This is a genomic window from Marinobacter sp. DSM 26671 (assembly GCF_900112835.1).
Taxonomy (GTDB): Bacteria; Pseudomonadota; Gammaproteobacteria; order Pseudomonadales; family Oleiphilaceae; genus Marinobacter; species Marinobacter flavimaris.
In genome coordinates, this window is the sequence record NZ_FONF01000021.1 from 1 (window position 1) to 54972 (window position 54972).

Sequence of the window (54972 nt, forward strand, 5' to 3'; positions counted from 1 at the left end):
GAACCGTCCCGGTCACGAGGAGTCTGTATCGGTACTTCGCCGTGCTGGCCCTTCAGGCGCTTGGCGGAATAGCCGTTACGGCTGTTGCCGGTGCCACGGCCTTCAAGAGCGTGCTTCTCGTATCCAAGATGCTCATCCAGTTCGGCGTTGAGTGCAGTCTCGACGGTGAGCTTGACCAACTGCTGTGTGAGGGCTCCGAGATCTTTTTCAGACTTGATGTCCTTGGCCAGCTCGGCGGCCATAGCTTTAAGTTTTTCTTGGTCCAATTGCGTACCCACGATGGTATCCTTTTGAAAAGACTACTCAGTCGTGGGCAGTTACACAATTTGGTTTACAGCCTCCGCTCCGACAGCATCTGAGCTGGCCCAGCGCTGGTCTAGTCACCTCCGCCCGATCAAGACGTTTCTTCCGGTACTGGTTCGAGCGGCAGTCTCTTTCCCGCCAGATTCTCCATCAGCCGGCAGGTCACCAGGTCGCCCGTCACGTTGATGGCCGTCCGGCACATATCCAGGATTCGATCCACACCCATGATCAGTGCGATGCCGCTGGGAGGAATGCCCACGGTTTGCAGCACCATGGCAAGGATCACGATGCCTACCCCGGGCGTGGCGGGAGAGCCGATGGACGCGCCCACAGCCATGGCGACCACGAGCGCCATACTGCCCATGCTGAGATCAATGCCGTAGACCTGTGCCAGAAAGATGGTAGCAACGGCCTGGTAGAGTGCCGTGCCGTTCATGTTGATGGTGGCGCCCAGGGGAATCACGAACTGGGAAACCGACGGCCGGACACCGAGCTTGTCTTCGGCGGTTCTAATGGAAAGCGGCATGACGGCCGCCGAGCTGGAGGTGGAAAAGGCCAGCAACAGCACATCCCGGGTGTCTTTCAGGAACCGGACGGGGGATTGGCCGGCGAGCAGCTTCAGGATCAGCATGTAAACGCCCAGAAGTACCAGCAAGCCCGCAATGACGGTTGCAACGTAGGATGCCATGCCCAGCATTGCCCGGAATCCCAGGGTGGTTGTGAGTTGGGCCATCAGGCCGAACACGGCAATCGGGGCGAGGCGCATTGCCCAGCGCACGACCGTCATGCAGATTTGCTGGAGGGAATCGAGCAGGTCCAGCATGGGCCTGGATTTTTCCGGGGCCATGCTCACCAGGGCGATGCCGACAATGATGGAGAAGATCACCACCTGGAGCATCTGGCCTTCAACCATGGCATCGAGCGGGTTGCCCGGTAGCAGCCCGATCAGGGTCTTGGGCAGCTCATCTACCCCCGGCATGGAGGCGACAGGCATACTGTTTTCCCCGGCCGCAACCGGAGTGCCAAGCCCTGCCATCATTCTGCCGGGGTTGATCAGGTCGCCGATCCAGAGACCTATCGATGCTGCCATGGCCGTCGTGATTACGAAAAAGCCGGTTACCCTCAGGCCGAGCTTTCGCAACTGTTCAAGGTCTTCGCTGGCGGCGAGCCCGCGAACCACCGAGGCAATTACCAGGGGGATTACGATCATCTGGATGGTGGCGAGGAACAGTTGCCCCGGGAAAGCCAGCCAGTTACCGATCAATGTACCGGTTTCCGGTTCCACGAGTCCCACCGACGGCCCCAGCAGCGTGCCTGTAATCAACCCGAGGAACATGCCAACGAGCACCTTCAGCCAGAGCTTGCCCTGCACCAGCCCCGAGAGGTAGCTACTGAGATGACGCAGTGGCCGTGGGTAAAAATCGCTCGTCTGGTTTGGCATTGCCGTGAATCTTCCCTGTTTCTGTTTGAGCTACCCTGAAAGCATAGCCCATGCTGGCTCTGCGTTTGTGAGGCAGATCAATCCGGCATCAGGTTGATTTCTTCGGCAGTCAGTGAGCGGTATTCGCCGGCCGCCAGGTCATCGTCCAACCGGATATTCCCCATCCGTTCCCGATGCAGGGCCGTTACGCGATTACCGACGGCATGGAACATGCGTTTTACCTGGTGGTAGCGGCCTTCGTAAATGGTCACTCTGGCTTCACAGGTGCTAAGAAGATCCAGGTCAGCAGGTGAGGTGGTGAGTTGCTCGAACTCAAACCAGATGCCTTCCGCGAATCGATGAGGGGTCTCTGGAGAGATCGGATAGGCGGTGCTGACCCGGTAGACTTTCGGGATCTTGATTCGGGGCTCGGTGAGCTGGCGTGACCAGCGGCCATCATTGGTGAGAATAAGCAGGCCCGTGCTGGCGCGGTCGAGTCGTCCGGCAATGTGCAGATCCTCGCGCAGTTCTGGCGAGATCAGCTCCATCACGGTCCGATGGGTGTCGTCGAGCGTTGCACTCAGAAAACCTGCGGGTTTGTGGAGCATGAGGTAATGGCAGGCTTCAGCCTCTTGAATGATATCGCCGTCCATCCGTACGCATGAAAACCGATCCACCTCGGCAGCAGCATCGCGGCAGGTGACGTCATTTATGGCCACCCGACCGGAAGCAATCAGAAAGTTGGCCTGACGACGACTGATGTCATTCCGGTTGCTGAGAATTCGTGAAAGCTTCATGGTGTGAATCGGCTATGCTGAATGTAAACCCCCGATAATAATACGAGGAAATGCCATGCCATTCTCTGTTGATCACCTTGCCGAACTCAATTTGCTGGGCCAATTTCCTTCCACCTCGACTCAGGAAGGGCTCAAGGTTCATGCCCATTCGGCGGCTCCGGAAACGGTGAAGGCCGCCGAAAACCTTCATGCCAAGGGGCTGATCAGCCAGAAAGATGGCGGCTATCTCACGCCGTTGGGGGCAGAGGCAGTCGATCTGACCCAGAAACTCCAGTCGATTCTCAGTAGCTCATAAAGCGCGGATGACCTGTCCGGCCTTTGAGACCCGGTGCCCTCCCGCGTTAGGGTGAGGCCATGAGCAACTGGAAGAAGTCGCCCGTCCTCTGGATGGGCGGGAGCATTGCCGCCGTTGGGCTGATAGTCGGTCTGCTTTACGCCTTCGGTGTGCATCAGCAGGTCGTCGAGCTTCTGCGCTGGTTTGATACCCAGGGGGCCTGGGCGGCTCTCTTGTTTGTCGGCATCATGGTGCTGGCCATGGTGCTGCTTCTGCCAGGGGTGTTGTTGACCACCGGAGCGGGTTTCGTGTTCGGCGTGCTGGAAGGCACAGCCTACGTGGTGGTGGGCACTACGTTGGGCTCGGCCATTGCCTTTCTGGTTGCCCGGCATTTTCTGGGTGAGCACGCCCGTGTGTACATTCGCAGCCGCGCGCGATTGTCTGTCGTCAGCAACGAAATGGCGCCTCACGGCTGGAAAATCGTACTCCTGACCCGTCTGATCCCTTTCTTCCCCGGCAAGCTGTCCAATTTTCTGTTCGGTCTCACCAACTTCTCGTTTGGCGGTTTCGTTGTCGGCACCTTTTTCGGTGTGATTCCCTTTTCCCTGCATAACGTGTATCTCGGCTCGCTTGCCGCCGACCTGTCAACTCTGGGTGTGCGGGAAACCGGCCGTTCACCCCTGGAGTGGGCCATTTACGGTGCCGGTTTCGTAGGCACGGTAATGGCCGTGGTGTTTCTCAATCGTCTCGCCCGGCGGGCACTCGCCCGTTACAAGGTCGAGACTGAGCCAACAGAACAGGAGGCAAACGAATGAGCTGGATGAAGTGGCTGCCCTGGCGTTACCTGGTAAAACGCGTGGCCCACCGCCATGGTTTCCTCGATCCGATCGCGCTGCTCGGGAAACTTCACAGTTTTGCCCAGCCTTCGGAAGTCGGCGAGCCCATCGAACTGCTCCGGGCCGGCGTGGTTTTCCATGCGCGGGGGCTGATCAACAGTCGGGTCATCCAGCACAACCTCGATTGGGTCTGGCCTTACTGGGTGGAGCGCCAGTTCGACCCCGAAGACATTGCCTTCATTCCCCGGGCATTCTCGATTACCCACATCAATCTCAGTAACCGTAACTGGACGGCCATCGGCCAGCCGGATGTGGATGAGTTGCCCGTGGTGGATCCCCGGGGGTTGCTGACACCGTTCCATGACGGCTGGTCACTGGATGCGTGGCTGCTGGCGGACGATGGCCGGTGCCTTCTGCCCTCTCGTTGCAAAACGGCCCGGCAACGCCAGGAACTTGAGGATGGTCCCTGCGTGGTCACAGAGTCCGAACTGGACGGGCTGGCCCTGACCAGTCGTTCCCGGGTGGTGGTCGAGAACGGCCGGGCGGTTTGCGAAATGGTCGTGAAGGCCCGGGCCGAGACTTCCGGCTCTCTGGTCATATCCTTGCGCCCCGCCAATCCTGAAGGAATCAGCTTTATCAACAAGGTCCGGCTGTCCGAGCAGAGAGACGCCTGGACCATAGATGGCAAGCAGGCGGTGTTTTTCAGTCGCCCGGCAGAGCGTCATCATGTGTCGAACTATCGCGAGGGTGATGTTCGGATTCATCTGCAGGACAAGGAAGACCAGTGCGAAGGGCAGTGCGACGTCGGCATGGTCACCGCAGCGGCCCTGTTCCGGGTCGAAGCAGGTGAGGAGTCGGAGCTCAGGCTCAGGGTGCCGCTGCAGGATGAGTCGGCGCCAGTTATTCGCTCTGACGGCTGGGCGGCCGCCCTTCATGGCCATGCCCGCCTGGAGTGCCCCGACGAAAACTGGCAGTTCCTCTATGACGCCGCCCTGAATTCCCTGGTGCTGCACTCTCCGGAAGATGTGTACCCCGGGCCCTATACCTACAAGCGTTTCTGGTTTCGCGATGCCGCGTTCATTATCCATGCCTTGCTCTGTGCAGGTCTTACAGATCGCGCTGAGCGGGCGCTCTACCAGTTCCCGGCGCGGCAACTGAAAAACGGCTATTTCCGCTCCCAGGAAGGGGAATGGGATGCCAATGGAGAAGTGCTCTGGATTCTGAGGCGGTTCCATGAGCTTACGGGTCGACCTCTGCACCCGGAGTGGCAAGAGCCGGTGCGCAAGGGCGCTCGCTGGATCGAGAATAAACGCCTGAGTGAAAATATCGAAGGGCCTCACGCTGGCCTTTTGCCCGCCGGATTCAGTGCCGAGCACCTGGGGCCCAATGACTATTACTACTGGGACGACTTCTGGGGCATCGCCGGCCTGAAGGCCGCCGAATCATTGTTTGCCCCGATCGACCGGGAAACCGGCGAGCATTTTGGCGCCGGTGCCCGGGAGTTCAGTCAGACGGTGGATCGCAGCCTGGCAACCTGCGAGCAGCGACTCAAACGACCGGGAATGCCGGCCTCGCCCTATCGCCGCCTGGATGCGGGCACCATAGGCTCACTGGCGATGGGTTATCCGACCCAGCTGTGTGAGCCGGATGATCCCAGGTTGCTGGACTGTGCCGAATTCCTCCTCGAAAAATGCTTTGTGAAAGGGGCGTTCTATCAGGACATGATTCACTCGGGTCTTAACGCCTACCTCACCCTGCACGTGGCTCAGGTTCTCCTGCGTGCGGGCGATGCTCGATTCCTGGATCTGGTGGATGCGGTGGCCGGCCTCGCATCGCCCACCGGGCAATGGCCGGAAGCCATACATCCGGCGACCGAGGGCGGCTGTATGGGCGATGGTCACCATGTCTGGGCGTCGGCCGAGTGGGTGTTGATGGTCCGCAACTGCTTTGTCCGGGAGGAGGGAGATCGTCTCATTCTCGGAGCTGGTATCCCTCCACGGTGGCTGAAGCAGGACAAACCAATCCGCTTCGGGCCGGCACCGACCAGTTTCGGATCCGTGTCCGTCACCATTACGCCCCGGCCGGGCGCAGCACCCGAAGTCACCTGGGAGGGTAACTGGCACGATTCCGAGCCGGCTATCGAAGTAAGGCTGCCGGAGACCCGTGCCTGACAAACTGTACTGGTCACGAAACCGGATTTCTGTATCTGTTTTGTTTGCCTGCTAACTTATAAAGTAAGCTGACTGACAAATACATCGAATCCGGTTGAGTTTCATGCGCTCACTGTTTTACTCGTTTTTCGTGCCCGCGCTGTTCGTCTGGCTGTGGAGTACTGGTTTTATCGGCGCCAAGTACGGTCTGCCCTTTGCGGAGCCGTTTACGCTGCTGCTGATCCGCATGCTGCTGACACTGGTGGTGCTTGGAGCCCTGGCCTGGGTCATGAAAACCCGCTGGCCGGGCTGGCGAGGTGCCGGACACCTTGCGGTTACCGGGATGTTGGTGCATGGCTGCTATCTGGGCGGTGTCTACTACGCGATTCAGGATGGCATGGCGTCCGGAATTGTTTCCCTGATTGTGGGGCTGCAACCCCTGGTGACGGCTGCGGCGGCGGTGGCAATCCTCAAGGAAACAGTCAGCGGACGTCAGTGGATTGGACTTATACTGGGGCTGGTCGGTGTCGCGCTTGTCCTCCTCGAGAAGTTCGGTATGAGTGGTCAGGCCTCCGGCTTTTCTCCCTGGAGCCTGCTTTGGGCGGGTTTTGCCCTCGCTGGAATTTCCATGGGCACGGTCTACCAGAAGCGCTTCGGCGCCAGCGCGGATCTGGTGGCCGGCACGCTGATCCAATTTGCGGCAGCGGCCGCCCTGTTTGCCATTGGAGCCTTCGCCCTCGAAACCCGCGAGGTTGAGTGGAGCCTGCAGTTGCAGTTGTCCATGGCCTGGCTTGTGATTGGGTTATCCACCGGCGCCGTCCTTCTTCTGATGTGGCTGATACGCCAGGGTGCTGCTTCCCAGGTGGCCAGTCTGTTCTACCTGGTGCCTCCGGTTACCGCGCTGGAAGCGTATCTGCTGTTCGATGAGCGCCTTGGAGGACTGGCAATGACAGGCGGGCTCGTCGCTATCGTTGGTGTGGCTCTGGTTGCCACCCAGAAAAAACCAGCCTAGGAAGGGTGTCCGGGAGTGGCTAATACATGACGGATGCGACCAAAGGGGTCTGGTATGGCCTGAGTGCCTACACGATCTGGGGCTGTTTTCCTCTGTTCTTTGCCCTGTTTGAGGGTGTGCCGGCCTTTGAAATCTTGATTCACCGGATCATCTGGTCCTGTGTTTTTCTCGCTGTGGTCATAAGTGGCCTCCGTCGCTGGCCTGCTGTGAGAGCGGCATTGGCGAATCCGAAGCAGCTCTGGCGCGTTCTTGCCTGTGCGCTGCTCATTGCCGCCAACTGGGGCATCTACATTTATTCCGTGGAAACCCGCCATGTTCTCCAGGCCAGCCTGGGCTATTTCCTGACGCCACTGGTGAATGTCGCCCTGGGCATGCTCGTGCTTCGCGAACGCATGGGGCCGTGGCAGATGGCTGCGGTGATGCTCGCAGGCGTTGGTATTCTGATCCAGCTTGCGATGCTTGGTGAACTGCCGTGGATTTCACTCGCCCTTGCCATGAGTTTCGGTACTTATGGCCTCGTTCGAAAACAGGTGGTGCTCGATGGGCTTTCCGGCCTGTTCGTTGAAACCATGCTGCTGTTGCCGGTCGGCCTGCTGACCTTTGGATGGCTGGCGAGCGAGGGAATGTCGCACTTCGCCGACAGTGCCTACATTGGCAGCCTGCTGATGGCCAGCGGCATTGTGACAGCCATTCCGCTGCTACTTTTTGCCGGTGCCGCCCGGCGCCTGCGGTTGGCGACCGTCGGCTTCCTGATGTACATCAATCCCACCCTGCAGTTCTTTATTGCCCTGCTCGTGTTCGGCGAGCCTTTGAGTGATGCCCAACTGACGAGCTTTGTGGTGATCTGGATTGCACTGGGCCTGTACAGCTGGTCTTCCTGGCACTACCGGCCGCGGGTGCCGGTGGGCCAGGATTGAGTTTGCCACCCTCAGGACTACACCGCTCAGGAGAGTGTCGCGAGCAGATCATTGATGGCCCGGGCGAAGGGCACGGGTGAATCTTCCTGAAGAAAATGACCGCCCTTGAGGGTTACGTGGGGCTGGTCTTTTGCACCTGGAATCCGCTTCTGCATATAGGCGTCGCCGCCCCGAGTGATCGGATCGCCATTGCTGAAGGTGGTCAGAAACGGCTTTTCCCAACGTTCGAGCACTTTCCAGGCGTTCCGGTTAGCCTCACTGGCGGGATCGTCCGGGTGCATCGGCACCAGTCTGGGGAAGGCCCGGGCGCCGGCTTTGTACTTTTTGCCAGGGAAGGGCGCGTCGTAGGCCCGCATTTCATCGGGGCCCAGCTTGCGGAAAGAGCCGGTGTTGATGATCCGTGCAATGGGAAACCAGGGACTGTGCAGGGCAAAATTCTTCCAGATCTTGAAGGCCGGCGGGGCTGTCTGATCGCCGGTAGGTAACATGCCGTTGCCCACCACAATGGCCCGGAACCGCTCGGGATTCTCTGCCGCCAGCCGCAGCCCAAGCAATGAGCCCCAATCCTGGCATACCAGAGTGATGTTGGTGAGTCCGAGCTGATCGAGGAACGATTGCATCCAGTCCATGTGCTGCTGGTAGGAATAGTCGTCAAGGGACGTGGGTTTGTCGGACTTGCCGAAACCGATCAGGTCCGGGGCGATAACCCGGTGGCCGGCCGCCGCGCAGATCGGAATCATATGCCGGTAGAGGTAAGACCAGGAAGGTTCGCCATGCATCATCAGAACGGGACTTTCGTTGGCCGGCCCTTCGTCCAAGTAGTGCATACGCAGCCCGTCTACCTCCACGTAGTGGGGCTCAAACGGGTAATCCAGGAGTCGTTCAAAGCGTTTTTCCGGGGTTCTGACAAAATCCATCGAGCTTGCCTTGTTGTTCATTATTGTGAGGGAATGGTCGACAGGATTGTGCTGGAGCAGGGGAGCAGAGACAAGCGCCATGACTTATTGGCTGATATGCAATTCCGGTGCTGGCGATGGTGAGCGAGGCAGGGACTTCTGGCTGGAGCACCTGGCAACTGCCGGTATCCATGATCCTCGATGCCGTGACTTTGAGGAATCCGACTGGAGCACCAGGCTTGACGACCGGGACACGCTTATAGTCGCGGGCGGAGACGGTTCGGTAAACCGGGCCGCCGCCGTTTGCCGAGAGAAGGGCGCCACCCTCGCTGTCCTGCCGTCTGGTACAGCCAACGACTTTGCCCGGAATCTGGGGCTTCCCCACCAGCCGGAAGCGCTGTGTGAGTTGATTGCCAGCGGCCGAACGCAAATTGTGGATGTCGCGGATTTTGGTGATGGTATGTTTTTGAACGTTGCCCATGTCGGCATGGGAACCCTGCCTGCACGGGAATCCCGCGGTACCGAAAAAAAGCTCTTCGGGCGTTTCAGCTATGTGGTCGAATTATTACGCCGGCTGAACGCGAAGCGAGGCTTCAGGGAAACCATCCGTTGCGATCGGGGTGTCGTGAAGGGCCGGTGGCTTTCCATCGCGGTGGCCAATGGCGCTTTTTTTGGCGGTGGCAACGAGATTCCCGAGGCGTCCGTCAGCGATGGCCAGCTGGCTATTGTCGCGGTCCGGCCACGCCCCATTCTTCAGCTTTTGTTCACGTTTCTGATGGTTCGCCTGAACCGGCAGACTCCTCGGCGCACCAGCACGCTGGTCCATATCAGGAGCCAACGCTGCCTGGTACACACCGGCAAACCTAAGACCGTTACGGCCGACGGGGATGTGGTCTCCAGAACGCCTCTCAACGTAGTCTGCAAGAGCGGCTGCCTGCGTGTGATTAGTGACAGGATTGTCAGTACTGCCGACGGTGACGCCGGAGACGTTATCTCTGGTGGCGCCTGAGCTCCACAGAAAGATGGCAGGTTTTCCAGATACGTTTTGTCACTGACTTTTTCCGCAGGAAGCGCAATCATGGGTTTTGCTGGCATAATCAACCAGAAAGGCTGACATTAAATGCCAGTATGTCGCTTTTGCAATCATGTCCCTGGTTTATGGCCACTCAATGCGGCCGCCTGACTTCCGTTCCAGCTGAATCGTCGAAAAGGACTAGAGAATGCCCACAGAAACTGCACCGGTCTCCTCGAAGTTAATCACAGGCATTAAAACCGGCCTCATCGCGTTGACCCTGTCGGCCATTGGCCTCCCGGTCCTTGCGGCCGAGCGCCTGTATATCTTTACGGAAAACTACCCTCCCTATAATGCCTCTGAAACCGGAAAAGGGTTCGCCCACAATGAAGACGACATAACCGGCATCTGTGCGGATATGGTCAAGGCGATGCTGTCCCGGGTCGACTATGACTACGTGATGAAAATGCGGGACTGGAGTTACGCCTACAACTGGGTACAGGATCGCGAAAATCATGGTCTGTTCTGCACCGCGCGCACCGACGAGCGGGAAGATCAGTTTCAATGGGTAGGTCCTCTGGCATCAATCAAGTGGACGTTGTTCGCCGCGCCAGACTCCGATATCTCTCTGGACTCCCTGGAAGAAGCCAAAGACCTGAGAATCGCCGGGTACAAGGGCGACGTGATGTCCGAGTACCTGGTTGACCAGGGATTCAACGTGGTGATGGGGGTTTCAGGTGATGTGAACACTCGTCGCCTTACCCTCGGCCAGGCCGACCTGTGGGTTACCGACGGCCTGGTGGGCCCCCTGATGGCAGAGGAAGAGCACGGTATCACCGGGCTGCAGCCGGTGCTGGTATTCCGGGAGACGCCCATGTATCTGGCATTCAGTAACAACACCGATCCGGCTGTGATCGAGGATCTCCAGCAGGCTTTGGACGAGGCCCGTGAGGCTGGAGAGATCGAAAGAATCGCGGCAAGTTACGAGTAAGCAATCAGGAATGGGCGGAATGATCAGAACCAGAGCCCGATCTGCGGATCGGGCTCTTTGCGTTCGATCAGCAACCCGTTCTTCTCAAGCATGCCAATGAGCTTTTCGGTATCCTCGATGTTCAGAAAACCGCCAATTGATACTTCGGTATCTCGATGGGTCAGAGAGAGCTTAGCCGGTGTGAACGGGTGCGGCGGTGAGGCAACCCTGAGCCGCGCATAACGGGTGGGAAGGGTCCACTCGGCCTGCTTGCGCTTTCTGCCTTTCTCCAGACGAATGTCCTCATCGTCGATGGACAGCACCTCCTGCCGCTGGCACTCCCGTGAGGTCAGGTAGATGCCGCAAGCGAGCGCAATCAGCTCCAGCCCGGCAAACGGAATAATCACCCAGGCGCCCATAAGCGTAAAGCCCGTTGCGATAAGGGCTGAAAGCACGAACAGGGCTGCCCAGATCCGGACATTGCCATGCCAGCTGAGGGAACGGTTGGGTGTCAGGACCAGCCGGAAACCATCCGGATGTGGCAAGCGTTCCACCATGGAATCTGCCTCAGTTTTAACGCGCCGCTAGACTTGATGATAGTCAATTATACGGTGAGTGCGACTTGATCAGATCTGACAGTCGGCTGGAGGAACCGTTTCAAAAACCGAGCGGGCAGTCTCCAGCTGATTTTGAAGGGAGGCAATGCGGGTGTCGTGATTCGGATGGGTGGACAGAAATTCCAGCGGTTGTGCGCCCGAAGCCTGCGCCATGTTCTGCCAGAGCCTGACACTCTGGCCCGGTTCAAAACCGGCCCGGGCCATGATTTCCAGGCCCATCAAATCGGCCTCCTCCTCATGGGCACGACTGAACGGCAGCGTAATACCCAGTTGGGCGCCAATGCCCAGAGCCTGCTGTATCTGGTTCTCCGCAATTTCACTTTCGGTGAACAGGCCCACCAGCAGCATTCCTGCTTGCAGGCCCAGTTCCTGGGTCAGGCGTTCATTGCCGTGGTCGGCAAGAACATGGGCTATTTCGTGACCAATGACCGTGGCCAGTTGGGCCTGGTTTTCGGCCAGTTCAAGTAGCCCTGAATGCACGCCGATCTTGCCTCCGGGCAGGGCAAAAGCGTTGGGTGTGGCATTTTCAAAGACGGCAATCTCCCAGGACTGGGGCATTGGAGCGTCCGGATATCGGGTGTGGGCGGCGCTGACCAGAGCTTCCGTAATGCACTGTACTAAGCGGTTGATGTCAGGCCTTGTGATTACGGCATTCTGCTGCTTCATCTGCGCGAAGCTTTCCTGGCCCATATCAGCCAGAACAGCTTCGGGAACCAGGGCCAGGCGGTTCCGGCCGGTAGGGGATTCCTGGCAGCCGGTAAGGAAGATGACAGTCACGAGGATAAGCAAAAGCGATTTCAAGCAGGTCTCCGTTACCCGTAAAGTAAAACTCTGATTCTATCGTTAGTATTCGCGGTCGGGGAGACTTACGCCATCCTGTCAGCGTTTGTTGCGGGTCTTTGGTAGGATGGTAAGTCGGTTATGGGGGAAAGACGATTATGAGGGTGATGTTGCTGGGCGCTACCGGCCTGACTGGTGGCAAAGTGCTACAGGGTTTGCTGGGAAGGGAGGAAGTTTCGCAGGTGGTGGCGCTGGTGAGACACAAGCTGCCGACGCTGCATGACAAACTGGCACAGCATGAAGTCGATTTCGATCGCTTGGAGGATCACGCCGAACTGTTCGACGTAGATGTGATTATCTGCTGCCTGGGCACCACCATCAAAAAAGCGGGCTCACAGGATCAGTTCCGGAAGGTGGATCTGGGCTACCCGATGAAAGCGGGTGAGCTGGGCCGCTCCCGTGGAGTGCGAGCGTTCATCCTGATGTCTGCGATCGGTGCCTCGTCGTCGTCGACTATTTTCTATAACCGGGTAAAGGGCGAGCTTGAAGACGCCCTGAGAGATCTCGACTATCCCTACCTGTCCATCTATCACCTGAGTCTGTTGTTGGGCGATCGCAAAGAACAGCGCACCGCCGAGGCCCTTGGCATAAAAGCGATGCCGCTGGTGAACCGTCTGCTGATCGGTCCCCTGGATAAGTACCGCGGCATTGAGGCGCAAACAGTGGCCAGTGCCATGGTCAATGAGGCCTGCCATCTGGCGGCAGAACCCGCCGCCGAGCAGGTGGTCCAGACGCGCGAGTACGATGAGATCGTCCAGCTGGCGGGCTGAGCCGGTTATTTCCCGTTCAGAATCCCGACAACCAGACGGCCAGCCAGGCCAAGCAGAATGGCCCCGAAGATACGCTCGAACCACACGGCTTTCTGTCTGAGCAGGGTCAGCCATTTCGGGTTGGAGAACAGCCAGGCAACGATCAGGTACCAGCTGGTATCAATGACAAGGGCGGTTGCGGCATAGCCGAACTTGGCCATCAGGCTGGTGTCGGTGCCCACGACCTGGCTGAACAGGGCCAGGAAGAATACCGCGATTTTCGGGTTGAAGAAGGCAATCAGAAAACCGTCACGGGCCGCACTTTTGGTGGTGGGCGGCTCGGGCAGTTCGTCATCCGCCTGCCGCTTTGCCATCAGTCCTTTCACGCCCAGCCAGGCCAGGTACAGGGCGCCGCCCCATTGCAGAATTGAAAACGCCGTTGGCGAGGCGGTGATGATGGCGGCGAGCCCGAGGATGCTCAGAAAGGCATAGATGCCGACACCGATGCCATGGCTAAGAGCGGTCATGATGCCATTGCGCCGACCACCGGTGAGCGTCTGCTTGAGCACCAGTGCCAGCGAGGGTCCCGGGGACATAGCGCCCAGAATGCAGATGGTGACCACGGTCAGCCAGGTTGCAAGCGTCATGGTGGATCAGTCCTTTGCAATTGAAACAGGCTGCCGATTCTAGCAGCCTGTCCGCCGGTAAAAACCTGGAAACTGCAATCAGTTCAATGCTCAATCACCCGCCAGAATCCACCTGGCGGCCTTCTCGGCAATCATCAGGGTTGGCGAATTGGTGTTGCCGCTGGTGATCGTGGGCATTACCCCAGCATCCACCACGCGCAATCCCGCCACACCCCGGACCCTCAGGTGCGGGTCCACTACTGCCTGTTCATCATCGGCTCGCCCCATACGGGTAGTGCCCACCGGGTGAAAGATCGTGGTGCCGATGTCGCCCGCCAGCTTCGCCAGCTCGTCGTCGGTCTGGTACTCAAGGCCGGGTTTGAATTCCTCCGGCTGGTACTGCATGAACGCAGGCTGCTCGGCAATACGACGCGTCACTCGCAACGAGTCTGCCGCAACTTTCCGGTCTTCCGGCGTGCTCAGGTAATTGGGGGATATCGCCGGTGCCTGTTTTGGATCGTTGCTGCGGATGCGCACCGTACCCCGGCTGGTGGGGTTCAGATTGCAGACGCTGGCGGTGATGGCCGGGAAATTGTGAAGCGGCTGCCCGAAGGCGTCCAGGCTAAGGGGCTGCACATGGTATTCGATGTTGGCGTAATCGTATTCCTCGGAACTGCGGGTAAACAGACACAGCTGTGAGGGCGCCATACTCATCGGCCCCGAGCGTGTAAGCAGGTATTCCAGGCCGATCCTGGCCTTGCCGATCAGGGAATTGGCCATGGTGTTCAGCGTTGTGACCCCTTTCACCTTGTACACAGACCGGATCTGCAAGTGATCCTGGAGGTTCTCGCCAACGCCGGGCAGGTCGGCAACTACATCAATTCCGTGTTCCTTGAGGAGGTCGGCGGGACCAATGCCCGAGAGTTGCAGAAGCTGCGGGGAGCCAATGGCGCCAGCGGACAGGATGACTTCCCGTTTTGCCCTGGCGATAACGTCATCTCCGCCAGACCGCTCGACCCGAACGCCGACACAGCGAGGTCCGGAGCCGGCGTTTTCTGTCTCGAGCCCTAATACATGGGTTGAGTGCCACAGGGTCAGGTTGGAACGCTTTTCCGCGTTCCTCAGGAACGCTTTGGACGTATTCCAGCGCCAGCCGGAGCGCTGATTCACCTCAAAGTAATCCACGCCCTCGTTGTCGCCGCGGTTGAAATCCCGGGTCCGGGGTATGCCCGCCTCGACGCAGGCAGTGGCAAAGTCCTCCAGCACTTTCCACTTCAGGCGCTGATGCTCCACACGCCATTCCCCGCCGTGACCGTGGTACTTGCGGTGCTCCGGATCGGCATCGCCGCCCTCATCAAGGCGGTAGTGATCTTCATGGCGCATGAAATCGGGAAGACAGTTGTCCCAGTTCCAGGCGTCCTCGCCGGTAATTTCGGCCCACTGCTGGTAATCACGGGCCTGACCACGAATATAGAGCATCCCGTTGATGCTGGAGCAGCCACCCAGAGTCTTGCCGCGGGGGTAGATGAGGGATCGGCCGTTCAGGCCAGGATCGGGCTCGGTACGGAAACGCCAGTCTGTTCGCGGATTGTCGATGCAGTACAGGTAGCCCACCGGGATATGAATCCAGTGGTAGTTATCCCGTCCGCCAGCCTCGATCAGTAGCACCCGATTCTCCGGGTTTGCGCTCAGCCGGTTGGCCAGCAGGCAGCCGGCAGTGCCGGCGCCGATAATGATGTAATCGAACTCCTGATGTCCCGTCGCATTGTTGTTGTCGGACATGGCGTTTTCTCCGCTGCTGGTTTTCTAGTTACTTGGCGGTCGGCATCACAAATTCCGCACCGGCATCAATGGAATCGGACCAGCGCTGCATGATGGATTTCTGGCGCGTGTAGAACTTCACGCCCTCTTCGCCGTAAGCGTGGGTGTCGCCAAACATCGAGCGCTTCCAGCCGCCAAAGCCGTGCCACGCCATGGGTACGGGAATGGGTACGTTAATCCCGACCATGCCGACCTGGATTCGGCGGCCAAATTCCCGGGCCACGCTGCCGCTCTCGGTGAAGCAGCTGACACCGTTGCCGAATTCGTGGTCGTTGATCAGACGAATCGCCGTTGCGATATCGGGTACCCGGACACAGGCCAGAACCGGTCCGAAGATTTCTTCACGATAGATCGTCATATCGGGCGTGACGTGATCAAACAGTGAACCGCCCATCCAGAAACCATCGGCGCAGCCATCGCCGGTGTTCGAGGCATCGAACTCCCGGCCATCCACGACCAGCTCGGCACCTTCTGCCATACCCTTGTCAATGTAGCCGGTAATGCGCTGGTGTGCGGCGGCGGTAACAATCGGGCCCATCTCGGCATCCAGCTGTTCGCCGTTTTTCACTTTCAGGCTTCGGGCCCGCTCGGCCAGTCTTGGCACGATCTTGTCCGCAACATCCCCGACAAGCACCGCCACACTGATGGCCATGCAGCGCTCGCCGGCACTACCATAAGCGGCACCGATCAGGGCATCGACCGCTTTGTCGAGATCGGCGTCCGGCATCACCACCATGTGGTTCTTGGCGCCGCCGAGGGCCTGAATGCGCTTGCCGTGTTTGGCGCCTTTCTCGTACAGCAGGTTGGCAATCGGAGTGGATCCGACAAAACTCAGGGCCTGGACATCCGGATGCTCGATCAGGGCGTTCACCGCGTCCTTGTCACCCTGCACCACGTTAAATACGCCATCGGGCAGTCCGGCCTGTTTCAGCAGGTCGGCGATCATCAGGGAAGCACTCGGGTCCAGGGGGCTGGGCTTCAGGACAAAGGTATTGCCTGCCGCGATGGCTACCGGAAACATCCACATGGGCACCATCGCCGGGAAGTTGAACGGGGTAACGCCGGCGACCACGCCCAGGGGCTGGCGGGTGGTCCAGTTATCGATACCCGTGCTGACCTGCTCGGTGTAATCGCCTTTCAGAAGCTGGGGAATGCCGCAGGCGAACTCGACGATGTCGATGCCCCGGGCTACTTCGCCCTGGGCGTCCGTAAATACCTTGCCATGCTCCGCGGTGATGGCGCGGGCCAGGTCATCCTTGTGGGTGTTCAACAGTTCCAGAAACTTGAACATGACCCTGGCCCGGCGAATGGGCGGTGTGTCGGCCCAGGCGGGGAATGCAGCATCGGCGGCAGCAACAGCGGCGTCTACGTCCTCACGGCCGGCCAGAACTACGCGGCCTGTGACCTGTCCGGTGGCCGGATTGAACACGTCCTGGGACTGGCTGGATGTGCCGAGAGATATTTCGCCATTGATATAATGCTGGATGGTTGCGTTGGTCATGGATGCCTCTGTCTTTTCGCGATTGGCCGCTCGAAATGGCAGAAATGCATTCTGCTAAGGGCCCTTAAGGAGCTTTGGGTAATTTCTGACCATACAGGTTAGGTGTGGCAAAGGGGGAAAGCAATTGAGATTTTCAAAAGCCAGATATAAGGTAATCTTATATCGAGAACCTGAAACGAGACGCTTATGTACCCCCTTCAGAGCCTTCGGGCGTTCGTTACTGTCGCCCGTGAGGGCAGTGTAAGCCGCGCCGCCACTCGCCTCCATCTGACTCAGCCCGCCGTCAGCCTCAAGCTCAAGCAACTGCAGGACGAACTGGAACTCAAACTGTTCCTGCGCAAGCCCCAGGGTCTGGTGTTGACCCCCGATGGCCAGGCTCTCTTGCCTTCGGCTGAAAAAGCACTCGCTGCCATGGCGGCGTTTGAGCAGAGCGCCCGGGCATTGCACAACACCCTTCGAGGGCGGTTGCGGATTGGTACCATCGTGGATCCCGAATTTATCCGTCTCGGGGCGTTTCTGCACCGCCTGGTGGAGCGGGCGCCACAACTGGAAACCGAACTGCGTCAGGGTATGAGTGGTAGCGTGTTGGAGCAGGTGCGGGATGGCCGGCTAGATGTCGGTTTTTTTCTGGCGCCGCCAGGCGTCGGGCCGGGTGCACTGGCGCCGGACGTGGTGCACCGTGAGCTGACCCGGTTTCACTACTATGTGGTTGCGCCGGCGGGTTGGGGGCCGAGGCTTCGGTCGGCGCAGTGGTCCGACTTGGCAGTTATGCCCTGGATTGTGACTCCAGAAGACTCCGTTCATCACCGGCTGCTTAAAGGCACTCTGGAACCCATGGGGTCAATGCCGCGGGGCGTAGCCCAGGTCGATCAGGAGGCGTGCATGCTGGACCTGGTCAGGGCAGGTGTGGGTTTGAGTCTCGCGCGGGATGCATTGGCGATGGCTGAGCGCCAGGAAACCGGCCTGGAAATTGTTGAGGGGTTGCAGTTGCCTTGCGCGCTCAGTTTCGTATGGCACCAGGACCGACAGGGCGAGCCTCTGATCGCGGAGGCTCTGGAAGCCCTGGCGGGTGTCTGGGCGGTTAGCCCAACGTAGCATCCAGGAACATCATTACGGCAAAACCGCCCATCAGGCAGAAGGTGGACATGATTTTCCATTGCCGGTGATGGGTTTCGGGGATAATTTCATTGCTGATGATGAACAGCATGGCGCCTGCTGCGAAGCCAAGGGTCCAGGGCATTATTGGCTCGGCAAGCCAGACAAGCGTCGCTCCGAAGAGACCACCCAGTGGCTCGGCCAATCCAGTCATCAGGGCAATGCTGAAGGCCTTGATTCGCGAGTAGTTGATGGCCAATAGCGAAAAAGCGACGGCCAGCCCCTCCGGAATGTTCTGGAGTCCGATACCGGTGGCAAGAACATAGCCATTATTGACATCGCCGCCGGCAAAACCGACGCCCACCGCCATGCCTTCGGGGAAGTTGTGGAGGGTTATAGCGACAATAAAGAGCCAAATGCCGCGGATGTAAGAAGCGTCCGATCCTTCCCGGCCCAGTTCGAAGTGCTGATGCGGCAGCTTCTGGTGCACAAAGTAGAGGGCAGCGGCACCGGAGAGCAGGCCGAAAATGACAATCAGCGCGGCGGTCCAGGTCTCGCCAGTAATCTGTTCGCCGTACTCGAGGCCAGGTAGTAACAGAGAAAAAAATGACGCCGCCAACATCACGCCTGCGGCTGAAGCCAGCATACCGTCCTGCAGTTTATGGGTGAGGGTACGGACAAGAAACACACCCAGGGCGCCCACGCCACTGGCAAGGCCCGCCAGCAGGCTGGCAATGGTTCCCAGCCAGACAATACTGATGTCAGAAGTCATTCAGTCTCCCGTTGGCTTGTAATGTCAGCATAGCAGCTTGAAGTAGCTACGCCGGAGGCCCCGCTGTGGGTTCCTCCGGCTGCATTTCTCGGGAGAGAAAAGCGATCAGGCGGCGTTCTGCTCGCGCCAGGCCAGCTCGTTGGAAATGGTGGCCTTCGGTTGCAGCATCGCGAAATCGATGTCTGCAATCTCTTTGCCGTCTTTGAGGCGCTGCACGAAGTCCGGGTTTGCGAGCGCCTTCTTGCCCACCGCAAGCAACGTGTCCGGGAACTGGTTGGCCACATCCTGGCAGTTGGTTTCATCAATGTTGCCATTGAGGATAAGACCGATCCCTTCAACGCTGGCGGCCACGCCAGCCAGGCTCTCATCACCCTCTACAAAATGCTTCCGGTTAACGTCACCGTCGGTTGTATGGACGAAATCGGCACCTGCATCGCGGACCGCTTCCACAATCTGACGGAATCCGGCTTCACCCTCCGGCAGCTGGTGGTCTGGATCAGTGACCGTGCCCTGAGACAGGCGGATGCCTACGGTGAAGTCCTCGCCAACGGCCTCGCGAATCGCACGGACCACTTCAACCACCAGGCGCAGCCGGTTTTCCAGTGAACCACCGTACTCATCGTCGCGTTGGTTAAAGTAGGTGCTCAGGAACTGATTCAACAGATAGCCGTTGGCCCCGTGAATCTCAATGCCATCGAAGCCGGCGGCTTTCGCATTGGCGGCGGAATGTGCAAAACCTTCAACCGCCGCCTGAATGTCGGTCCTGGTCATGGCGCTGGGCGTTTGCCACTCAGTCTGGTCGCCATAGAAACCAAGCGGGGCGCCTTTTGGGGTAACTTCGCTGGGCGCCTGTGGCTGGTCGGTGAAACGGTTGGCCTGGAACTGCGCGCCGGCGTGCATCAACTGAACGATGATCTTGCTGCCTGCGGCGTGTACCCGTTCGACAATGGTCTTCCAGCCATCTATCTGCGCTTCGTTGATGATGCCGGGCTGGTTGGCATAGCCCTGGCTTGCCTTGCCATCGGTATAGGTTCCCTCGGTGATCACCAGACCAAAGCCGCCCCTCGCGTAGCGTTCGTAATGGTCTGCCATCAGGGCATTCGGGGTGCCGTCCGGCTCCGCACTGGTGCGTGTCATTGGTGCCAGGGCGAATCGATTAGGTACCTCGATGGTGTTGAATTTGATGGATTGCATCACGTCGCTCATAGATACCCTTTCATGTTGTTGAATTGGACGAGGGATACTATCGGGGCGCAGCGCCTTCTCTAAAAGCGAAGAATATCGACACAGCCTGTCAGTATTTTTGAATGATTATTCTGAGGTGCCGGTTTTGCTGTCGGAATGGCCAAGGGAGCGTTCCGGTGCAACCTGGTCGCGAACCAATTGCTTGAGTTTGGTAATTTCCGGGAAGCCGCCGTCTTGCTTGCGGGACCAGACCCGCTTGCCATTGACCCACACCTCGAAAATACCGCCAGTGCCGGGGTGCAGGCTCAATTCACTGATCTCGCCTTCGAAGGTTGTCAGCAGCTCCTGCGCCATCCAGGCCGAGCGCAGAAGCCAGCGGCAACCGGTGCAATAGTGGATATCGATTTTGTTGGTCATGATGGTGTCTGTGACTCCTTTGTTTGATGGCGGTCCAGCTGCAGAGTAAGACGTTGAAAAAGCTGATCCTGAAAGTCCCGGCAAAGCGGGTACAGATGACCGAGGCCGGGCATCGGGGTCAGCTCTGCGACTGGTAGATTTTTGGCGAGGTGGCGAGCGTAGTCCATGGGCACGAATGGATCCTCCTCGCCCTGGTAGATGAATACCGGGGTCCGGATATCGCGAAGACTGAACCCCCAGTTTCCAAGTTCGGTCAGTAAATCGGTGGTAATGGCTCGTCCGCCACTGTTGAGACACATGAGCTGATCACGCTGGAATTCGCCGTCGCTCAATAGCTTCCTCAATAGCTGGCGGTCATGCCTGCTGGCCATTTCCTCGGCACCTTTGAGATAAAGTCCCGGGTGACGCCTGGATAGCCAGGCAATCAATGTGACGGCCAGCCGGGTCAATCGGGGACTGAGCCTGACCAGTTGCGGGCCCGGCCATCGTGTGGCCTGAACCAGTCCGCCGGAGCCTGGATATTCCGCAAAATGGGTGAGCCCGGAAAGGCAGACCCCGAGATCAACCCGATCCGCGAGTCGGTAACAGCAGGCCAGGGTCCGGGAACCGCCGCTGGACCAGCCGATGTGACTGAAGCGCGCCAATTCCAGGGAATCGGCAAGCTGCTCGATATCGGCCGGGTAATCGAGCAGCTTGCGCCCTGGCTGGAAATCGGAGTTGCCGATACCGGGGCGGTCGGGGGTCAGGATGCGAAACCCGTGCTCCCTGGCTTTTTCATCAAAGAAGCGGCCTTCCAGACGGCTGCCCGGCATACCGTGCCCAAAGACAATCGGGTAGCCGAGGGGGTCGCCAACGTCCGTGAACGCCAGGGTCCTGCCATCTGAAAGCGTTAGAACCCGGTGCCACCGCGCATCGGCACTAATTTGTGTCATTCGTGGGGTAGACCGAGCGCGACAGGGTGGGCTCACAGCCGACAACTCTGCGGGCCTGTTTGTGAGCGTGGAGATACCAGCGTTGGCCGGCTTTTGCGAACGTGTTTTTGCTCACGTCAAAGTCTACGTTTTCCATGGTTGCCGGAATAGGCGAGCCGTCGGCGTGGCGATAAACGCAGCTCACGCCAATGGTCAGCGCTGTCGCTGCCGGTAGTTCAATGAATCCGTCTTCTCTTACAGCCGGCTCATTGTCGTTTATCGCAATGACCTTGAGACACGGACCGTAATGAACCTTCTCAAGATCATCCAGGTATTCGTTGAGACAATGGTTGGCGCTGACGAAAACGGTGTCTCCGTCAATTTCGTCTTCGGCGGGCGGCAGCGACTGACATCCCTGCAGTAAGAGTATCCCGAAAACCAATAGCAGGGTCTGTTTCATGATATCTCCTCAACTGATGCGCGTATCCTGTTTCAGAGCTTGTCCTGTGCCGGGCCCGAGCCGGCTACCGGAGTATTGTAGCGCGTATCCCCCTCGGCGGTTCCACGGAGCTGATCAATCAGGCGGGCATCGCGGTTGTATAAATCATTGCGGAACTGCAGCCTGCCCTCGTTATCTACCCAGGAGGTCCAGTATTGGATGTGCACAGGCACCGGCTCCGGGAGCACGACAGTCTGGGGTTGTGCCTCGGAAACCACCCGGTCAATCTTTTCCCGGGACCAGTCGGGCGCCGACGCCAGAAGTCGCTCTGCAAGATCAAAAGGTTGCTCAACCCGGATGCAGCCAGAGCTGAATGAACGCTCGGCCCGGGAAAACAGGCCGCGCCCCGGCGTATCGTGCAGGTAAACATCGTACTGGTTCGGAAACATGAACTTGATCTGACCCAGGGCATTCTGAGGGCCGGGTTCCTGCACCAACTGGTACGGGAAGTTGTTCCGATTCAGTGACGGCCAGTTAACCTCCAGCGGGTCCACTCTTTCCCGGTCAGTGCCCCAGCCACGGTAAACGCTGATATTGAGTCGGGAGAGATAGTCCGGATCGCGGAGAATCCGGGGCAATTGATCCTGAATCATCAGCGTTCGCGGTACGGTCCAGGTGGGATTGAACACCAGATACCGGATGCGATCGGAGAACACCGGCGTTTGGCGGAAGGGCTGGCCGACGATCACTCGTTTGCGCAGTACTTCTTCGCCGTTTTCCACCATTTTCAGTTCAAATCCGGCGATATTGACCAGGACATAGGTGTCGCCGAGGGATTCCGGCAGCCACCGCCATCGTTCGAGCGTGGCGTCAATGTGGCGCAGGCGTTCCACCGGTATCAGGTTCAGTGCTGTCAGGGTGTCCTTCCCGATAAGGCCATCGGCTTCAAGCCCATGTCGGGCCTGGAAGCGCATGACCGCAGATTCAAGCTCCGCGTCGTAGTCACGCGGATCTGTGACTGTTGCCGGTGATTCTGCAAGCTCTCCCAATAGAGAGAGTCGTCGGCGGACCTCATTCAGCCGCTCATCCCTGTCGCCGGGCCGAATGGTCGGGCGCAAGGCCAGAGGTAACCAGGGCTGGCCCAGCAGTCTGGTCAGGTCCTGCCTTGCAGCCATCAACTTCCGGTAAGCGGGATCGGCCGGACGCAGCGAATCCAGCGTGCCGGTTATATCCGAGCGCTGCAACGCATCCTTTAAAACGGATTCCATCTGGCGCTGGCGCCTGTTGGCGGTCCATTCGGCGTGAACCGTCTGCGGGTTGACCTTGCCGACCAGCATGTGTGAGCTGAGCATCAGAAAAGCATCAGAGAACAGCAGATCCAGATCGGCCCTCAGGTCTTCAGAGAAATCGCTCATGGGTCTGAGTGCCAGGCCCGAGAGAATATCCGCGTGATAGTCAGCCGGGTTCAGACCGTCATGACTGGCTTGTTCAACCGAATCAATCAACTGCCGGCGAAGCTCAGCCGATTTCCATGCTGGCTGGTATCCGTTGGCCCCGTAAAAGGCTGACAGTGCCTGGTGGGCCATTAACCGGCTTCCGAGCACCTGAACCGGGAAGCCGGCTTCCATGGCCTCAATCCTGGCAACAATGGCTTCATCGGCTGCCAGGCAAACGGGGTGCCAGAGGGTGCCCAGCAGGGCAAACAATGTTGTGGCGAGGGAAAAACGTCTGAATCCATGCATGGGTGTTCTCCACCTCTTCCCTGAGAGGCGTTAATCGCGGTGGTAAAGTGCAATAGTCTGATGCTACCACAGCGGCATTTGTTCCCCACCTGGCCGCCGGAAAAGATCACCTCGCAGCGGTTCTTCTGCATGGAGGTTCAGCCCCAAGCGCCGTGCTTTTTTGGTGAAACGCTGGCGAATCAGGTCCGAGTAAGGGCCCGTGCCCGTCATTCTGCGGCCGAAGGTGGCGTCATAACTCTTGCCGCCCCTGAGGTCGCGCATTCGGTTCATCACATGCTCGGCCCTTTGCGGGAAGTGCCGCTGCAGCCAGTCCTGGAACAGCTCGTCCAGTTCATGGGGTAAACGCAGCATGATCCAGCTGGCACGGGTGGCGCCCGCCTCTGCCGCGGCTTCCAGAATTGACTCGATTTCGTGATCGTTGATGAAGGGGATTACCGGCCCGAGGATGATACCGGTCGGAATGCCGGCCTCCGAGAGCTGCCTGATCATCTTGAGGCGGGTGGCCGGTGCGGCCGTCCTCGGCTCCATGCGTCGTTTCAGATCGTTGCTCAGGCTGGTGAGGCTGATCCGCACAGAGCAAAGCCCATCAGAAGCCATTTCGCGGAGCAGATCAAGGTCTCTGAGGATGAGAGCGCCCTTGGTAATGATCGACACCGGGTGGCGATACTCGGCCAGAACTTCCAGCACCTGGCGGGTAATCCTCTGGTCCCGCTCCAGTGGCTGGTAGGCATCCGTATTGACGCCCAGGGCGATGGGCGACACCCGGTAGGCGGGCCTGTCGAGCTCTTCTCTCAGGCGGGCGGCGGCGTTGGGTTTGGCGATCAGCCGGGTTTCGAAATCCAGCCCCGGTGACATGTCCCAATAGGCGTGGGTAGGGCGGGCGAAACAGTAAATGCAGGCATGCTCGCAGCCACGGTATGGATTGATCGATTGGTCGAACGGTACGTCCGGTGACGTATTTCGACTGATTATGGATTTTGCGGTCTCAAGGACGACTTCCGTAGCGAGCGTATCGGGGTTCAGGTCGTCTTCGGGGTCGTGATACCAGTCATGGTCTGCCTCCCGGTCAGTGACAATGGGCTGGAACCGGTTGTGGGGATTCAGGGCCGTGGCGCGAGTTTTCATGGGCATGCTCGATACTGTTTAAATGTACAGTATCGAGCATGCTAACGCCTGGAACCCTGCCGTGCAACCTGTCCAGGGCCCACTGTTACAGACGGAAGCCCTGTGATGCCTGGGTCAGGGTGGTTACCTGGGATGATAGTCGTCCGATATGGGCGTTGAGCTTCTGGCGGATATCCGAGGTTTCCCGGGTGTGCCCGTGGATCTGCTCCACCTTCTGGGCGATTTCCTCGGTGGTCGTTGATATCCCCTCAACAGAGGACACCACCTGATTCATGTCGCCAGCCAGTTGTTGTATCGAGCCGGTGATCTGTTCGATCGAGTGCGCCGCCTCTCTCGAGCTTTCCTCTCCCTCACCTGCGGAAGTCAGGCCCTCTTTCATCAGTCTGGAAATGGCCTGGGTTTCACGGTTGAGGGATTCCACGATCTCGGCAATCCCGTTGGTTGCCGATACGGTCTTCTCTGCGAGGGACCGAACTTCGTCGGCAACAACCGAGAAACCGCGTCCGGCCTCGCCGGCTCTTGCCGCCTCAATCGCAGCATTCAAGGCCAGCAGGTTAGTCTGTTCAGCCAGGCCGTTGATTACGCCAACGATGGAATTGACCTTCTCGCCGGTTTTGCTCAGCTGGCTGACCTGATCGTGGGTTTTCTGGATTCTTTCAGCCAGTTCGGTCATGGTTTTCGCGCTTTGCCTGACCACCTCGGCACCGGAATGGGCGGCACCGTTGGCGCTCTGAACAGCGTCATTGACTGACTGGGTGTACTGGGCAATATCGACCGCCGTGTGGGAGATTTCCTGAACCGCAGTGGCGGTCTGCTCGGTCTCGTCTTCAACTTGCTCGCCGTTTCTGCCCATCTGCTCTACTAGAGCATCCAGTTCAACCTGAAGCGATGACAGCGTGCGGTTACCCTCGACGACTTGCCCGATAACGTCCGAGACATCGTCCAGCATCTTGTTGGCCGCTTCGCCCAGGCGATTGAATTCATCGTTCGGATTCCTGCCTGGCTCAAGGCGCTGACTGAGGTCACCGCCGGCGACCCGGGTGAGCAGGTTTACGGTCTCATTGAGTCGTTTCACCAGTGTTCTTGAGGCGGTCGTCAGGGTCAGGATAAGGATAATCACCACCGCAGCAGCGGTTGCAATGATCAGCCAGGTTGAGGCGGCGCGGGCCTCTTCGGCCTGCTGGCTGGTTGCCACAATAATGTCCTGGCGGAGGAGGGTGTTCTGCTCGGCAATCAGATCGCGAATACGGGTGCCGGTGGCTGACAGTTGGTTCTCAATGGCAGACAGGTTGGCGATGAGCGATTCGGCATCGGAAAAGGCATTGGCGAACGCCTGGACAGCCTGGCCGATGTCAATTTCCTGCCAGTCCATCTCGGTGACGGTGGTCTGCATCCGCGCCAGGGCCTCACGGGTTGACTCGGCGTAGGTCGCATCGAAGGTAGACAGGTAGTCGCGGTAGGTGGAGGCGATGGTGTTGATGTCGTCGTTGAAGATGGAAATGCTGATTTGCCGAAGCCTGTCGTTTATGGCTTCGGACATTGTTGCTCTCAGACCGCTGGACGGAGTGAGGCCTAGCTGTTGATTCAGGGCCAGCCATTCGGTGCGAAGTCGGGTATACTCCGCAACCTGCTCCTGGATTTGTTGTGCAGTGGTCTTTACCGCGTCACCCGGCAGGGTTCCGGCGGATTCACTGAGCGCCGACGACTGGACCGCGAGCGACGCCAGTCTCTCCTGATAGTTCTCAACCTGGTTCGGTTCCAGATTCTCACTCGTTCTCTCGAGTGCCAGCCAGTCGTTCAGCAGGGTCAGGGACGCGGATTCATAGGCTCTTGCTTCGCTTCGGGCCTCATAAGCGTCAGATACCTTGCCGAGCCCGCTCAGGGAGGCCAGAGTGGCAATCGCCAGACCAATCAGCGTTGCAACAATCAACAGCAGGAACTTCTGTTTCCATGACAGGGCCATTCACATCCTCCGGGGAATGTTGTTTTTCTTCGCAACTAACTGAGCTTAGACCAGTTCCGGATAAACGACGGCCCTTTTGACGACAACCGGGAATCCATGTCTGATCTCGCGATTTACCAATATCTGCTGATTGCCCTGATTTTCGTCTGGAGTGGTTTTGTCCGCTCCGGGCTGGGATTCGGTGGCGCCGTTCTGTCCCTGCCATTTCTGTTGCTGGTTCTTGATCAACCGCTCGTCTTTCTGCCGATCATTGCGGTCCACCTTCTGGTTTTTTCATCCCTGACAATCTGGATGAACAATCGCACCGGGGCAGGCAAGCAACGTGAGGCGGGCTCGGGCACTGTCGACTGGCAATACTTGTGGCGGATCCTCGCCATCATGATTGTGCCCAAGCTGATTGGTGTATTCGGGTTGATTACCATGCCCAGTGACATCCTGAGTGCCATCATTTTCGTTATCGTGGCGCTTTATTCTGTTTCCTACATCATCAACCGACCTTTTCGCAGTGGCAGCAAAACGGTCGACGCGATATTCCTCATGGTGGGCGGATACATCAGTGGCACTTCCCTGATCGGTGCGCCCCTGATCATTGCCGTGGCAGCCCAGCACCTGCCCAAAGAAAAACTGCGGGATACCTTGTTCGCGCTCTGGTTCATTCTGGTGCTGATCAAGATGGCCGCTTTCGTCTGGGCCGGCATCGATCTGCAACTTATCCATCACCTCTGGCTGCTGCCATGCGCAGCCGTCGGCCATGTAATCGGGCTCTACGCCCATGACCGTATTCTCCAGGCGGAGACTCCGGTGTTCTTCCGTCTGCTGGGAACCGTGTTGCTGCTGGTGAGCAGCGTCGGTATTGTTAGCGTGCTCTGGTAGCAGCCAGGGCGCGAGGCTCAGCCTGCGCGCCCGAATACCCGTTCAAAGAAACCGGTCACCCGCACGTCTGGTATTGGCAGGCTGTCGACTTCGTCCATGGCCCGTCGCCAGAACTTCTCGGGGTCGTCCAGATGCGCAACTTTGGCGCGCTCGTCCGGACTGTAGTGGTTGTGCTCCCCGGCAATGCCCTCGGCCATCAGTTCCTGGGTCCAGAGGTAGATTGCAGCCCGAACGGTCCTGAGGAGCCGGCAATAAACGTCGCGACTCAGGTTGATGGCCAGCTCGGCGGTCAGGTTGATCTGCTTCTGCAACACGGCCATCTCGTCTTTTTCCAGCAAAACCCGGTTGCCGTTGCCCTTTTTGCAACTCACACAGGTTTTCTCAAGAGCTTTCACGCCCTCGAGCAGATCCATGTAGCCAAACTTCTCTTTTTGCTGATCATCTACTGGAGCGGGGATCCAACCATACTGGGGGGATTTGGCAACAATGTGCCCGTGTAGCTGCCTACGATAAGGCGGTGCGGCAGCAACATCCTGATATCCATCAAATTCGGTGCGTAGCCAGGCCGCCATTTTACGGTGACGAAGCATCATGGCCAGGGTAATGGCAGAGGGCATGATCTCTTCGAGCAGCTCTGCGGAGTCCCGCGTGCGTTCGTCGAGGTGGTTTACGGATGTCGACATTTCTCCTCCTCGGCAACGGGTTGGCCGGTTCGTGGACCCGTTGTCCGTTTGTTGTTTTTGGCATTCGGTGGTTGTATGTGTCATTACCGATGTCTAAAAAGTAGACAGATAATCTCAAGCGCGCCGTTGTAAAAAAGTTACTGCTTTGTAACGGCCGGTAAGCAGCCAGACCAGGGGCAGGAAGAGCGTCATGAATCAGGACAATGGCTTCGAGTTGCAGAGAGCGTCCATGGTGGATTATCAGCTTCGAGCCCGTGGAATCGGGTCGCCGCTGGTGCTGGAGGCCATGGGTCGGGTGCCGCGTGAGCGCTTCATTCCAGAACGTATGAAGGACTGCGCCTACGATGATGGTCCTCTTCCGATCGGTGCGGGGCAGACCATTTCACAGCCTTACATCGTGGCGTTGATGACGGAAGCACTGGATCTGGAGGGTGGAGAAAGGGTTCTGGATATCGGCACAGGTTCGGGTTACGCGGCTGCCGTTCTGGGCTGTATTGCAAGCGAGGTGTTCAGCATCGAACGGGTTCGGGAACTGGCCGATCGCGCAGCCCGAACGCTGGCCGCCGAGGGTTTTGACAATGTCCGGGTTCGCTGTGGCGATGGCACAATAGGTTGGTCCGAGCACCAGCCTTTCGATGGCATCATCGTGGCTGCCGGTGCGCCATCGGTGCCGGAATCATTGAAGCATCAGCTGGCGGTTGGCGGGCACCTGGTCATACCGGTGGGGTCGGAGCATTCGGTTCAGTCGCTGGAACGTATTACCCGGCTGACAGAGAACGAATTCCGGACCGAGGACCTCGGCGCAGTCCGGTTCGTTCCCCTGATCGGTGAACAGGGGTGGTCGTGACCGCGAGTCTTTGCACGCAGACTCAGCTGCCGGCGTTCGTGCTCTCGAAGATCTTGTCGGCCGATGCCGCTACGAAGCCCGAGTAGAGCCGGCCATCCGGTTTCGGATAACGCAGGGCAAATTCGTAGAAACAACTGGGTATGGTTACCGTCTCGTCGGTAAAGGTAACCGGCACCCGGTCGGCCATGGTTGAGGACTGCTCCAGCAAGTCTTCCGGGGAGCCTTTTACTTCACCGCCGGATGAATTCACCGTATAGCCATGATCTTTCAGCAACTGATTGATTTCCGGAACCGAACCGAACTGTTCCAGATGGTTGATGCTGACCGTGAAATGGTTTGCGCGGTAGCCCCAGGCGGCCATCCAGGCGGCGTACTCGCTTTCCTTCATCAGCTGGCGGTAGGTGTCGTAGTCGACCGCCCAATGGCGACCCGAATAGAGAAAATCATCGGCAGTAACCGCCTCCGGCTTTACCTGGCCGACAAGACTTTTAACCACCGATTGCAGCTCCGGCGAGCATTGCTCTACAAGCAGCTCGGAAATAAACACCTTGGGCAGTTCCCGGGAGGGGTGCTCATAGTGGCGGGCATAAAGCTTTTTGGCCTCGAAGTGGTATTCGCCACCTTCTTCATAGCCGAGGCTGAGAAAATGCTCTGCCAGAGCGTCCAGCCGAACAGGGTCCAGGTTGAAGGTGCGAAGCGCAATGTGGTCGTTGACGATGGCCTGCCCCTCTTCGGCGCCCAGGATTTTATGTATGCGATCGGCCGAAGGGGTTACCTGGCGGTACGACTCCCAGAGTCTCGCAAACAGGGTGTCCGGATCAGTGTGCATAGCGAATCTCCTCAGTAACCGGTTTTTGGCAGGGCTGTTGACGCCCCTGTGACTCTTCCCTGGACTGGCTCAGTGGCAGATAGCAGGCCAGGCTATATCCGCCAAGGTTCAGTTCGTTCGCCAGTTGCTCTGGCACTGACAGGCTATTGGCATCGGGGTTCGGCAGGACCTGCTCGGTTACCGTAGCCCTGAAGCCTGAACAGCCAGCATTGGCAACTATAGCGGATCCAGCGGTGTTTCCAGCAATATTCCAGGAACTCCGGTTGCCTTTCTGTAGCCTTGCGCGGGTAAGAAGGGTATCGCGCACGCTGGCGATGTCCGATCTGGCGCACTCCAGTGTTGGCCCCCCGTCCAGAAGATCCACTAAGCCCCGGTGGCGAAAACCTTCGCGCTCCAGCATGTGCCGGGCAGGGCGCGTATCTTCATGGACCTGGCCGATAACCGCCCGGGCTGCATCGGTCATCTGCCGGGTAAACAATGGCGTTGCGGGGATAAAGCGTTCAACAAAACCGCTCTGGCCACAGCAGGCCAGCTGTGTGGCAGACATGAAATCAAGATCTGCTACGTGATGTTTGAGCCAGTCCCAGAACGGGGATTGGCCGGCATGGTCTGAAACGCCGCGCATTTCTGCAATAACGGTGTCCGCAAAACGCTCCGGGTGCAGTGCCATGAACAGAAAGCGAACCCGTGACAGGAGCTTGCCCGCATTGGCCCGGCGAAATCCGGGCCGAAGATACAGCGAGCATACCTCGGTGCAGCCGGTGTAATGCTGGCATCGGGTAAGGCTTTCCTCGACGTGACGTTTCCGGGGATCTTCCTCGTGATGGATAACCGCGTTACGGCGGAAATGCTCGAGCGGGCGGGATAAGCCAGCAGCAGCTTCTATGCCGGTGGTCCCCATAATCTGGCCGGTCGCACTGTCTTCAAGCACAAAAAGATAATGCTCATCGCCGGGAGTGGTCACAGTCCGTGCGAAGCTCTCAACCGAATGATCGATCTTGCGGCTCAGGGCATCGCGATCCGGCATCAGCGAGGTGAAGCCGGGGCCGGATTCCACTGCGATCTGCATCAGGGCGTCAAGATCTTTGGGGGTAATCGGTCGAATAATCATGGCGATCTTCCTGGGAATTGTTTTGGGCCCAGTATGAAAGCCGTCAGCGCCATAATGCAGCTGCAGAATGATCGAAATGATCTACAATGGATGCAAATTGTAAAGTAGGTTTGGCAATATGATCAATTCACGGGACCAGAAACTGCTAATGCTGCTGCGGCAGAATGCCCGGACCAGTGTCACCGAGCTCGCCAAAGCCATGCATGTGTCACGGTCGACGGTGCAGAACCGTATCGCGCGGCTGGAGGCCAGCGGTGTCATCCGTGGTTACTCGGTTCAGTTGGGGGGTGAGTTTTCGGCGAGCCAGGTGGAGGCTCACGTGTCGATCAAGGTGTTCCAGAAGCTCACCGGCAGAACCAATGCTGCCCTGGAGCAAATCAGCCAGGTATCGCAGCTGTTTTCCGTCAGTGGGGAGTACGACCTTATTGCCATTGTGCAAGCCCAGTCCCTGGAGGAACTGAGCGCCGTGCTGGATGACATTGGCAACCTTGAGGGAGTTGAGAGGACCAACTCTGCCGTTGTCCTCGAAACCCGGTTTCGGCGTTAAAACGGTTTTCCCGGGTCAGGTGCCCAGCATGCCCGCATAGGCGCTGTAGAAAAAGGCACCGGAACCCAGAAGAATGATGCCCCAGGCCGGAAAGATTAAAAACGAACGTTTTGGTTTGCTCATGGCTACATCCAATTTGCTCGAAAAGAAGGGTGTACACCCTTCACACTAGCTCAAACTTGACAAATGTTACGAAAAATTTTGAGTAACAGTTCTCGGGCGAGGATTAATTTGCCAATGGCGCGGGCACTAATTGCTATTGAGCAGGTCTGAAATGACGCTAGTATGAATCGCAATGGCATGACCTAAACACGAAGGACAATAACAAAAAGGAGCCGTTTATGGCGGTAGACCCCCGGAAGCAGACCTCACTCCATTGCCTGTATTACTGGGCAGAGGAAACCCCCGACAACGTTTACCTTACTCAGCCTTACCCGGATGGCCGGGTGGAAGATATTACCTGGAGAGAAGCAGCCGATCAGGTATCCCGCATGGCGGCTTACCTGGACAGCCTGAAGCTTCCGGAACCCAGCAATATCAGTATCCTCGGAAAAAACAGCGCGCACTGGATCCTGGCCGATCTGGCGATCTGGGCGGCAGGCCATGTTTCGGTGCCACTTTATCCCACGCTCAACGGAGATACTGCTGCCTACGTTCTCGAGCACAGTGAGGCAAAGCTCCTGTTCCTCGGAAAACTGGACGGGACCGCGGACGGCTGGAACGACATCAAGAACCACATTCCGGCAGACTTGCCGCTCATTTCCCTGCCCCTGTCGCCACGGGACGATACGCCCAAGTGGTCGGAGATTGTGGCCGAACAGTCGCCTGCGCAGCCCAAGCTGCCGGATCCGGATAACCTGGCCACGATTGTCTATACCTCCGGCAGCACCGGCCGCCCCAAGGGCGTCATGCACAGCTTCCGGACCATGATTTCAGTAGCTGATGGCCTGCAGCAGCTGTTCCCGGTTTCCTCTGACGAGCGCATGCTTTCTTACCTGCCCCTGGCTCACGTGGCTGAGCGGGCAGCTGTCGAAACGCAGTCCCTCTACTATGGCTTTCATCTCTATTTTGCGAATTCCCTGGATACCTTCCAGGAGGACCTGCAGCGGGCAAGGCCGACGCTGTTTTTCTCGGTCCCGCGCCTGTGGATGAAGTTCTATCTTGGTGTAAACGCCAAACTGCCGCCCAAAAAGCAGAAGCTGCTCTTCAGTCTCCCCATTATCAGCGGCCTTGTGAAGAAGAAGGTCTTGAAACAGCTGGGGCTGGATTATTGTCGGGCAGCCCTGACCGGCGCAGCGCCGCTGTCAGCGGACATCGTTAACTGGTATCGCAACCTTGGGCTCGAGCTGCTGGAAGTGTACGGGATGTCGGAAAACTTCGGCTATTCCCACGCCAACCGACCAGGCCAGGCTCGCGCCGGTTCGGTAGGTATGGCGAATCCAGGGGTCGAGCACCGCATCGGAGAGGGCGGAGAAGTCCAGGTGAAAAGCCCGGGCCAGATGCTGGGTTACTACAAGAATGAGGAGAAAACCAAGGAGGACCTCACCGAGGATGGCTTCCTGAAAACCGGAGATATGGGCGAGATCGACCGGGACGGCACCCTCCGTATCACAGGCCGGGTAAAGGATCTGTTCAAAACCTCCAAAGGCAAATACGTGGTACCGGTGCCCATCGAAAACCGGTTTAATCATCCAAAGGCCGAAGTGGTCTGTGTGGCCGGTGCCAACCAGCCGCAGCCTTGCCTGATGGTCCTGCTGTCGGAAGAGGCCAGGGATGAACTGGAGACCGGAATGGATCGCGGTGAGCTCGAGCAGGAACTTGCGGCCGAACTGGAGGCGGTGAACGCGGAGTGCGAGTCCCACGAGAAGGTAGCTTTTGTCGTGGTGGTTCGGGAGCCCTGGACTATGGAAAACGGCATGCTGACGCCGACCATGAAGATCAAGCGGAATGTGATAGAAGATTTCTACAACCAGAAGATGGACGACTGGTTCAGCCAGAAGAAAAAAGTCGTTTGGGAATTCTGATCCGCTAACGTAAAACGCCGTTGGTTCCCTGGGAGCCAACGGCGTTTTCAAATCCTTATGTTCTTTCTGTTCTCAGCCTGAGCGATCTCCCCGCTCATGCCAGATTCGGCTGCCGTTTTAGTGGCCGCCCTGCATCTGGCTCATGTCCGGAGCAACGTTTGCTGCTTTCCGGTTGAAGCTCCGCATCTTGCGACTGAAAAACTGTACCGCCTGCTTTGCCGCAGCACGGGTATACTGGCGCCTGACCTCAGCACTGTTGTGGAGGATACTGGACGGCAGCGGGTTTACGGTTGCGATATGGTTCTGAGTCATAGCGCCTTCCTCCTTTTTAATGAGTGTATTGATTTTGGTAGGTAGGTTAGTTAGGGATCTACCTTTAATTTAAAAGCGATTATAAGGGTTCTTATTTGCAGTTTGAATACGTTAAAATCCGTACTCACGTTGCAAATATGCAGTAACTATGGATTGGGATTATCTTCGATATATACGGGCGCTGGCAATAGGCGGAACGCTAGCCAAGGCCGGCGAATTACTGGGTGTGCACCAAACCACAGTTTTACGGCGACTCGACCAGATGGAAGAGTCGATGGGTGTACAGTTTTTTGAACGCAGCCGGGATGGACTACAGCTCACCCCCGTGGGGGAGACCGCGTTCCGGGAGGCGGATCGGCTGGCCATCGAGATGGAAAATCTCGAGCGCAAACTGGTCGGGCAGGATTCGGCGCCGGTGGGTAAAGTCAGGCTGGCGGCTGAAGACGCAATGATGAGCGCGCTGCTTAGCCCGATCCTGGCCGAGCTGGTTCGGGAGTTCCCGGATATCGAGCTGGAGACGCTTACTGATAACGATGTGGCGAACCTCAGCCATCGGGAAGCGGATCTCACCTTGCGGCCCGAGAACAAGCCGCAGGCAACTCTGGAAGGCGAGCGAATCGCCTCCATCGAATCCGCCGTTTACGGGTCGGCCCGCTATTGCCGGCGGCATCGTGACATGGACGTGGAAAACCGTCCGGAAGGTTGCCTCTGGATCATACCGGATGAAACCTTCAGCCATCTGGCGACGGGCCGGTGGTACAGAAAACAGTTGAAGAACGTTACCTCTTTCATTCGCTGCAACAGCCTGCAATCCATGCACGCGCTGGCGAAAGCCGGTGCCGGCCTGGCGGTTTTGCCCTGCTACCTGGGGGAGAGCACTCGTGAACTCCGCCGCCTGTCGGACCCGCTGGAGGGTGAGAGCGTGGATCTCTGGCTGCACGTCAACCAGGATACCCAGCAAATGGCCCGGGTCCGTATCGTTATGGAGTATCTGGTGGAGCGCCTGCAGTCACTGGAGTCCCAGATGGAGATTTCTTCCGCTTTCTGACGAGCGTCAGCCGCAGAACGGCCAGAACTGGTACCAGCGCCAGCACTGGAATTCCTGCTCGCAGGTTTTCAGCTGATTGTCGTATCGGAAAGCCCGGGTCTGTACCCGGGCGGCCAGATCCATCACGTCCGGTTTCTCTTCGAAGCTTCTGCGGGCATATCCGCCCCGGCCTTCGTGGTAGGCAAGGTACAGCTTTCTGGGGGCCGAGAAGGGAATGCCAAGCTGCCGGTGGCTTAGCTGGTTGTACCAGCCCACGAAATCCAGCGCGTGTTCCATGTCGGTGCGAACGGTGAACCAGCCTTCGCCATTGGCCTGCAGGTATTCCCGCCACGCCGGGTCGAGGGCCTGGGCATAACCGTATGCGGTTGTGGGCCTGGTCCAGGGAATAAAGCCCCAGAGCAGTGTGCGTGGTGGACGCGCATGGCTGCGGAATGACGACTCGTAATAGACAAACGCTAACTGGGTGGCGATGGGTGTGCCCCAGCGTTGCCTGGAGTCGTTGGCGTAGTCATACCACACCGGGTGTTCCCGGAAGATTTCACAGATGTTCTCCGGGTTTGCCGGAGGATCCGGTGCCAACAGGCTGAAGCGGAGCGTTGCCCAGAGACCCATCAGCAGCCCCAGCATTGGAAGCCCATACCATCTTGCCCGGCTTTTCCAGGTTTCCAGAGCCAGTTGCCGACTTTTGGTCTTGCGGGTACGTTTCTTTCGCATTCCTACCAAACCGTCATCTCCAGGGCCGCGGGATTGCTTGCTGCCTGCCTCGAACCCATGGCATAAGGGAATCAATGATTCACTCGGGATGATAGGTAAATGACGCGATTTCCCATAATTAAACCTCTTTTAATCACAGCACTTCTTGTTAATGGTAATGCCCAGGCAGCGCCGGATGCCCGCCAGGTGCTGGAAGTATCGCCTGTTGACGATATCGTGGCCCGTTACCCGGCCATGATGAGCCAGGGAATCCGGGAAGGACTCAAACAGAATGGTCAGCTTCCTCCAATGATGGCCAGTACCATCGGGAACATCGTGAGCAGCGGTTTCAATTCCGTGGATATCGAGCAGCAGATCATTAAAGATCTGCAAGCCAAACTCACGGATTCGCAGCTCCAGGCAGTTCATGACTGGTACGAAACCCCTGTGGCCAGAAAGATTTCTTCGGCCGAGATTGCAGCTTCGGAACCCTCGGCCTGGCCGAAAATCCAGTCCAGTGCCATGGAATTGAACAGCCGGTACAAGGGCACGCGCAAAGCGGAAATGTTCGATCGGTTTGATCGGGCTGCGCGGGCCACAGAAAGCGCGGTGGATACAACGATCGCAGTGCAGCTCGGCCTGGCAACGGCAATGGCGGCGTTCAGCAGTGATTCGGCCAATTACGAGCAGCTGCGCCAACGCATTGAAAGCCAGCGCAGCATGCTCAGGGGCGTGGTGGGTCAGCAGGTTTACGACAGCTATCTGTATACCTACCAGAACATCGGTGGCCAGGAGATGGATCTCTACCTGGAGTTCCTGGAGAGCTCTGCCGGCTCGGCTTTCTCGAAAGTTGTAACCAACAGCATCCAGCAGGCGATTACCGAGCCGGTGGAAAGCATAGGCAAGCAGATGTCGCGGTTTCTCAGTCCGGAATCACCAGGCGGTCAGTGAATCCCCTCAGTTGCCGTTCTGAGCCAATGTGATGCTGGAATAATTCCTTGCTCGGGGTTTGTGCAAAGCCAGAATAGGGTCCAATCTCCCTAGTATATGCGAGTGAGGAGTGTCGTTATGGATTTCAATGCCTATCAGAAAGCCTTGTCCTCACAACTGAGGGGGCTGGAGTGTCCGTTTCCGGAGCAGGAGTTCGACGATCGTCTTGCTCGTGTCCGGGATGGGATGGCCCGGGAGGATTTTGGCGCCCTGCTGTTGACCGATCCTTCGGATATTTTTTACCTGACTGGCTATAGCACTTTTGAAGTATCCGTTCACGTGGCCCTGGTGGTTACCCAGGAGGACCTGCTCTTGCAGGTGCCGTCCATCGAAATGGGGCCTGCGATGATGACAACCCGGGTCGCCCGGGTCAGCGGATACCGGTGGGAAGGCATCGGCGAGGTATTGGAACCACTGGTTCAGGCCCTGAACGACGGAGTGGAGACCGTGGGTATTGATGCCTGGCATGGCTCTCTGCGCCAGGGCGTGCTGGAAGGCCTGCAAGCTCGGATGCCCGGAGTAAGATTTCTGAACAACGGCGGTCTGTTGAAGCAGATCCGGATCGTCAAGTCCGATGCCGAAATCCGGTGCCTGCGTGAAAGCGCCCGGATAACAGCCGAAGGTTTCAGGGCGGCCGTGGCCGCGGTCCAGCCGGGTGTTACTGATAATGACATTGCCGCCGAAGGCGCCAGGGCGCTGCTGGCAGCCGGCAGTGAATTCATGAGCATGCAGCCAATTGTTGTTACCGGTCGTCGCAGCAGCGTGATCCACTGCAATCACAAACGTACGGTGGTGCAGAAAGGCGACCCTGTTTTTCTGGAATTCGGCTCAGCCTGGAACCGCTACACCGCACCCATGATGCAGACCGTGGTTGCTGGTGGCGAGCCATCGGCTGAAATGCGTCGGGTCCATGACGGCTGCCGTCGGATTGTGGATACCCTGCTGACGTCGATCCGCCCGGGAGTCACTTTCGACCAGGCCGCCCAGAACGCCGAGAAGGCGCTTCAGCCATTGGCCGGAAAGGTGTTTTTCTCCGGGGTATTTGGCTACACGGTGGGCGCGCAGTTCCCGCCATCCTGGGTGGAGGGCTCGGGCTTCATCGCCAGAGGTGGCAATGTGGAATTTCGACCGGGCATGGTTTTCCACCTGCCCATCTGTTTGCGTATTCCCGGGCAATGGGGCATTGGGTGTAGCGAAACGATTCTGGTCACCGACGCTGGCGCCGAACCGATAACCGATAATCCCTGGACGCTCGGTTAGTCCAGTCTCAGATCCAACAGATAAACAGTGCGTGGCTCGGGCAGGCGAACCGCAAAAAGCCCCATTCTTCTGACTTGGGACATATCCATGGACCGGCCATCGGGAGCGTTTTCGATGTCGGCCAGTTTCCGGGTGAAGGTATTGGAACCAGGACCCAGTGTCAGGCGGGTGTTGTAGCGGTCGTTGTAGGCATGATCGCTGCGGTCATGGGCTACGTCATTGATTCGAAGCGTCAGCGTCAGGGGAGCGGTCGAGGGATTGAACAGGGTAATGCTCAGTGTTTCGTAATCACGCCAATCGGCCGGGAGATTGTTGAGTGAGACCCCCGAGTAGGTTTCAGTGCCCAGATCAAGTTTCAGGCTCTGCGCATTATTCAGCGAGTGGTCGGCAGAGACCGTGAGCCTGCCGGTCCAGAATGCGCCGGGATCCTGATGGGTGAAGTCGTATAGCAGAGGTAGTTGTTCGTATACCTGCCATTGCCGGGCAGCCACCATGCCGGTAGCTCCCAGCTCAAAACACAGTAGCAGCGCAACGGATGCGGCCACCAGGCCTTCGCCGAGAGAGTTTCGCCGCTCTGATGTAAGCAAGGGGCGCCATGCGATAACCAGCCAACTGCCAATCAGGTTGCGCAGGAGGTCCCGCCCATCCATGTCGCGATTGTGTCCGCCCTGGATCAACTCGATACCAATTCCGAGCACCAGCAAGACGACGGTAACCGCGAGCCAGAGACGCCAGCCACTTAGCCACTGCCAGGGTCTGACCGCCAGAGTGAGTAGTGCAAACAGAAGGATGTGGCCAAGGTTCCAGGCCGATTTGAGGAGTGGCCCCGAGGCCCAGTCAGGCCCGCCGACAAACAGGAAAGGCGCGATGAGCAGAGAAGCGGCACCGGCCAGCAGCGGTAGCCGCCGGCCGGTGGTTTGCAGTCCCGGTATGGAACCAGGAATCATCAGCTGCGGCTGGTCACTTCCAGCAGGTGATAACCAAACTGGGTCTTGACCGGACCGATAACGGTGTTCAGTTCACCGTTGAAAACCGCCTTGTCGAACTCGGGAACCATCTGGCCCGGGCCAAAGGAGCCAAGATCTCCGCCGTTGCGACCGGAGGGGCAGGAGGAGTGCTGCTTTGCCACTTCGGCAAAGTCCTGTCCGCCTTCAATCGCCTTTTTCAGTTCTTCGCATTTCGCTTCGCTGTCTACCAGAATGTGACGCGCTGTAGCCTGTGCCATGATCAATGTCCTTGTGTCGGATGAATGTATACATCAGAACCGGAATGCTGCCCGCAGAGCTCGTCAGAGGCAAGCCCTTTTTATCCGTGTTTCTGCGGCCTCACAGTCCACCGGGCAAACCTGTACAATGCCGGCTTTCTTTTCGCCGGCGCATGCCCGGCCCCACATCGACAGGTTTGTTTCTTGATCTCCACTGCCAATATCACCATGCAATTCGGGGCTAAACCCCTGTTTGAAAACGTCTCCGCCAAATTTGGTAACGGTAATCGCTATGGCCTGATCGGGGCCAATGGCTGTGGCAAGTCCACACTGATGAAAATCCTGGGTGGCGATCTCGAGCCCTCCGCCGGCCAGGTCATGCTGGAGCCCAATGTCCGTCTGGGTAAACTGCGCCAGGACCAGTTTGCCTATGAGGATTGCTCGGTGATCGATACCGTGATCATGGGCCATGAGGAACTCTGGAACGTCAAGAAAGAGCGTGATCGGATCTATTCCCTGCCCGAGATGAGCGAAGAAGACGGGATGGCGGTCGCGGACCTGGAAGTCCAGTTCGCTGAAATGGACGGCTATACCGCCGATGCCCGCGCCGGCGAGCTGTTGCTTGGCCTGGATATTCCGCTGGAGCAACACAACGGCCCAATGAGCGCGCTGGCACCGGGCTGGAAGCTGCGGGTGTTGCTGGCCCAGGCGCTGTTCTCCGATCCTGATGTGTTGCTGTTGGACGAGCCCACCAACCACCTGGACATCAACACCATCCGCTGGCTGGAAAACATACTGGTGGCGCGCAACAGCACCATGATTATCATTTCCCACGACCGCCACTTCCTGAACAGCGTGTGCACCCACATGGCGGATCTGGACTATGGCGAACTGCGCTTGTTCCCGGGCAACTACGACGAATACATGACCGCCGCGACCCAGGCCCGCGAGCGTATGCTGTCGGACAACGCCAAGAAAAAGGCGCAGATTGCCGAGCTGCAGCAGTTCGTCAGCCGCTTTTCGGCCAACGCCTCCAAGGCCAAGCAGGCCACCTCCCGTGCCCGCCATATCGACAAGATCCAGCTGGAAGAGGTGAAGCCCTCAAGCCGGGTGAGCCCGTTTATCCGTTTTGAACAGGGCAAGAAACTTCACCGCCAGGCGGTGACTCTCAAGAACATGACCAAGGGCTTTGATGATAAGCCCCTGTTCAAGAATCTGAACCTGCAGGTCGAAGCCGGCGAGCGAATCGCCATCATCGGTCCCAACGGCATCGGCAAAACCACGCTTCTGCAATGCATGTCAGGGGCCTACACGCCCGACAGTGGCGAGGTGAAGTGGACCGACAGCGCTGAAGTGGGGTATTTCGCCCAGGACCACACGGCGGACTTTGCCGAGGATGAAACCCTGACCGACTGGATGGCCCAGTGGACCAAGGGCGGCGAGCAGCTGGTGCGCGGTACTTTGGGCCGCATGCTGTTCTCCGGTGACGATATCGGGAAATCGGTGCGGGTGATTTCCGGTGGTGAGCAGGGGCGGATGCTGTTCGGCAAGCTGATTCTGCAGAAGCCCAATGTGATGCTGATGGATGAGCCTACGAACCACCTGGATATGGAGTCCATCGAGGCGCTGAACCTGGCGCTGGAGAACTATCCGGGTACACTGATTTTCGTCAGCCACGATCGGGAGTTTGTTTCTTCCCTTGCGACCCGGATTATTGAGCTTAAGGCTGATGGGGTGACTGACTTCAGTGGCAACTATGATGATTATCTTCGGAGTCAGGGATACGTCTGAGCCTCTGAGTTTTCTCTTGAACCCAAGATTTGGGGGCTGGGCAGCCGGGGAGGGCTGTCCAAAACACGCTCCTGGCGGCACATCCCTGTGACGCTTGGGCTCCGCCATCCATGGCTCCGCACAGTTTTGGACAGCCCTCCCCGGCTGCCCGACCAGACTTCTGTGCGGGCCTCGAAAAAAAGAGAATCCAGTATGGATGAAACAGGGATTATTGCTGCAACCCGAAAGTGGGTCGAGGACGTGGTCGTCGGCTACAACTTGTGCCCGTTTGCCAAACGGGAACTGGTCCGCAACCGGGTTCGGTTTGTGGTGTCGGAAGCCGAAACGGAAGACGAGCTGTTACAGGCCCTGCACTCGGAGCTTCAGAGGCTGGAAGACGAGCCGGAGATTGAAACCACACTCCTGATTCATCCGGCTGTATTGCAGGATTTCGGGCCCTACAATGAGTTTCTGGATGCGGCAGATGGTTTGTTGGCGTATCTGGAGATGGAAGGGGTGTACCAGATCGCCAGTTTCCACCCGGATTACCAGTTTGCGGGCACCGAGCCTGATGCGGCGGAGAACTACACCAATCGGTCGCCATTTCCCATGCTGCACCTTTTGCGGGAAGCCAGTCTGGAAGCGGCGATTGACAGTTATCCTGATGTCGATGCGATCCCCGAGCAAAACATTGGGTTGATGGAGAAGCTGGGTGCAGAGAAGATGCAGCGGATTTTAAAGTCGTGTCTTGAGGTGCCTAATCCATAGCGGACCGGGGAGTATGCGGTAGGAGCGGCTGGGAGGGCCCTTTCAAAACTGTGCGGAGCCAGGGATGGCGGAGCCCAAGCGTCACATGGATGTGCCGCAAGGAGCGTGTTTTGAAAGGGCCCTCCCAGCTGCTCCTGGCACGGACTTTAAGGCTGGTAGCGACGAACTCAGGGGTATCGTTTTCAGCTAAAACATAAGAGTTGGAATTAATGGGACTGCTTTTCGAGCAAATTGACAGCCAGCCTTCGGTGATTGGTGAGATCACTCTTCGCCGGCGGCGGATTCCGGCCATTGGCGACCGGGATATCTACGAGGTGAAGCTGGGCGAGGAATTCCTGATGTCCAGTATGTTCGTGGATGCCGAAGTGGCCCTCTCGGATATCGGGCTGGGGGAAACCGAGGGTGACGACCTCAGTGTGGTTGTCGGTGGTCTGGGCCTGGGTTACACCGCGGTGGCGGCGCTCAGGCATGAGCGGGTTGCCGAGTTGCTGGTGGTTGAATACCTGGAGCCGGTCATCGGCTGGCATCAGCAGGAGTTGGTGCCTCTGGGTAAAGACCTGAACGGCGATCCGCGAAACCGATACGTGCATGGCAGTTTCTTCGATCTTGCGGTTGCAGATCCTGAGGTTGGTGGTTTCGATCCGAAGAACCCCGGCAAGCCATTCGATGCCATTCTTCTGGATATCGACCATTCCCCCCGGGCGCTGCTGCACGATTCCAGTGCCAGCTTCTACACCGCCAACAACCTGCGGCTGATGGCGCGGCAACTGAAGCCCCGAGGGGTGTTTGCCATGTGGTCGAACGAGGGCGAAGATGACGAGTTCATGGCCGTTCTCAACGAGGTGTTCACCGATGTGGCCTGCCATGTCGTATCCTTCTTCAATCCATTTCAGAACAGGGAATCGTTCAACACCGTGTATGTGGCCCGTAAGCCGGGCTGAGAAACCGGAGCCTGTATGTCTTTAACCACGCACCGCAGCCGACCTTTCAGCTCCAGCCAGCGCCTGCCCGAGCCGGAGCAGCCGCCGGTGCTGCATGAACCGGGCGAGGCCGGGGCGTTGCTGGCGGAGTTTATCCATCGCCACCCTCGCTTGCTGATACTGACTGGTGCCGGGGTCAGTACGGATTCCGGTATTCCGGATTACCGGGATGGCGATGGTGCGTGGAAGCGCAAGCAGCCGGTTCAGCACAAGGCGTTCATGGAAGATGTTTACACCCGCCAACGCTACTGGGGTCGCAGCCTGATTGGCTGGCCGGTGATGCGTAATGCCAGGCCCAACCCTTCCCATCATTACATCTCTGACCTGGAACTGCTCAACCACAGCAGCCTGGTGGTTACCCAGAACGTGGATCGGTTGCACCAGAAGGCCGGCACCCGGGCGGTGACAGATCTGCACGGGCGGGCCGATGAGGTGGTGTGCATGAGTTGCGGTTACCGTTGCCCGCGGGATGAAGTGCACGATCGCTGCGCGGATCTGAATCCTGGGTTCCAGAAATATACCGCCGATACGGCACCGGATGGCGATGCCGATCTGGATGTGGATTTCGAGGATTTCCGGCTGGCGGACTGCCCGAAGTGCGAGGGGATTCTGAAGCCGGACGTGGTGTTTTTTGGTGATTTTGTTCCCAAAGACCGGGTGTATTCGGCCCTGGATACGCTCAAAGCCAGTGATGGCCTTCTGGTGATTGGTTCGTCGTTGATGGTGTATTCCGGCTTCCGTTTCTGCCGGTACGCCAACGAATGGAACAAGCCCATTGCCACCCTGAACTTGGGGCGGACTCGGGCTGAAGATCTGGTGGATCTGAAGTTGAACGCAAGGATCGGGGAGACCCTGAAGGCCTCCCTCGATCAGTTATAGCGGTGGTTACATCAGGTTGTAGATAAACACCACAGCCACGGCCACCGGAGTCACAAAGCGCACGGTGATCAGCCAAAGATTGAACATGCCCGGTGACAGGGCCAGTTCCTTCTCCATGGCCTCGCGCGACATCACCCAGCCTGCAAACAGGGCAACCAGCAAACCACCCAGCGGCAGCATGATGTTGGCGGTGAAGAAGTCCAGCAGATCGAAGATGGTCTTGCCTTCCAGCATGGGCACAAAGCCGAGGGGAGCGAAGTCAGCCCAGAGGTTCAGGGACAGAATCGAGGCGATACCCAGTCCCCAGCAGACAAAACCGGCGCCCAGTGTGCTGACGGTGCGGTTCATGCCTTTACGCTCTTCCAGCCATTCCACAATCGGCTCCAGAAGCGAAATCCCCGACGTCCAGGCGGCAAAGATCAGAAGTACAAAGAACAGGGTGCCGAACAGGGAACCCATGGGCATCTGACCGAAGGCCAGCGGCAGGGTCTGGAAGATCAGCCCCGGCCCCGCTCCCGGCTCAAGGCCGTTCGCGAACACAATCGGGAAGATGGCCAGGCCTGCGAGCAGCGCCACGCCGGTGTCGATGACCGATACGCTGATCGAGGTCTTGGCAATGGAAATGTTCTTAGGCAGGTAAGAGCCATAAGCCATCATGACCGCCATACCAAGGCTCAGGGTGAAGAACGCGTGCCCCAGGGCTACCAGTATTCCGGATGTTGTGAGCTTGGAGAAATCGGGCTGGAACAGGAATGCGGCGGCTTGCCCGAAGTGCCCGGTTGTCATTGCATAGCCGACCACGATCAGCAGCAGTACGAACAGGGCCGGCATGAGAATGCTGACAGCCCGCTCAAGCCCCGAGCGAACGCCTCGCACTACCACAACCATCACCATAGCCATGAACAGGGTATGCCAGGCCAGCAGTTTGGTGGGATCGCTTAGAAGGCCCGAGAATATCGCGCCTACGGCATCGGCAGACTGCCCGGCAAGCTGGCCGCTGGCGGTTGTGCCTACGTAGGAAATGGCCCAGCCGCCGATGACCGAGTAGAACGACAGAATCAGAAAACCCGCCAGAATGCCGATGGCACCGACCAGCTTCCAGGCCGGCTTGAGTCGGTCATGCTCGGCGATCAGGCTCAGACTCTTGACGGGGCTCCTGCCACCGCGACGACCGATCATGACTTCCGCCATCATGATAGGAATCCCGACGACCGCGATGCACAGCAGATACACCAGCACGAAGGCGCCGCCACCGTTCTCACCGGTGACATAAGGAAATTTCCAGATATTGCCCAGGCCCACGGCAGAGCCGGTAGCGGCAAGAATAAAGGCCAGACGTGATGACCAGAGCCCGCGTTGGGCGTTTGAACCTTCAAGCGCCCCGGAATAAGCGGCGGAATCTGAAGAAGTGACGGACATAACTATCTCCCGGAGTATTTGTTTTTGTATCAGGGTTTAAGAGGGAAGCCGCAGCTATCCGCAGCTTCCTGGGGGTGCGCCGGTGTCAGCTCAGCCGGTGCGGGCCAACCGCTCGGACGCCTGTCCGGCTCCGGCGATGTGCTTTTTGAACCGTTCCTCGGCAAGCTCGTTGGCAATCTCCCCGGTGGGGCGCCCCGAGCGGTCGGCACGGTTGAAGATTTCGGTCAGGGTATCGCCGATGGTATCGACGTGGGCGCGAACGGTTTCCGGTGTGGCGCCGGCGCGCTCGTAGAACACATCGATGATGCCACCTGCATTGATGGCAAAGTCCGGTGCATAGAGAACGCCCCGGTCCCGCAGCATGGCATCGTGCTCAGGGTGTTCAAGCAGATTGTTGGCGGCGCCGGCGACGATCCGGGCCTTCAGTTGGGGAATGCTGTCATCGTTCAGTACCGCCCCCATGGCACAGGGCGCTACCACGTCCACAGGCAGTGACAATATGTCCTCGGCAGCCGCTGGCTTGGCTCCCAGCTGATCCACGGCCCGCCGCATATTGTCTTCATGGATGTCATAGACCCAGAGATCAGCGCCGGCGTCCTTCAGGTGTCTGGCCAACAGGAAACCGACATTACCGATGCCCTGAATGGCTATCTTCAAACCGTTGAGGTCGTCCCGCCCAAGTTTGTGTTTTACCGCTGCTTTGAGGCCGATAAAGGTGCCGTAGGCTGTCGCCGGTGACGGGTCGCCGTTGCTTGGGTTGCCGTCGAAGCCGGTGCGCGAGGCAATTCCTGCAACGTGGCTGGTGTGTCGGCCCATGACCTTGAGGTCGGGTACGCTGGTGCCCGAGTCTTCCGCCGCAATGTACTGCCCGCCAAGACTTTCCAGATGGCGGCCCATGGCCTCCATCAGCGCTTTGGTTTTCTGTTTGCGCGGGTCGCCAATAATCACTGACTTGCCGCCACCCAGATCCAGGTTGGCGAGGGCCGATTTGTAGGTCATGCCCCGCGAAAGGCGCAAGACATCGCGAACCGCCTCTTCATCGGAGGCATAGGGAAACATTCGGCAGCCTCCCAATGCGGGGCCGCGGGAAGTGTTATGGATAGCAACGATGGCCTTCAGGCCGGTTTCGGGATCGCAGAAAAAGGACAGATATTCGTGGTTATCGAACTCGGGATGGCTGAATAGCATTGTGAAATCCTCTCCCGCCGGCCGGATCTCGGCATGAGCGGGTATCTTGTTCTTGTCTGCCGGCTTGTGGCCGGCGTTCCGATTTCAGGTGTCCGGTATATCCGCTGGGGGGTGGCCCACCGAAAGTGCCCTTTTGGGGCTGGACGAAAAACAAACTAGCGGCAATTGACGTTAACGTCAACATGCGAAAGTGAACTATTCAATGCAAGGCTCATCCCCGGATTCAGGCGCCTCCCCAGTAAACATTTGAGGCAATCATGAGGTTAAATGCCCTCATGCGTTGTGGGGATCTGGTCCATTAGTCGCAGATGTGCCCCTTTCTGCGGAAACTACCTATACGCGGATCGGGGAAACTGACCTAGTTTCCCCGGATGTCTGTCGCTTCCTATTCTTATCAGCTACAGCCGGCCCGGGTACGGGTGGAGTTTTTCCGGCTGCTTCCCATCTCGTTATTCGTGGTGGCTTTTGGCGCTGCCTTTGGCTTGGCAGCTACCCAGAAAGGCCTTGAGCCGCTCCAGGCGATGCTGATGAGTGCGACGGTGTTTGCCGGGGCCTCCCAGTTTGCTGCCGTCGATATGTGGGGCACCGAGGTATCTGTACTCCCGATGATCGCGGTGGTCTTTGCCATCAATTCACGCCATCTGCTCATGGGCGCTTCGCTGTACCCGATGCTGAGAGACGTCTCGCCGGGCAAGCGCTATGGCCTCTTACTGTTGCTGACCGATGCCAACTGGGCGGTTTCGGCCCAGGAATACCAGAGTGGCCGGCGAAACCTGGAGGTTATCCTTGGTGGCGGGTTGGCTCTTTGGCTGGCCTGGATCATCGGGACCGGTCTGGGCGTCTATTTTGGTGGCCTTCTGCAGGATCCCAAATCCCTGGGCCTGGACATGGTTCTCGGCTGTTTCCTCCTGGCCATGGCGCTGGGCGGCAAGAAATCCCCGAGAGTGCTCGTGGCCTGGACCGTTACAGCGCTGGCTTCATTGGCGGCCTGGAAATGGTTGCCGGCGAATACCCACGTCGTCGTGGGCGCGCTCGCCGGTGGTGCGATCGGGTTCTTCTGGCTCGAGCGAAAGCCTGCGCCTGCTTCTGACGCGGAGGACAGCACCCATGACCGTTGAGACCACCACAGCCGGTATTCTGTTCCTGATTGCGATCATGACCGCCGTTACACTGGTAACCCGTTTTGGCGGCGTGTTCATCATGTCGTTCGTGAAGATCAATCCTCGTATCGAGAGCTTTATCAACACCATGGCCAGCTCGGTCCTGATTGCCATCATTGTGCCCATGGCCGTGACGGGGGACGCTGGTGCGCTGGCGGCCCTGACCACGACGGCGGTTACCATGCTGGCGTTGCGTAAACCTCTCCCGGCCATTGCCGCCGGGATTGCCGCTGCCGGAATCGTGCGGTTTCTGGCCTAACCTCTCGAATCTGAAGTGATTAAAAAGTGCTCAAGTCCGGGGGGCTGCGGCCGATATACCTGTGTAGTAATTACAGGTGCCCAAAGCCATGATTTCCTCCAGCCAGATTTCGCTTTTCCAGGACAGTTCCCGCCAGGTATCGGCTTTCGACAGCACGCAGCTCCGCATCAACCGGCAATCTGCCGCTGCGCCGCAGGCCAATGAGAACGCGGTTGGCTCAGAGTTAACGCTCATGCGCCAGGCTGCCTATCGTTACAGCAGCCAGGAGCAGCTCGCCTTCAGCGGCAGCAGCACCGTGACGGATGGCGGTCAGCAGAGCGTCTTTACCAGTGCGCAGCTTGCCGAGAAAACCTCGGAGTTGTTTCTGATGGGCCAGCAGGCACTGAGCGTTAGCCGTGCCGCGCTCGGTGGTGATGCGGGTGTTGAGGGTCGGGGCAGTGTCTCGGTTTCTGCCGGACGCTATATGTTTTACTCGGAGAGCGAATCCAGAAGCTTTGCCTCCACTGGCACCATCGCATTGGAGAATGGTGAGACCATCGACTTCACCCTGTCACTGCGACAGTCCCAGTCCCGGACCTACGAGTACTCGGAACTGGTGCAGATTCAGGAACGGCCACTCACCGACCCTCTGGTGATCAACTTCGGCACTGCCACAGCCCGCCTGACCGATACCCTCTTCGAGTTCGACCTGAACGGTAACGGTGAAACCGGGCAGTTTGCCACCCTGGGCAGCGGTAGCGGCTACCTGGTGCTGGACCGAAATGGCAACGGCAAAGTGGACGACGGCTCCGAACTGTTTGGTCCCCGGAGCGGCTCCGGCTTTGGCGAGCTGGCCCGGTTCGATGACGACGGTAACCGCTGGATTGATGCCAACGATGAGATCTTCGAGTCGTTGTCCGTGTGGGTCCTGACTGCAGACGGCTCACAGGCACTGAAATCTCTCTCAGAAGTCGGCGTTCAGGCGCTTTATGTGGACAATGTAGAAGACCGCTTCACGCTGGCCAACAATCAGGGTGTGCCGCTGGGCCAGATCAAGGGTTCGGGAATCTATCTGAGCACAGACGGCGAGGTTCGCACCCTGGAAGAAATCGATCTTGCAGAACAGAATACCGTCGAAGCGCCGACCGCTGAGACGGTCCTGAGCGCGGAGCGTGGCTCGCCAGACCGCGGCGGTAGTGGCTTGGTGGAGGCCAGGGTGGAAGCGATACGTTCGGCGCTCGTGAAGCTGAATGAAATTCGTGAAAAGCAGAAGGCGTTTATCGAAGAATCGAAAGACGCCGGCAAGCCCGAGTCTCCCATTGCAGACTATTTGAAGCTGATCGATAAGATGCGGCTGGAAATGTTGAACAGCCAGGACGAGAAGAAGCAGGCGGCGAGCCGGTATCTGGAGTTTGCCAGTCTTTGATGTCTGGATTTGGAGCACGAAACAGGCGGGCTGGGGTTCCCAAAAAACGCTGTAAATACGTCCGTGTACGCTTGGCTCCGCCATCCATGGCTCCGCACATTTTTGGGAACCCCTGCCCGCCTGTTTCCCGAACCTAAGGGGAATTTTCAGCTATCGGGTTGTGGTTTCTAAGCGCTAACTCGCCGATGCCTGGCAGTTTGATCCCCAAAGCCAACGGGTTGATACCGAAGGATAGGCCCAGAAGGTTCAGCTCCAGTCCCTCGCGGACACCCGCCAGCACACCAAAGTACCCACCCAGTGAGACCTGATAACCCGCGCCACCCGGAACCTCTGCGATAATACGGTCGCCGAGGTAGTCCTTGCCGATCGCGTGGTTCGGCAGAGCCACATCGAGGCCCTCAACCTCCCTGATTACCCAGGCCACGAAAGTGTTGCTGTTGGGGCCGGGCCAGGCTTCGTATTCGGTCGGGTAGGGGTAGGACGCCACTGCCTGGTAGATGTCGGGAATCAGCTTTTCGGCTTCTTCGCCGCGGATATCGGCATAGAGGTTCGGCTTTGCACCGTACCAGTGTCTGTCGGGCTCACCGGGCCGTGAATTTACCACGTAGCTGCGCCAGCCAGTCACCTCATGAACCCGATAATGGCTGGCCCCTTTTTCCTTGGTGGCTATCCAGGTATGGACAGCAAAGTAACCTCGCCAACTCCAGGCCCGGGCGCCGTATACCTGAACGATGGCTTCCTCGGCCTGTTCTGGCAGAGGGGCAATTCGGGCGCTTTCCCGGGTGGCTGTTTGCCAGCTCTCGGCTCCCTGCAGGCTGCCACTGGTGGCCAGCAGAATCGGGCCAGCCAGCAGCAGGAGCACGGCGCCGAAGAACCAGCCGGTGTATCTGAAAAATCGTTTCATGAACTCAGTCCGAAGCGTGGGGTAGACGGGACCCTCTGAGTGACAGAAAGTTCCTCACGACTACCTGGATTATAGGGGACAGATACGCCAGCCGTGGGTTGGCGGATGAGGCTTGTACCGGTCTGTGGTTTGCCGTGAGGACGCTTGTCTTCTAGGCTCAGAAATACAAATCGCAATTCCCAGGAGGCTTTAATGTCTGACCATCACGTGTACAAAAAAGTGGAAATTGTCGGGTCTTCCAAGAAAAGCATTGAAGACGCCATTGAGAATGCACTTGAGGAATGTGGTAAAAGCGTTCGCAACATGGAGTGGTTTGAGGTAACCGAAACCCGCGGCCATATCGTTGATGGCAAGGTGGGCCATTATCAGGTCGTAATGAAAGTCGGTTTCCGTATCGCCAACAGCTGAACAGGCGCTCCCTAGTTACTGCGAATTGCCCGGTGCCGAATGGACGAGACCAGCTGGTTCATCAGCTCCCGGGCCTCGCCCTCGTGCAGGCTTTGGCATTTGTCCTGCAAGACCCGGCGATCGTGATTGGATGAGTCGCTAGGGACATCTTTTAGCAGGTCCAGATACTGGCAGGCCGCAAGGTGCGCCTTGATCTCGGCATCAATCAGCCGGGTAACCAGTTCATCGACGGACTCTGTGCAGAAGGGGCGGTTCCGGTTAAGCAGCTCTCGGGCCTCCAGGGCCGCATTGCGAGCTTCCAGTCTGAGTTCGCCGGCCGCTTCGCCGCCTTCAACCGCCCTCAGGAACATGCCCAGGCGTTCATGAAGATTCCATACCTGTGGCCAGATCCTGGCGTAGGCTTCCACTTCTTTCTGATAGCGGGCTTCTTCAACTGGGGAGCCTGAAGCGCCATTGCCGGACTCACCCGGACGATTGAATTGTGCTACCCGTATGTCGTCAACTTCCCGCCACAGCGTATCGGAACGCTCCCGTAATGCGGTCAACTGGTCCTCGCTACGCCGGCGAGCGCCCGATCCGATGAACAGGGCAATCACGGCCAGGCCCAGGGCGGCCGCTGAAAGCAGAAGCGGCAGGCCGCCTGCCGATAACATGCTCCACAATGGGTCTGTATCCATGGTGTCTGACCCCCGCGTAAATCCAGTCTGGGTCTATCAGTATAGAAGTTAATCCGGCGTCTGCTGTCGGAAGGGCAGGGCGGATTCCGCATCGCTGAAATAAGCACGCACGTGGTCCGCCTCCTCTCGGGTGAAGTTTTCTATGGCTTCGCGGAAGCCGGGGTGCAGAACGCCATGCCAGGAGTGGGTGATTACCGGCTCAAAGCCACGTACCAGTTTGTGTTCGCCCTGGGCGCCGGCATCAATATGGCTGAGGCCGAGGTCCATCGCCAGTTCGATGCCCTGGTAGTAGCAGGTTTCAAAGTGCAGGTGGTTATATTCGTCAAGGCAACCCCAGTAACGCCCGTAGAGGGTGGTTTTGCCCGCCAGGAACAGGGCACCGGCAATCATTTCGCCCTCGCGCACTGCCATCACCAGATGTACGTGTTCGGGTAGCTGTTCCAGAAGCAGCTCAAAGAATCGCTTGTTGAGGTAAGGTCGTTGGCCCCGTTTCAGATAAGTCGCCTGGTAAAACACATAGAACGCGGAAAGCACGTGCTCCGGAATATCCCGGCCATGAAAGCGTGTAAAGGAAATTCCCTGGTCCGCAACCTGGCGACGTTCCTTGCGGATGGACTTGCGCTTGCGGGAAGTCAGCGCCGCCAGGAAGTCCTCGAAATTACGGTAATCATGGTTATGCCAGTGGAACTGGCATCCGATGCGATGTAAGGCCTGCTCGTGTTGAAGCAGCTCCTGGTCCTCTTTGCCGGGAAACAGCAGGTGCCAGGAGTGGGCTCCAAGTTCATCGGTCAGCCTGTCCAACAGGTGATGAACCTGTTCCGGTACCAGCTGTTGTCGAATGTCCGGATCCAGCAGCAGCCTTGGGCCTGAGGATGGCGTGAAGGGAATGGCGATCAGTAATTTTGGATAGTACGCCAGCCCATGCCGCTGGTATGCATCGGCCCAGGCCCAGTCAAACACATATTCCCCCATGGAGTGGCTCTTCAGAAAAGCCGGCGCAAGGCCGACGATTCTGCCAGCCTTTCGGAACACGAGGTGACGTGGCGACCACCCGGTCTCCGGGGATGTGCATCCGGACGCTTCCAGTGCCTGGAAAAACTCGTAACGAAGAAATGGATTGCTATGCCCAGCCAGCCGCTCCCACTCAGGGGCGGGAATATCATTGATGCTGGTGCAGGTTTCCAGTGTGAGAGTCGCTGGTCCGGGTTCTGACATGGTGAGGGAAAACTCCTTTATGTACCCGATACCATACGTCAGAAGACGGCTTTTGATCACCCCGGGGTCAGTGTAAAGGTTCTGCAAAGTGACCTGGCCCGAATCAGTGGTTTGCGGGTAGCGTGTTAGACTTCAGCAGCAACTGTGGTCGGCACGACAGGTGGAGAAGCGACATGCAGAACAGGGTGTTACTGGTCGAGGACGATGATGAATTGCGGGAATTGCTTGCCCGTTACCTGACCAATCAGGGATTTACCATTCGGGAAGCTGCCAATGGCCGGGACGGCCTCGCCCTGGCGCTGGGTCAGGACTGCGATATTGTCGTGCTGGACATCATGCTGCCGGATATCAGTGGCCTCGAGGTGTTGCGGGAACTGAGGGCAGAGACCCATCTGCCCGTGGTATTACTGACCGCCCGGGGCGACGAAACGGATCGAATCGTCGGTTTCGAGGTTGGTGCCGATGACTATATTCCCAAACCCTGTAATCCGCGCGAGCTGGTGGCCCGGCTGCAGGCGCTTTTGCGGCGGATTGCCTGGGACCAGAAAACCGAAGTCAATGCGGCCCGGACCTATGGCGACCTACGTGTCGAGCCGGGCCATCGCCGAATTTACCAGAATGATGTGGCGATGGAGTTGACCGCCACCGAGTACGAGGTTCTGCAGGTTCTTCTGGCACACGCAGGCAGCGTGGTCCGCAAAACCGATCTCATGCAATGGGCGCTGGGCCGGCGCCTTGAAGCTTACGACCGCACCCTTGATATGCACATCAGTAACCTTCGCAAAAAACTGGGCAACGACGACCCGCCCCGTATCGAAACCGTTAGGGGGCTGGGGTACAGCTATCGGGTGCCAGAATGAAACAGCGGCCCATGTTCCCTCTGTTCTGGCGGATCTTCCTGTCGATCTGGCTGGCTATGGCGGTCACCGTGGTGGCCAGTAACCTTGCAACCAGGATGCTTCTGGACCGGGAGCGGGAAGCCATCGAGCGCCAGGCAGGTCTGAGGGATCTGGCCGAAGAAGCTATCGCAATTCGCGAGGCCGGCGACCGTGGCGAAGCGTGGCGTTTTCTGCGGGACGAAGGCGAGCGTCTTGAACTGTTTCTGGTGTTGCTCGAACAGGATGAAAACGATGGCAAGCTGCCCTCGTTCATCCGCGACCGCATGAAATCCGGCTGGTACCCGCAGAAACCCGCGGTACTGGACGTTGGCGGCGGTTACCGGTTGGTGGCCTGGCCACGGGTGCAGGGCGCCGGCTGGCTCAACCCGAGATTCTTCAGGGCCATCGAGCTCGGGCTGGCCCTGCTGATGATTTCACTGGCGTGCTGGTGGATCGCCCGCCTGGTATCGCGACCGTTGAAACACATGGAAAGCACCGCCCAGGCGATTGCGGCCGGTGATAATTCTCTGAGAGTCAGCGAAAAGATCGCCCAACGCCGGGATGAGGTGGGGCAACTGGCCACGGCTTTCAATGCCATGACCGAACAGCTCTGCAGTCTGCTGGAACGCCAGAAACATCTGCTTCGGGATATTTCCCACGATTTGCGAACGCCGCTCACCCGCCAGCGTATAGCCATTGAGCTGGCAAACGAGGCCGGTGCAGATGAAGAGCTGATGGCCAGCATTCTGCGCCAGAACGAACGGCTTGAAACCATGACCGGTCAGATACTGACGTTATACCGGGTTACCGAAGCCGGCGGCGATATCGAGCGCGAGCCCCTCCGGCTGGTGCATGTGATCAATCAGGTCCTCAAGGATGCAGCGGACTATGCCGAACACCAGGGTGTGGACTGCAAACTCGTGGTGTCGCCGGAAAGTTCAAGGGCGTCGGTGCTGGGTGATGAAGGGCTTTTACAGCGAGCCATCGACAACATCCTGCAGAATGCCCTCGACCACACGCCACCTGGCAGGGCTGTTCATCTGGCCGTGACGGTGGCCGATGACTGGTTGACGCTAACGGTTGATGACGAGGGGCCGGGCGTTCCGGATGAGCTGATCGGCCAGCTTTTCGAGCCGTTCTTCCGCGCAGACAAGTCTCGCGGGGGCACGGGCTGGGGGCTTGGCCTGGCCATTTCCAGAGACATCGTAGCGGCCCACGATGGCGTGATCGGGGCAGCAGCGGGAGAAACTGGCGGCTTACGGGTGACGCTTCGCCTTCCGGTGTTTTTCGGGGGCGGCTGACTCCGGCTCCGGGTCGGAAGGTTTCAGTTTTTCGGCGCCGGAAAAGTCGATACCCTCCTGCAGCTCGTCTTCGTCAAAGCGGATTCCGCAGGCCGCTTTCCGAATCTTCGCGGGCTTTGCCGTGCCCGGGTTGTTGTATTCGTCTTCAGAGGCCATAGGTCGTTGTCCATGAAAAAAGATTACCCCGTTCCGGCAGGATACCTTGAGCGTGAAACGGAAGTGAAGAAAAGCCGGTTCATTGCCCGGGTAGCCCCGGTGAGTTCGCGGGAGGAGGTGAAGGACTGGCTGGAACAGGCCCACCAGGACCACCCGGACGCCCGGCATATCTGCTGGGCCTACCAGATCGGGCGTCCCGGTTCTGCCGCCGAAGCTGGTATGAACGATGATGGTGAACCGTCCGGAACGGCCGGAAAGCCGATTCTCAACGTGATTCAGCACAAGGATATGGGAGATGTGCTGGTGATGGTGGTCCGTTACTTTGGTGGCATCAAACTGGGCGCCGGTGGCCTGGTGCGAGCCTATGCCGGAGCTGCAGAGAGCGTGCTGTCGGCTGTTGACCGGGTGGTCCAGAAGCCCATGGTGGACGTGCTGGTGCTCCTGTCATTTGCTGACGAGCAACCGCTGCGGCACTGGTGTGAGATGAACGGGGCATCGGTGGAATCGGTGGATTACGGGGCCTCGGTACGGGCCGGTGTTCTGGTTCCCGAGGATCAGGTCGAGGCATTCGGAGCCTTCTGCGATGCCCATAAACTGGATTACAGTTTAGAAAGGTGACGGATCCCGGGGGCATCGTTGTGCGTCTGCGAGGCGTATACTGTTCGTAAATCTGAGTCTCAATCGAGGACAGGAATCATGATGCGTTTTCTGATGTTAGCGGTTGTTGCACTGGCCATGACCGGTTGTGCCAGCAACGTGGTGACCGACTACAACTCTTCCGTGGTTTTCGGTAA

General features: G+C 58.3%; 58 protein-coding genes (1 of these 58 only partly in view). 28 read left to right on the forward strand and 30 right to left on the reverse strand.

Annotation, left to right across the window (positions count from 1 at the left end; translation table 11 throughout):
* The 3 genes from BM035_RS18130 to BM035_RS18140 form a co-directional block, all read right to left on the reverse strand.
* Window positions 1-266 (reverse strand): transposase (locus BM035_RS18130; RefSeq protein WP_139216067.1); only part of this gene is annotated, 266 nt, incomplete at its 3' end.
* A gap of 128 nt (window positions 267-394) precedes the next feature.
* On the reverse strand, window positions 395-1744 hold the full coding sequence (locus BM035_RS18135) for a dicarboxylate/amino acid:cation symporter (protein ID WP_092033554.1): 1350 nt from the start codon (window positions 1742-1744) through the stop codon (window positions 395-397).
* A 77-nt stretch (window positions 1745-1821) separates the two neighbouring features.
* Window positions 1822-2520: a pseudouridine synthase gene (locus BM035_RS18140; protein ID WP_092033557.1), complete on the reverse strand. Its 699-nt coding sequence runs from the start codon at window positions 2518-2520 to the stop codon at window positions 1822-1824.
* A 55-nt stretch (window positions 2521-2575) separates the two neighbouring features.
* Here BM035_RS18140 and BM035_RS18145 point away from each other — a divergent pair, with 55 nt between their 5' ends.
* From BM035_RS18145 to rarD, 5 genes are all read left to right on the forward strand, one after another.
* Window positions 2576-2815 (forward strand): TIGR02647 family protein, encoded by a 240-nt coding sequence (locus BM035_RS18145; protein ID WP_008173849.1) that lies wholly within the window; start codon window positions 2576-2578, stop codon window positions 2813-2815.
* A 59-nt stretch (window positions 2816-2874) separates the two neighbouring features.
* Entirely contained in the window at window positions 2875-3609 is a 735-nt protein-coding gene (locus tag BM035_RS18150; RefSeq protein ID WP_008173851.1) for a TVP38/TMEM64 family protein, read from the forward strand.
* The gene (locus BM035_RS18155; RefSeq protein WP_092033559.1) at window positions 3606-5801 is read left to right on the forward strand and encodes a hypothetical protein; all 2196 of its coding nucleotides are present in this window, start codon (window positions 3606-3608) and stop codon (window positions 5799-5801) included. Before BM035_RS18150 ends, BM035_RS18155 begins: the two co-directional genes overlap by 4 nt.
* Window positions 5802-5904: 103 nt before the next feature.
* The gene (locus BM035_RS18160; protein WP_053112783.1) at window positions 5905-6792 is read left to right on the forward strand and encodes a DMT family transporter; all 888 of its coding nucleotides are present in this window, start codon (window positions 5905-5907) and stop codon (window positions 6790-6792) included.
* A 26-nt stretch (window positions 6793-6818) separates the two neighbouring features.
* Entirely contained in the window at window positions 6819-7709 is an 891-nt protein-coding gene (gene rarD / locus BM035_RS18165) for an EamA family transporter RarD (protein WP_053112782.1), read from the forward strand.
* A gap of 26 nt (window positions 7710-7735) precedes the next feature.
* Here rarD and BM035_RS18170 read toward each other — a convergent pair whose 3' ends face one another.
* On the reverse strand, window positions 7736-8626 hold the full coding sequence (locus tag BM035_RS18170) for a haloalkane dehalogenase (protein ID WP_039882028.1): 891 nt from the start codon (window positions 8624-8626) through the stop codon (window positions 7736-7738).
* 79 nt (window positions 8627-8705) lie between these two features.
* Between BM035_RS18170 and BM035_RS18175 the strand changes: the two genes are divergently transcribed.
* Window positions 8706-9614, forward strand: coding sequence for a diacylglycerol/lipid kinase family protein (locus BM035_RS18175; protein ID WP_092033562.1), 909 nt, complete (start codon window positions 8706-8708; stop codon window positions 9612-9614).
* A gap of 211 nt (window positions 9615-9825) precedes the next feature.
* Window positions 9826-10608: a substrate-binding periplasmic protein gene (locus BM035_RS18180; protein WP_092033564.1), complete on the forward strand. Its 783-nt coding sequence runs from the start codon at window positions 9826-9828 to the stop codon at window positions 10606-10608.
* Window positions 10609-10631: 23 nt separating this feature from the next.
* On the opposite strand, the gene BM035_RS18185 is transcribed toward BM035_RS18180, so the two are convergent.
* A complete protein-coding gene (locus BM035_RS18185) occupies window positions 10632-11144 on the reverse strand; it encodes a DUF2244 domain-containing protein (RefSeq protein ID WP_092033567.1) in 513 nt (170 codons plus the stop codon).
* A 69-nt stretch (window positions 11145-11213) separates the two neighbouring features.
* Complete coding sequence (locus tag BM035_RS18190; protein ID WP_092033570.1) at window positions 11214-12005, reverse strand: M48 family metallopeptidase; 792 nt, start codon at window positions 12003-12005, stop codon at window positions 11214-11216.
* Window positions 12006-12142: 137 nt separating this feature from the next.
* Here BM035_RS18190 and BM035_RS18195 point away from each other — a divergent pair, with 137 nt between their 5' ends.
* On the forward strand, window positions 12143-12814 hold the full coding sequence (locus BM035_RS18195) for an NAD(P)H-binding protein (RefSeq protein ID WP_092033572.1): 672 nt from the start codon (window positions 12143-12145) through the stop codon (window positions 12812-12814).
* Window positions 12815-12819: 5 nt separating this feature from the next.
* Here BM035_RS18195 and BM035_RS18200 read toward each other — a convergent pair whose 3' ends face one another.
* The 3 genes from BM035_RS18200 to BM035_RS18210 all read right to left on the reverse strand — a co-directional run bounded on the left by BM035_RS18200 (window position 12820) and on the right by BM035_RS18210 (window position 16741).
* Window positions 12820-13440: a LysE family translocator gene (locus BM035_RS18200; protein WP_092033575.1), complete on the reverse strand. Its 621-nt coding sequence runs from the start codon at window positions 13438-13440 to the stop codon at window positions 12820-12822.
* A gap of 90 nt (window positions 13441-13530) precedes the next feature.
* A complete protein-coding gene (locus BM035_RS18205) occupies window positions 13531-15201 on the reverse strand; it encodes a GMC family oxidoreductase (RefSeq protein ID WP_008173871.1) in 1671 nt (556 codons plus the stop codon).
* Window positions 15202-15229: 28 nt separating this feature from the next.
* Window positions 15230-16741, reverse strand: coding sequence for a CoA-acylating methylmalonate-semialdehyde dehydrogenase (locus BM035_RS18210; protein WP_092033578.1), 1512 nt, complete (start codon window positions 16739-16741; stop codon window positions 15230-15232).
* 186 nt (window positions 16742-16927) lie between these two features.
* Here BM035_RS18210 and BM035_RS18215 point away from each other — a divergent pair, with 186 nt between their 5' ends.
* Window positions 16928-17836 (forward strand): LysR family transcriptional regulator, encoded by a 909-nt coding sequence (locus BM035_RS18215; RefSeq protein WP_092033580.1) that lies wholly within the window; start codon window positions 16928-16930, stop codon window positions 17834-17836.
* Here the strand turns inward: BM035_RS18215 and BM035_RS18220 are convergent.
* The 8 genes from BM035_RS18220 to BM035_RS18255 all read right to left on the reverse strand — a co-directional run bounded on the left by BM035_RS18220 (window position 17823) and on the right by BM035_RS18255 (window position 26390).
* Window positions 17823-18608, reverse strand: coding sequence for a ZIP family metal transporter (locus BM035_RS18220; protein ID WP_008173877.1), 786 nt, complete (start codon window positions 18606-18608; stop codon window positions 17823-17825). The genes BM035_RS18215 and BM035_RS18220 overlap by 14 nt on opposite strands.
* Before the next feature lie 105 nt (window positions 18609-18713).
* Window positions 18714-19814, reverse strand: coding sequence for an oxidoreductase (locus tag BM035_RS18225; protein ID WP_053112774.1), 1101 nt, complete (start codon window positions 19812-19814; stop codon window positions 18714-18716).
* A gap of 105 nt (window positions 19815-19919) precedes the next feature.
* Window positions 19920-20210 carry a SelT/SelW/SelH family protein gene (locus BM035_RS18230; RefSeq protein ID WP_008173882.1) on the reverse strand — a complete coding sequence of 97 codons (291 nt, stop codon included), beginning with the start codon at window positions 20208-20210 and terminating at the stop codon, window positions 19920-19922.
* The gene (locus BM035_RS18235; RefSeq protein ID WP_053112773.1) at window positions 20207-21142 is read right to left on the reverse strand and encodes an alpha/beta fold hydrolase; all 936 of its coding nucleotides are present in this window, start codon (window positions 21140-21142) and stop codon (window positions 20207-20209) included. The genes BM035_RS18230 and BM035_RS18235 overlap by 4 nt, the downstream gene beginning before the upstream one ends.
* Window positions 21129-21581 (reverse strand): hypothetical protein, encoded by a 453-nt coding sequence (locus BM035_RS18240; RefSeq protein WP_053112772.1) that lies wholly within the window; start codon window positions 21579-21581, stop codon window positions 21129-21131. Before BM035_RS18240 ends, BM035_RS18235 begins: the two co-directional genes overlap by 14 nt.
* 32 nt (window positions 21582-21613) lie before the next feature.
* Window positions 21614-23302, reverse strand: a complete 1689-nt coding sequence (locus tag BM035_RS18245) for a L,D-transpeptidase family protein (protein ID WP_092033583.1) — start codon at window positions 23300-23302, stop codon at window positions 21614-21616.
* A gap of 63 nt (window positions 23303-23365) precedes the next feature.
* Window positions 23366-24427, reverse strand: coding sequence for a PA0069 family radical SAM protein (locus BM035_RS18250; protein ID WP_053112771.1), 1062 nt, complete (start codon window positions 24425-24427; stop codon window positions 23366-23368).
* Between the two features lie 85 nt (window positions 24428-24512).
* Complete coding sequence (locus tag BM035_RS18255; RefSeq protein ID WP_008173889.1) at window positions 24513-26390, reverse strand: methyl-accepting chemotaxis protein; 1878 nt, start codon at window positions 26388-26390, stop codon at window positions 24513-24515.
* 96 nt (window positions 26391-26486) lie between these two features.
* On the opposite strand from BM035_RS18255, the gene BM035_RS18260 reads away from it, so the two are divergent.
* Window positions 26487-27263 (forward strand): TSUP family transporter, encoded by a 777-nt coding sequence (locus BM035_RS18260; RefSeq protein WP_053112770.1) that lies wholly within the window; start codon window positions 26487-26489, stop codon window positions 27261-27263.
* A gap of 17 nt (window positions 27264-27280) precedes the next feature.
* On the opposite strand, the gene BM035_RS18265 is transcribed toward BM035_RS18260, so the two are convergent.
* On the reverse strand, window positions 27281-27946 hold the full coding sequence (locus tag BM035_RS18265) for an AbiTii domain-containing protein (protein WP_092033586.1): 666 nt from the start codon (window positions 27944-27946) through the stop codon (window positions 27281-27283).
* Between the two features lie 190 nt (window positions 27947-28136).
* On the opposite strand from BM035_RS18265, the gene BM035_RS18270 reads away from it, so the two are divergent.
* Complete coding sequence (locus BM035_RS18270) at window positions 28137-28793, forward strand: protein-L-isoaspartate(D-aspartate) O-methyltransferase (RefSeq protein ID WP_053112769.1); 657 nt, start codon at window positions 28137-28139, stop codon at window positions 28791-28793.
* Window positions 28794-28815: 22 nt separating this feature from the next.
* On the opposite strand, the gene BM035_RS18275 is transcribed toward BM035_RS18270, so the two are convergent.
* On the reverse strand, window positions 28816-29622 hold the full coding sequence (locus BM035_RS18275; RefSeq protein WP_008173898.1) for a DUF1338 domain-containing protein: 807 nt from the start codon (window positions 29620-29622) through the stop codon (window positions 28816-28818).
* Window positions 29612-30733 carry an arginine N-succinyltransferase gene (locus BM035_RS18280; protein ID WP_008173901.1) on the reverse strand — a complete coding sequence of 374 codons (1122 nt, stop codon included), beginning with the start codon at window positions 30731-30733 and terminating at the stop codon, window positions 29612-29614. The genes BM035_RS18275 and BM035_RS18280 overlap by 11 nt, the downstream gene beginning before the upstream one ends.
* 118 nt (window positions 30734-30851) lie before the next feature.
* On the opposite strand from BM035_RS18280, the gene BM035_RS18285 reads away from it, so the two are divergent.
* A complete protein-coding gene (locus BM035_RS18285) occupies window positions 30852-31280 on the forward strand; it encodes an Lrp/AsnC family transcriptional regulator (protein ID WP_008173902.1) in 429 nt (142 codons plus the stop codon).
* A 341-nt stretch (window positions 31281-31621) separates the two neighbouring features.
* Window positions 31622-33304, forward strand: a complete 1683-nt coding sequence (locus tag BM035_RS18290; protein ID WP_008173905.1) for an AMP-binding protein — start codon at window positions 31622-31624, stop codon at window positions 33302-33304.
* Window positions 33305-33421: 117 nt separating this feature from the next.
* Here BM035_RS18290 and BM035_RS18295 read toward each other — a convergent pair whose 3' ends face one another.
* Window positions 33422-33616 (reverse strand): hypothetical protein, encoded by a 195-nt coding sequence (locus BM035_RS18295; protein WP_039882018.1) that lies wholly within the window; start codon window positions 33614-33616, stop codon window positions 33422-33424.
* 148 nt (window positions 33617-33764) lie between these two features.
* Between BM035_RS18295 and BM035_RS18300 the strand changes: the two genes are divergently transcribed.
* Window positions 33765-34664: a LysR family transcriptional regulator gene (locus BM035_RS18300; RefSeq protein WP_014577912.1), complete on the forward strand. Its 900-nt coding sequence runs from the start codon at window positions 33765-33767 to the stop codon at window positions 34662-34664.
* A gap of 6 nt (window positions 34665-34670) precedes the next feature.
* On the opposite strand, the gene BM035_RS18305 is transcribed toward BM035_RS18300, so the two are convergent.
* Window positions 34671-35378 (reverse strand): transglycosylase SLT domain-containing protein, encoded by a 708-nt coding sequence (locus BM035_RS18305; protein ID WP_008173907.1) that lies wholly within the window; start codon window positions 35376-35378, stop codon window positions 34671-34673.
* A gap of 99 nt (window positions 35379-35477) precedes the next feature.
* On the opposite strand from BM035_RS18305, the gene BM035_RS18310 reads away from it, so the two are divergent.
* Together BM035_RS18310 and BM035_RS18315 are read left to right on the forward strand one after the other, a co-directional pair.
* The gene (locus BM035_RS18310; protein ID WP_092033588.1) at window positions 35478-36308 is read left to right on the forward strand and encodes a DUF2059 domain-containing protein; all 831 of its coding nucleotides are present in this window, start codon (window positions 35478-35480) and stop codon (window positions 36306-36308) included.
* Between the two features lie 117 nt (window positions 36309-36425).
* The gene (locus BM035_RS18315) at window positions 36426-37607 is read left to right on the forward strand and encodes a M24 family metallopeptidase (protein WP_092033590.1); all 1182 of its coding nucleotides are present in this window, start codon (window positions 36426-36428) and stop codon (window positions 37605-37607) included.
* Here BM035_RS18315 and BM035_RS18320 read toward each other — a convergent pair.
* Window positions 37604-38554 (reverse strand): succinyl-CoA synthetase subunit beta, encoded by a 951-nt coding sequence (locus tag BM035_RS18320; RefSeq protein ID WP_092033593.1) that lies wholly within the window; start codon window positions 38552-38554, stop codon window positions 37604-37606. The genes BM035_RS18315 and BM035_RS18320 overlap by 4 nt on opposite strands.
* Window positions 38554-38832 (reverse strand): peptidylprolyl isomerase, encoded by a 279-nt coding sequence (locus BM035_RS18325; protein ID WP_008173912.1) that lies wholly within the window; start codon window positions 38830-38832, stop codon window positions 38554-38556. Before BM035_RS18325 ends, BM035_RS18320 begins: the two co-directional genes overlap by 1 nt.
* Before the next feature lie 183 nt (window positions 38833-39015).
* Between BM035_RS18325 and BM035_RS18330 the strand changes: the two genes are divergently transcribed.
* The 4 genes from BM035_RS18330 (at window position 39016) to BM035_RS18345 (ending at window position 43208) form a co-directional block, all read left to right on the forward strand.
* Window positions 39016-40602 carry an ABC-F family ATPase gene (locus tag BM035_RS18330; protein WP_092033596.1) on the forward strand — a complete coding sequence of 529 codons (1587 nt, stop codon included), beginning with the start codon at window positions 39016-39018 and terminating at the stop codon, window positions 40600-40602.
* 192 nt (window positions 40603-40794) lie between these two features.
* Entirely contained in the window at window positions 40795-41349 is a 555-nt protein-coding gene (locus BM035_RS18335; RefSeq protein WP_092033599.1) for a DUF1415 domain-containing protein, read from the forward strand.
* A 209-nt stretch (window positions 41350-41558) separates the two neighbouring features.
* The gene (locus tag BM035_RS18340) at window positions 41559-42290 is read left to right on the forward strand and encodes a spermidine synthase (RefSeq protein WP_092033602.1); all 732 of its coding nucleotides are present in this window, start codon (window positions 41559-41561) and stop codon (window positions 42288-42290) included.
* Window positions 42291-42305: 15 nt separating this feature from the next.
* Entirely contained in the window at window positions 42306-43208 is a 903-nt protein-coding gene (locus BM035_RS18345; protein WP_092033605.1) for an NAD-dependent protein deacetylase, read from the forward strand.
* 6 nt (window positions 43209-43214) lie between these two features.
* Here the strand turns inward: BM035_RS18345 and BM035_RS18350 are convergent, their stop codons facing one another.
* Window positions 43215-44627 (reverse strand): sodium-dependent transporter, encoded by a 1413-nt coding sequence (locus BM035_RS18350; RefSeq protein ID WP_092033608.1) that lies wholly within the window; start codon window positions 44625-44627, stop codon window positions 43215-43217.
* A 90-nt stretch (window positions 44628-44717) separates the two neighbouring features.
* Complete coding sequence (locus tag BM035_RS18355; protein WP_092033611.1) at window positions 44718-45815, reverse strand: Glu/Leu/Phe/Val family dehydrogenase; 1098 nt, start codon at window positions 45813-45815, stop codon at window positions 44718-44720.
* A gap of 371 nt (window positions 45816-46186) precedes the next feature.
* Here BM035_RS18355 and BM035_RS18360 point away from each other — a divergent pair, with 371 nt between their 5' ends.
* The 3 genes from BM035_RS18360 to BM035_RS18370 all read left to right on the forward strand — a co-directional run bounded on the left by BM035_RS18360 (window position 46187) and on the right by BM035_RS18370 (window position 48639).
* Window positions 46187-46933, forward strand: a complete 747-nt coding sequence (locus BM035_RS18360; protein WP_092033614.1) for an AzlC family ABC transporter permease — start codon at window positions 46187-46189, stop codon at window positions 46931-46933.
* Complete coding sequence (locus BM035_RS18365; protein ID WP_008173928.1) at window positions 46923-47234, forward strand: AzlD family protein; 312 nt, start codon at window positions 46923-46925, stop codon at window positions 47232-47234. The genes BM035_RS18360 and BM035_RS18365 overlap by 11 nt, the downstream gene beginning before the upstream one ends.
* An 88-nt stretch (window positions 47235-47322) precedes the next feature.
* The gene (locus tag BM035_RS18370; protein ID WP_092033617.1) at window positions 47323-48639 is read left to right on the forward strand and encodes a hypothetical protein; all 1317 of its coding nucleotides are present in this window, start codon (window positions 47323-47325) and stop codon (window positions 48637-48639) included.
* A 133-nt stretch (window positions 48640-48772) separates the two neighbouring features.
* Here BM035_RS18370 and BM035_RS18375 read toward each other — a convergent pair whose 3' ends face one another.
* Window positions 48773-49543 (reverse strand): DUF3750 domain-containing protein, encoded by a 771-nt coding sequence (locus tag BM035_RS18375; RefSeq protein WP_092033620.1) that lies wholly within the window; start codon window positions 49541-49543, stop codon window positions 48773-48775.
* 192 nt (window positions 49544-49735) lie between these two features.
* On the opposite strand from BM035_RS18375, the gene BM035_RS18380 reads away from it, so the two are divergent.
* Complete coding sequence (locus tag BM035_RS18380) at window positions 49736-49951, forward strand: dodecin (RefSeq protein ID WP_008173934.1); 216 nt, start codon at window positions 49736-49738, stop codon at window positions 49949-49951.
* A gap of 11 nt (window positions 49952-49962) precedes the next feature.
* Here the strand turns inward: BM035_RS18380 and BM035_RS18385 are convergent, their stop codons facing one another.
* Window positions 49963-50628 carry a hypothetical protein gene (locus BM035_RS18385; RefSeq protein WP_053112759.1) on the reverse strand — a complete coding sequence of 222 codons (666 nt, stop codon included), beginning with the start codon at window positions 50626-50628 and terminating at the stop codon, window positions 49963-49965.
* A gap of 48 nt (window positions 50629-50676) precedes the next feature.
* Window positions 50677-51843 carry a GNAT family N-acetyltransferase gene (locus BM035_RS18390; protein ID WP_008173939.1) on the reverse strand — a complete coding sequence of 389 codons (1167 nt, stop codon included), beginning with the start codon at window positions 51841-51843 and terminating at the stop codon, window positions 50677-50679.
* A gap of 173 nt (window positions 51844-52016) precedes the next feature.
* Here BM035_RS18390 and BM035_RS18395 point away from each other — a divergent pair, with 173 nt between their 5' ends.
* Window positions 52017-52703, forward strand: a complete 687-nt coding sequence (locus tag BM035_RS18395) for a response regulator transcription factor (RefSeq protein ID WP_008173941.1) — start codon at window positions 52017-52019, stop codon at window positions 52701-52703.
* Window positions 52700-54022: a sensor histidine kinase gene (locus BM035_RS18400; protein WP_092033623.1), complete on the forward strand. Its 1323-nt coding sequence runs from the start codon at window positions 52700-52702 to the stop codon at window positions 54020-54022. The genes BM035_RS18395 and BM035_RS18400 overlap by 4 nt, the downstream gene beginning before the upstream one ends.
* On the opposite strand, the gene BM035_RS18405 is transcribed toward BM035_RS18400, so the two are convergent.
* A complete protein-coding gene (locus BM035_RS18405; RefSeq protein ID WP_008173944.1) occupies window positions 53978-54178 on the reverse strand; it encodes a hypothetical protein in 201 nt (66 codons plus the stop codon). The two genes, BM035_RS18400 and BM035_RS18405, sit on opposite strands and share 45 nt — an antisense overlap.
* Before the next feature lie 12 nt (window positions 54179-54190).
* Here BM035_RS18405 and BM035_RS18410 point away from each other — a divergent pair, with 12 nt between their 5' ends.
* Together BM035_RS18410 and BM035_RS18415 are read left to right on the forward strand one after the other, a co-directional pair.
* Window positions 54191-54796 carry a YigZ family protein gene (locus BM035_RS18410; protein WP_008173946.1) on the forward strand — a complete coding sequence of 202 codons (606 nt, stop codon included), beginning with the start codon at window positions 54191-54193 and terminating at the stop codon, window positions 54794-54796.
* Window positions 54797-54877: 81 nt separating this feature from the next.
* On the forward strand, window positions 54878-54972 hold the start of the coding sequence (locus tag BM035_RS18415; RefSeq protein ID WP_175497418.1) for a DUF4136 domain-containing protein. 433 nt of this gene lie beyond the right edge of the window; 95 of the gene's 528 nt are visible here — the first part of the coding sequence; its start codon is at window positions 54878-54880; its stop codon lies beyond the right edge, outside the window.

Bases quoted from the DNA above. Each gene is read 5' to 3' on its own strand.
- BM035_RS18135 (WP_092033554.1), bottom strand. From the start codon at position 1,744: ATGCCAAACCAGACGAGCGATTTTTACCCACGGCCACTGCGTCATCTC.
- BM035_RS18140 (WP_092033557.1), bottom strand. From the start codon at position 2,520: ATGAAGCTTTCACGAATTCTCAGCAACCGGAATGACATCAGTCGTCGT.
- BM035_RS18145 (WP_008173849.1), top strand. From the start codon at position 2,576: ATGCCATTCTCTGTTGATCACCTTGCCGAACTCAATTTGCTGGGCCAA.
- BM035_RS18150 (WP_008173851.1), top strand. From the start codon at position 2,875: ATGAGCAACTGGAAGAAGTCGCCCGTCCTCTGGATGGGCGGGAGCATT.
- BM035_RS18155 (WP_092033559.1), top strand. From the start codon at position 3,606: ATGAGCTGGATGAAGTGGCTGCCCTGGCGTTACCTGGTAAAACGCGTG.
- BM035_RS18160 (WP_053112783.1), top strand. From the start codon at position 5,905: ATGCGCTCACTGTTTTACTCGTTTTTCGTGCCCGCGCTGTTCGTCTGG.
- rarD (WP_053112782.1), top strand. From the start codon at position 6,819: ATGACGGATGCGACCAAAGGGGTCTGGTATGGCCTGAGTGCCTACACG.
- BM035_RS18170 (WP_039882028.1), bottom strand. From the start codon at position 8,626: ATGGATTTTGTCAGAACCCCGGAAAAACGCTTTGAACGACTCCTGGAT.
- BM035_RS18175 (WP_092033562.1), top strand. From the start codon at position 8,706: ATGACTTATTGGCTGATATGCAATTCCGGTGCTGGCGATGGTGAGCGA.
- BM035_RS18180 (WP_092033564.1), top strand. From the start codon at position 9,826: ATGCCCACAGAAACTGCACCGGTCTCCTCGAAGTTAATCACAGGCATT.
- BM035_RS18185 (WP_092033567.1), bottom strand. From the start codon at position 11,144: ATGGTGGAACGCTTGCCACATCCGGATGGTTTCCGGCTGGTCCTGACA.
- BM035_RS18195 (WP_092033572.1), top strand. From the start codon at position 12,143: ATGAGGGTGATGTTGCTGGGCGCTACCGGCCTGACTGGTGGCAAAGTG.
- BM035_RS18200 (WP_092033575.1), bottom strand. From the start codon at position 13,440: ATGACGCTTGCAACCTGGCTGACCGTGGTCACCATCTGCATTCTGGGC.
- BM035_RS18205 (WP_008173871.1), bottom strand. From the start codon at position 15,201: ATGTCCGACAACAACAATGCGACGGGACATCAGGAGTTCGATTACATC.
- BM035_RS18210 (WP_092033578.1), bottom strand. From the start codon at position 16,741: ATGACCAACGCAACCATCCAGCATTATATCAATGGCGAAATATCTCTC.
- BM035_RS18215 (WP_092033580.1), top strand. From the start codon at position 16,928: ATGTACCCCCTTCAGAGCCTTCGGGCGTTCGTTACTGTCGCCCGTGAG.
- BM035_RS18220 (WP_008173877.1), bottom strand. From the start codon at position 18,608: ATGACTTCTGACATCAGTATTGTCTGGCTGGGAACCATTGCCAGCCTG.
- BM035_RS18225 (WP_053112774.1), bottom strand. From the start codon at position 19,814: ATGAGCGACGTGATGCAATCCATCAAATTCAACACCATCGAGGTACCT.
- BM035_RS18230 (WP_008173882.1), bottom strand. From the start codon at position 20,210: ATGACCAACAAAATCGATATCCACTATTGCACCGGTTGCCGCTGGCTT.
- BM035_RS18235 (WP_053112773.1), bottom strand. From the start codon at position 21,142: ATGACACAAATTAGTGCCGATGCGCGGTGGCACCGGGTTCTAACGCTT.
- BM035_RS18240 (WP_053112772.1), bottom strand. From the start codon at position 21,581: ATGAAACAGACCCTGCTATTGGTTTTCGGGATACTCTTACTGCAGGGA.
- BM035_RS18245 (WP_092033583.1), bottom strand. From the start codon at position 23,302: ATGCATGGATTCAGACGTTTTTCCCTCGCCACAACATTGTTTGCCCTG.
- BM035_RS18250 (WP_053112771.1), bottom strand. From the start codon at position 24,427: ATGAAAACTCGCGCCACGGCCCTGAATCCCCACAACCGGTTCCAGCCC.
- BM035_RS18255 (WP_008173889.1), bottom strand. From the start codon at position 26,390: ATGGCCCTGTCATGGAAACAGAAGTTCCTGCTGTTGATTGTTGCAACG.
- BM035_RS18260 (WP_053112770.1), top strand. From the start codon at position 26,487: ATGTCTGATCTCGCGATTTACCAATATCTGCTGATTGCCCTGATTTTC.
- BM035_RS18265 (WP_092033586.1), bottom strand. From the start codon at position 27,946: ATGTCGACATCCGTAAACCACCTCGACGAACGCACGCGGGACTCCGCA.
- BM035_RS18270 (WP_053112769.1), top strand. From the start codon at position 28,137: ATGAATCAGGACAATGGCTTCGAGTTGCAGAGAGCGTCCATGGTGGAT.
- BM035_RS18275 (WP_008173898.1), bottom strand. From the start codon at position 29,622: ATGCACACTGATCCGGACACCCTGTTTGCGAGACTCTGGGAGTCGTAC.
- BM035_RS18280 (WP_008173901.1), bottom strand. From the start codon at position 30,733: ATGATTATTCGACCGATTACCCCCAAAGATCTTGACGCCCTGATGCAG.
- BM035_RS18285 (WP_008173902.1), top strand. From the start codon at position 30,852: ATGATCAATTCACGGGACCAGAAACTGCTAATGCTGCTGCGGCAGAAT.
- BM035_RS18290 (WP_008173905.1), top strand. From the start codon at position 31,622: ATGGCGGTAGACCCCCGGAAGCAGACCTCACTCCATTGCCTGTATTAC.
- BM035_RS18295 (WP_039882018.1), bottom strand. From the start codon at position 33,616: ATGACTCAGAACCATATCGCAACCGTAAACCCGCTGCCGTCCAGTATC.
- BM035_RS18300 (WP_014577912.1), top strand. From the start codon at position 33,765: ATGGATTGGGATTATCTTCGATATATACGGGCGCTGGCAATAGGCGGA.
- BM035_RS18305 (WP_008173907.1), bottom strand. From the start codon at position 35,378: ATGCGAAAGAAACGTACCCGCAAGACCAAAAGTCGGCAACTGGCTCTG.
- BM035_RS18310 (WP_092033588.1), top strand. From the start codon at position 35,478: ATGACGCGATTTCCCATAATTAAACCTCTTTTAATCACAGCACTTCTT.
- BM035_RS18315 (WP_092033590.1), top strand. From the start codon at position 36,426: ATGGATTTCAATGCCTATCAGAAAGCCTTGTCCTCACAACTGAGGGGG.
- BM035_RS18320 (WP_092033593.1), bottom strand. From the start codon at position 38,554: ATGATTCCTGGTTCCATACCGGGACTGCAAACCACCGGCCGGCGGCTA.
- BM035_RS18325 (WP_008173912.1), bottom strand. From the start codon at position 38,832: ATGGCACAGGCTACAGCGCGTCACATTCTGGTAGACAGCGAAGCGAAA.
- BM035_RS18335 (WP_092033599.1), top strand. From the start codon at position 40,795: ATGGATGAAACAGGGATTATTGCTGCAACCCGAAAGTGGGTCGAGGAC.
- BM035_RS18340 (WP_092033602.1), top strand. From the start codon at position 41,559: ATGGGACTGCTTTTCGAGCAAATTGACAGCCAGCCTTCGGTGATTGGT.
- BM035_RS18345 (WP_092033605.1), top strand. From the start codon at position 42,306: ATGTCTTTAACCACGCACCGCAGCCGACCTTTCAGCTCCAGCCAGCGC.
- BM035_RS18350 (WP_092033608.1), bottom strand. From the start codon at position 44,627: ATGTCCGTCACTTCTTCAGATTCCGCCGCTTATTCCGGGGCGCTTGAA.
- BM035_RS18355 (WP_092033611.1), bottom strand. From the start codon at position 45,815: ATGCTATTCAGCCATCCCGAGTTCGATAACCACGAATATCTGTCCTTT.
- BM035_RS18360 (WP_092033614.1), top strand. From the start codon at position 46,187: ATGTCTGTCGCTTCCTATTCTTATCAGCTACAGCCGGCCCGGGTACGG.
- BM035_RS18365 (WP_008173928.1), top strand. From the start codon at position 46,923: ATGACCGTTGAGACCACCACAGCCGGTATTCTGTTCCTGATTGCGATC.
- BM035_RS18370 (WP_092033617.1), top strand. From the start codon at position 47,323: ATGATTTCCTCCAGCCAGATTTCGCTTTTCCAGGACAGTTCCCGCCAG.
- BM035_RS18375 (WP_092033620.1), bottom strand. From the start codon at position 49,543: ATGAAACGATTTTTCAGATACACCGGCTGGTTCTTCGGCGCCGTGCTC.
- BM035_RS18380 (WP_008173934.1), top strand. From the start codon at position 49,736: ATGTCTGACCATCACGTGTACAAAAAAGTGGAAATTGTCGGGTCTTCC.
- BM035_RS18385 (WP_053112759.1), bottom strand. From the start codon at position 50,628: ATGGATACAGACCCATTGTGGAGCATGTTATCGGCAGGCGGCCTGCCG.
- BM035_RS18390 (WP_008173939.1), bottom strand. From the start codon at position 51,843: ATGTCAGAACCCGGACCAGCGACTCTCACACTGGAAACCTGCACCAGC.
- BM035_RS18395 (WP_008173941.1), top strand. From the start codon at position 52,017: ATGCAGAACAGGGTGTTACTGGTCGAGGACGATGATGAATTGCGGGAA.
- BM035_RS18400 (WP_092033623.1), top strand. From the start codon at position 52,700: ATGAAACAGCGGCCCATGTTCCCTCTGTTCTGGCGGATCTTCCTGTCG.
- BM035_RS18405 (WP_008173944.1), bottom strand. From the start codon at position 54,178: ATGGCCTCTGAAGACGAATACAACAACCCGGGCACGGCAAAGCCCGCG.
- BM035_RS18410 (WP_008173946.1), top strand. From the start codon at position 54,191: ATGAAAAAAGATTACCCCGTTCCGGCAGGATACCTTGAGCGTGAAACG.